The 57,671-nt window shown below is 45.0% G+C and carries 54 protein-coding genes (2 of these 54 cut by a window edge); 32 read left to right on the top strand and 22 right to left on the bottom strand.

Annotated elements, in window-relative coordinates; genetic code table 11:
• The 3 genes from ACSQ8P_RS32675 to ACSQ8P_RS32665 form a co-directional block, all read left to right on the top strand.
• Positions 1–827, top strand: the 3' portion of a protein-coding gene (locus tag ACSQ8P_RS32675; protein ID WP_436239001.1) for a S66 peptidase family protein. 211 nt of this gene lie to the left of the window's left edge; only the last 827 of its 1,038 coding nucleotides appear in the window; its start codon lies beyond the left edge, outside the window; the stop codon is at positions 825–827.
• Positions 828–882: 55 nt separating this feature from the next.
• Positions 883–1,335 carry an NUDIX domain-containing protein gene (locus ACSQ8P_RS32670; protein WP_436239666.1) on the top strand — a complete coding sequence of 151 codons (453 nt, stop codon included), beginning with the start codon at positions 883–885 and terminating at the stop codon, positions 1,333–1,335.
• A 442-nt stretch (positions 1,336–1,777) separates the two neighbouring features.
• Positions 1,778–2,191 (top strand): hypothetical protein, encoded by a 414-nt coding sequence (locus ACSQ8P_RS32665; protein ID WP_436239000.1) that lies wholly within the window; start codon positions 1,778–1,780, stop codon positions 2,189–2,191.
• A 56-nt stretch (positions 2,192–2,247) separates the two neighbouring features.
• Here the strand turns inward: ACSQ8P_RS32665 and ACSQ8P_RS32660 are convergent, their stop codons facing one another.
• Both ACSQ8P_RS32660 and ACSQ8P_RS32655 read right to left on the bottom strand, forming a co-directional pair.
• Positions 2,248–3,150 (bottom strand): manganese catalase family protein, encoded by a 903-nt coding sequence (locus tag ACSQ8P_RS32660; RefSeq protein WP_436238999.1) that lies wholly within the window; start codon positions 3,148–3,150, stop codon positions 2,248–2,250.
• Between the two features lie 142 nt (positions 3,151–3,292).
• Positions 3,293–5,272 carry a hypothetical protein gene (locus tag ACSQ8P_RS32655; RefSeq protein WP_436238998.1) on the bottom strand — a complete coding sequence of 660 codons (1,980 nt, stop codon included), beginning with the start codon at positions 5,270–5,272 and terminating at the stop codon, positions 3,293–3,295.
• 362 nt (positions 5,273–5,634) lie between these two features.
• Here ACSQ8P_RS32655 and ACSQ8P_RS32650 point away from each other — a divergent pair, with 362 nt between their 5' ends.
• From ACSQ8P_RS32650 to ACSQ8P_RS32640, 3 genes are all read left to right on the top strand, one after another.
• Positions 5,635–7,461 carry a hypothetical protein gene (locus ACSQ8P_RS32650; protein ID WP_436238997.1) on the top strand — a complete coding sequence of 609 codons (1,827 nt, stop codon included), beginning with the start codon at positions 5,635–5,637 and terminating at the stop codon, positions 7,459–7,461.
• A 45-nt stretch (positions 7,462–7,506) separates the two neighbouring features.
• Complete coding sequence (locus ACSQ8P_RS32645) at positions 7,507–8,187, top strand: hypothetical protein (protein WP_436238996.1); 681 nt, start codon at positions 7,507–7,509, stop codon at positions 8,185–8,187.
• A 280-nt stretch (positions 8,188–8,467) separates the two neighbouring features.
• Positions 8,468–9,289, top strand: coding sequence for a squalene/phytoene synthase family protein (locus ACSQ8P_RS32640; protein ID WP_436238995.1), 822 nt, complete (start codon positions 8,468–8,470; stop codon positions 9,287–9,289).
• A gap of 161 nt (positions 9,290–9,450) precedes the next feature.
• Here ACSQ8P_RS32640 and ACSQ8P_RS32635 read toward each other — a convergent pair whose 3' ends face one another.
• From ACSQ8P_RS32635 to ACSQ8P_RS32620, 4 genes are all read right to left on the bottom strand, one after another.
• A complete protein-coding gene (locus tag ACSQ8P_RS32635; RefSeq protein WP_436238994.1) occupies positions 9,451–11,391 on the bottom strand; it encodes an FtsX-like permease family protein in 1,941 nt (646 codons plus the stop codon).
• Positions 11,381–12,142, bottom strand: coding sequence for an ABC transporter ATP-binding protein (locus ACSQ8P_RS32630; protein WP_436238993.1), 762 nt, complete (start codon positions 12,140–12,142; stop codon positions 11,381–11,383). Before ACSQ8P_RS32630 ends, ACSQ8P_RS32635 begins: the two co-directional genes overlap by 11 nt.
• A gap of 101 nt (positions 12,143–12,243) precedes the next feature.
• Complete coding sequence (locus tag ACSQ8P_RS32625) at positions 12,244–13,254, bottom strand: sensor histidine kinase (RefSeq protein WP_436238992.1); 1,011 nt, start codon at positions 13,252–13,254, stop codon at positions 12,244–12,246.
• Positions 13,251–13,943, bottom strand: coding sequence for a response regulator transcription factor (locus tag ACSQ8P_RS32620; RefSeq protein WP_436238991.1), 693 nt, complete (start codon positions 13,941–13,943; stop codon positions 13,251–13,253). Before ACSQ8P_RS32620 ends, ACSQ8P_RS32625 begins: the two co-directional genes overlap by 4 nt.
• A 223-nt stretch (positions 13,944–14,166) precedes the next feature.
• Between ACSQ8P_RS32620 and ACSQ8P_RS32615 the strand changes: the two genes are divergently transcribed.
• From ACSQ8P_RS32615 to rpmF, 7 genes are all read left to right on the top strand, one after another.
• The gene (locus ACSQ8P_RS32615) at positions 14,167–15,633 is read left to right on the top strand and encodes an aminotransferase class V-fold PLP-dependent enzyme (RefSeq protein ID WP_436238990.1); all 1,467 of its coding nucleotides are present in this window, start codon (positions 14,167–14,169) and stop codon (positions 15,631–15,633) included.
• Between the two features lie 69 nt (positions 15,634–15,702).
• A complete protein-coding gene (locus ACSQ8P_RS32610) occupies positions 15,703–16,392 on the top strand; it encodes a response regulator transcription factor (protein ID WP_436238989.1) in 690 nt (229 codons plus the stop codon).
• Positions 16,373–16,963 carry a hypothetical protein gene (locus tag ACSQ8P_RS32605; protein ID WP_436238988.1) on the top strand — a complete coding sequence of 197 codons (591 nt, stop codon included), beginning with the start codon at positions 16,373–16,375 and terminating at the stop codon, positions 16,961–16,963. The genes ACSQ8P_RS32610 and ACSQ8P_RS32605 overlap by 20 nt, the downstream gene beginning before the upstream one ends.
• On the top strand, positions 16,920–17,612 hold the full coding sequence (locus ACSQ8P_RS32600; RefSeq protein WP_436238987.1) for a sensor histidine kinase: 693 nt from the start codon (positions 16,920–16,922) through the stop codon (positions 17,610–17,612). Before ACSQ8P_RS32605 ends, ACSQ8P_RS32600 begins: the two co-directional genes overlap by 44 nt.
• A 25-nt stretch (positions 17,613–17,637) precedes the next feature.
• On the top strand, positions 17,638–18,372 hold the full coding sequence (locus tag ACSQ8P_RS32595) for a class I SAM-dependent methyltransferase (protein ID WP_436238986.1): 735 nt from the start codon (positions 17,638–17,640) through the stop codon (positions 18,370–18,372).
• Between the two features lie 137 nt (positions 18,373–18,509).
• Complete coding sequence (locus ACSQ8P_RS32590; protein WP_436238985.1) at positions 18,510–19,133, top strand: hypothetical protein; 624 nt, start codon at positions 18,510–18,512, stop codon at positions 19,131–19,133.
• 109 nt (positions 19,134–19,242) lie between these two features.
• Positions 19,243–19,419 carry a 50S ribosomal protein L32 gene (gene rpmF, locus ACSQ8P_RS32585; RefSeq protein WP_047680282.1) on the top strand — a complete coding sequence of 59 codons (177 nt, stop codon included), beginning with the start codon at positions 19,243–19,245 and terminating at the stop codon, positions 19,417–19,419.
• 56 nt (positions 19,420–19,475) lie between these two features.
• Here rpmF and ACSQ8P_RS32580 read toward each other — a convergent pair whose 3' ends face one another.
• Positions 19,476–20,243, bottom strand: coding sequence for a DODA-type extradiol aromatic ring-opening family dioxygenase (locus ACSQ8P_RS32580; RefSeq protein WP_436238984.1), 768 nt, complete (start codon positions 20,241–20,243; stop codon positions 19,476–19,478).
• A gap of 42 nt (positions 20,244–20,285) precedes the next feature.
• Positions 20,286–20,639, bottom strand: a complete 354-nt coding sequence (locus ACSQ8P_RS32575; RefSeq protein ID WP_436238983.1) for a DoxX family protein — start codon at positions 20,637–20,639, stop codon at positions 20,286–20,288.
• Between the two features lie 136 nt (positions 20,640–20,775).
• Here ACSQ8P_RS32575 and ACSQ8P_RS32570 point away from each other — a divergent pair, with 136 nt between their 5' ends.
• Positions 20,776–21,159, top strand: a complete 384-nt coding sequence (locus ACSQ8P_RS32570; protein ID WP_436238982.1) for a winged helix-turn-helix transcriptional regulator — start codon at positions 20,776–20,778, stop codon at positions 21,157–21,159.
• Between the two features lie 49 nt (positions 21,160–21,208).
• Positions 21,209–21,880: a hypothetical protein gene (locus ACSQ8P_RS32565; protein WP_436238981.1), complete on the top strand. Its 672-nt coding sequence runs from the start codon at positions 21,209–21,211 to the stop codon at positions 21,878–21,880.
• Between the two features lie 658 nt (positions 21,881–22,538).
• On the opposite strand, the gene ACSQ8P_RS32560 is transcribed toward ACSQ8P_RS32565, so the two are convergent.
• A complete protein-coding gene (locus tag ACSQ8P_RS32560) occupies positions 22,539–22,679 on the bottom strand; it encodes a hypothetical protein (protein ID WP_436238980.1) in 141 nt (46 codons plus the stop codon).
• A gap of 440 nt (positions 22,680–23,119) precedes the next feature.
• On the opposite strand from ACSQ8P_RS32560, the gene ACSQ8P_RS32555 reads away from it, so the two are divergent.
• Both ACSQ8P_RS32555 and ACSQ8P_RS32550 read left to right on the top strand, forming a co-directional pair.
• The gene (locus ACSQ8P_RS32555) at positions 23,120–23,794 is read left to right on the top strand and encodes a phosphatase PAP2 family protein (RefSeq protein ID WP_436238979.1); all 675 of its coding nucleotides are present in this window, start codon (positions 23,120–23,122) and stop codon (positions 23,792–23,794) included.
• The gene (locus tag ACSQ8P_RS32550) at positions 23,791–24,972 is read left to right on the top strand and encodes an MGDG synthase family glycosyltransferase (RefSeq protein ID WP_436238978.1); all 1,182 of its coding nucleotides are present in this window, start codon (positions 23,791–23,793) and stop codon (positions 24,970–24,972) included. The genes ACSQ8P_RS32555 and ACSQ8P_RS32550 overlap by 4 nt, the downstream gene beginning before the upstream one ends.
• Positions 24,973–25,087: 115 nt before the next feature.
• Here the strand turns inward: ACSQ8P_RS32550 and ACSQ8P_RS32545 are convergent, their stop codons facing one another.
• Complete coding sequence (locus ACSQ8P_RS32545; RefSeq protein ID WP_436238977.1) at positions 25,088–25,996, bottom strand: ArsR/SmtB family transcription factor; 909 nt, start codon at positions 25,994–25,996, stop codon at positions 25,088–25,090.
• 393 nt (positions 25,997–26,389) lie between these two features.
• Positions 26,390–27,058 (bottom strand): hypothetical protein, encoded by a 669-nt coding sequence (locus ACSQ8P_RS32540; protein WP_436238976.1) that lies wholly within the window; start codon positions 27,056–27,058, stop codon positions 26,390–26,392.
• A 148-nt stretch (positions 27,059–27,206) separates the two neighbouring features.
• Between ACSQ8P_RS32540 and ACSQ8P_RS32535 the strand changes: the two genes are divergently transcribed.
• On the top strand, positions 27,207–28,700 hold the full coding sequence (locus ACSQ8P_RS32535; RefSeq protein WP_436238975.1) for a sialate O-acetylesterase: 1,494 nt from the start codon (positions 27,207–27,209) through the stop codon (positions 28,698–28,700).
• Between the two features lie 57 nt (positions 28,701–28,757).
• Here the strand turns inward: ACSQ8P_RS32535 and ACSQ8P_RS32530 are convergent, their stop codons facing one another.
• Positions 28,758–30,422: a DUF2339 domain-containing protein gene (locus ACSQ8P_RS32530; RefSeq protein WP_436238974.1), complete on the bottom strand. Its 1,665-nt coding sequence runs from the start codon at positions 30,420–30,422 to the stop codon at positions 28,758–28,760.
• 156 nt (positions 30,423–30,578) lie between these two features.
• On the bottom strand, positions 30,579–31,163 hold the full coding sequence (locus tag ACSQ8P_RS32525) for an AAA family ATPase (RefSeq protein WP_436238973.1): 585 nt from the start codon (positions 31,161–31,163) through the stop codon (positions 30,579–30,581).
• 213 nt (positions 31,164–31,376) lie between these two features.
• Between ACSQ8P_RS32525 and ACSQ8P_RS32520 the strand changes: the two genes are divergently transcribed.
• On the top strand, positions 31,377–32,471 hold the full coding sequence (locus ACSQ8P_RS32520; protein WP_436238972.1) for a serine hydrolase domain-containing protein: 1,095 nt from the start codon (positions 31,377–31,379) through the stop codon (positions 32,469–32,471).
• Between the two features lie 301 nt (positions 32,472–32,772).
• On the opposite strand, the gene ACSQ8P_RS32515 is transcribed toward ACSQ8P_RS32520, so the two are convergent.
• Entirely contained in the window at positions 32,773–33,645 is an 873-nt protein-coding gene (locus tag ACSQ8P_RS32515; RefSeq protein WP_436238971.1) for an AraC family transcriptional regulator, read from the bottom strand.
• A gap of 174 nt (positions 33,646–33,819) precedes the next feature.
• Here ACSQ8P_RS32515 and ACSQ8P_RS32510 point away from each other — a divergent pair, with 174 nt between their 5' ends.
• Genes ACSQ8P_RS32510 through ACSQ8P_RS32495 form a run of 4 tightly spaced genes read left to right on the top strand, consistent with a single transcriptional unit; the run spans position 33,820 to position 36,422 of the window.
• On the top strand, positions 33,820–34,254 hold the full coding sequence (locus tag ACSQ8P_RS32510) for a GNAT family N-acetyltransferase (protein WP_436238970.1): 435 nt from the start codon (positions 33,820–33,822) through the stop codon (positions 34,252–34,254).
• Between the two features lie 6 nt (positions 34,255–34,260).
• Positions 34,261–34,728, top strand: coding sequence for a GNAT family N-acetyltransferase (locus tag ACSQ8P_RS32505; RefSeq protein WP_436238969.1), 468 nt, complete (start codon positions 34,261–34,263; stop codon positions 34,726–34,728).
• A gap of 30 nt (positions 34,729–34,758) precedes the next feature.
• Positions 34,759–35,433: a response regulator transcription factor gene (locus ACSQ8P_RS32500; protein ID WP_436239665.1), complete on the top strand. Its 675-nt coding sequence runs from the start codon at positions 34,759–34,761 to the stop codon at positions 35,431–35,433.
• Positions 35,430–36,422, top strand: coding sequence for a sensor histidine kinase (locus tag ACSQ8P_RS32495; RefSeq protein WP_436238968.1), 993 nt, complete (start codon positions 35,430–35,432; stop codon positions 36,420–36,422). Before ACSQ8P_RS32500 ends, ACSQ8P_RS32495 begins: the two co-directional genes overlap by 4 nt.
• On the opposite strand, the gene ACSQ8P_RS32490 is transcribed toward ACSQ8P_RS32495, so the two are convergent.
• Together ACSQ8P_RS32490 and ACSQ8P_RS32485 are read right to left on the bottom strand one after the other, a co-directional pair.
• Positions 36,423–38,396, bottom strand: coding sequence for an FtsX-like permease family protein (locus ACSQ8P_RS32490; RefSeq protein ID WP_436238967.1), 1,974 nt, complete (start codon positions 38,394–38,396; stop codon positions 36,423–36,425).
• On the bottom strand, positions 38,393–39,139 hold the full coding sequence (locus ACSQ8P_RS32485; protein WP_436239664.1) for an ABC transporter ATP-binding protein: 747 nt from the start codon (positions 39,137–39,139) through the stop codon (positions 38,393–38,395). Before ACSQ8P_RS32485 ends, ACSQ8P_RS32490 begins: the two co-directional genes overlap by 4 nt.
• A gap of 328 nt (positions 39,140–39,467) precedes the next feature.
• On the opposite strand from ACSQ8P_RS32485, the gene ACSQ8P_RS32480 reads away from it, so the two are divergent.
• The 6 genes from ACSQ8P_RS32480 to ACSQ8P_RS32455 all read left to right on the top strand — a co-directional run bounded on the left by ACSQ8P_RS32480 (position 39,468) and on the right by ACSQ8P_RS32455 (position 47,912).
• Positions 39,468–40,913 (top strand): DEAD/DEAH box helicase, encoded by a 1,446-nt coding sequence (locus ACSQ8P_RS32480; RefSeq protein WP_436238966.1) that lies wholly within the window; start codon positions 39,468–39,470, stop codon positions 40,911–40,913.
• Between the two features lie 185 nt (positions 40,914–41,098).
• Complete coding sequence (locus ACSQ8P_RS32475) at positions 41,099–42,043, top strand: carbohydrate ABC transporter permease (RefSeq protein WP_436238965.1); 945 nt, start codon at positions 41,099–41,101, stop codon at positions 42,041–42,043.
• A 20-nt stretch (positions 42,044–42,063) separates the two neighbouring features.
• Positions 42,064–42,891 carry a carbohydrate ABC transporter permease gene (locus tag ACSQ8P_RS32470; protein WP_436238964.1) on the top strand — a complete coding sequence of 276 codons (828 nt, stop codon included), beginning with the start codon at positions 42,064–42,066 and terminating at the stop codon, positions 42,889–42,891.
• 147 nt (positions 42,892–43,038) lie between these two features.
• Positions 43,039–44,388 carry an ABC transporter substrate-binding protein gene (locus ACSQ8P_RS32465; protein ID WP_436238963.1) on the top strand — a complete coding sequence of 450 codons (1,350 nt, stop codon included), beginning with the start codon at positions 43,039–43,041 and terminating at the stop codon, positions 44,386–44,388.
• Between the two features lie 107 nt (positions 44,389–44,495).
• On the top strand, positions 44,496–46,286 hold the full coding sequence (locus ACSQ8P_RS32460; protein ID WP_436238962.1) for a cache domain-containing sensor histidine kinase: 1,791 nt from the start codon (positions 44,496–44,498) through the stop codon (positions 46,284–46,286).
• 3 nt (positions 46,287–46,289) lie between these two features.
• On the top strand, positions 46,290–47,912 hold the full coding sequence (locus ACSQ8P_RS32455; RefSeq protein ID WP_436238961.1) for a response regulator transcription factor: 1,623 nt from the start codon (positions 46,290–46,292) through the stop codon (positions 47,910–47,912).
• A 56-nt stretch (positions 47,913–47,968) separates the two neighbouring features.
• Here the strand turns inward: ACSQ8P_RS32455 and ACSQ8P_RS32450 are convergent, their stop codons facing one another.
• The 4 genes from ACSQ8P_RS32450 to ACSQ8P_RS32435 are packed head-to-tail and all read right to left on the bottom strand — an operon-like array spanning position 47,969 to position 50,850.
• The gene (locus ACSQ8P_RS32450; RefSeq protein ID WP_436238960.1) at positions 47,969–48,532 is read right to left on the bottom strand and encodes a D-glycero-alpha-D-manno-heptose-1,7-bisphosphate 7-phosphatase; all 564 of its coding nucleotides are present in this window, start codon (positions 48,530–48,532) and stop codon (positions 47,969–47,971) included.
• Positions 48,529–49,233 (bottom strand): nucleotidyltransferase family protein, encoded by a 705-nt coding sequence (locus ACSQ8P_RS32445; protein WP_436238959.1) that lies wholly within the window; start codon positions 49,231–49,233, stop codon positions 48,529–48,531. Before ACSQ8P_RS32445 ends, ACSQ8P_RS32450 begins: the two co-directional genes overlap by 4 nt.
• Positions 49,234–49,237: 4 nt before the next feature.
• The gene (locus ACSQ8P_RS32440; RefSeq protein ID WP_436238958.1) at positions 49,238–49,822 is read right to left on the bottom strand and encodes a D-sedoheptulose-7-phosphate isomerase; all 585 of its coding nucleotides are present in this window, start codon (positions 49,820–49,822) and stop codon (positions 49,238–49,240) included.
• A 2-nt stretch (positions 49,823–49,824) separates the two neighbouring features.
• On the bottom strand, positions 49,825–50,850 hold the full coding sequence (locus ACSQ8P_RS32435) for a GHMP family kinase ATP-binding protein (protein WP_436238957.1): 1,026 nt from the start codon (positions 50,848–50,850) through the stop codon (positions 49,825–49,827).
• A gap of 387 nt (positions 50,851–51,237) precedes the next feature.
• Between ACSQ8P_RS32435 and ACSQ8P_RS32430 the strand changes: the two genes are divergently transcribed.
• Positions 51,238–53,196: a glycosyltransferase gene (locus tag ACSQ8P_RS32430; protein WP_436238956.1), complete on the top strand. Its 1,959-nt coding sequence runs from the start codon at positions 51,238–51,240 to the stop codon at positions 53,194–53,196.
• A 74-nt stretch (positions 53,197–53,270) separates the two neighbouring features.
• On the opposite strand, the gene ACSQ8P_RS32425 is transcribed toward ACSQ8P_RS32430, so the two are convergent.
• A complete protein-coding gene (locus ACSQ8P_RS32425; RefSeq protein WP_436238955.1) occupies positions 53,271–54,308 on the bottom strand; it encodes a glycosyltransferase in 1,038 nt (345 codons plus the stop codon).
• Between the two features lie 360 nt (positions 54,309–54,668).
• Positions 54,669–54,965 carry an ArsR/SmtB family transcription factor gene (locus ACSQ8P_RS32420; protein WP_436238954.1) on the bottom strand — a complete coding sequence of 99 codons (297 nt, stop codon included), beginning with the start codon at positions 54,963–54,965 and terminating at the stop codon, positions 54,669–54,671.
• Positions 54,966–55,151: 186 nt separating this feature from the next.
• On the opposite strand from ACSQ8P_RS32420, the gene ACSQ8P_RS32415 reads away from it, so the two are divergent.
• Both ACSQ8P_RS32415 and ACSQ8P_RS32410 read left to right on the top strand, forming a co-directional pair.
• Positions 55,152–56,279, top strand: a complete 1,128-nt coding sequence (locus ACSQ8P_RS32415; protein WP_436238953.1) for an NADH:flavin oxidoreductase — start codon at positions 55,152–55,154, stop codon at positions 56,277–56,279.
• A 593-nt stretch (positions 56,280–56,872) separates the two neighbouring features.
• Positions 56,873–57,671: the 5' portion of an OmpL47-type beta-barrel domain-containing protein gene (locus tag ACSQ8P_RS32410; RefSeq protein ID WP_436238952.1), read on the top strand. It continues 2,492 nt past the right edge of the window; only the first 799 of its 3,291 coding nucleotides appear in the window; the start codon lies at positions 56,873–56,875; the stop codon falls past the right edge of the window.

Genomic DNA, 57,671 nt, shown 5'->3' with positions numbered 1-57,671 from the left:
ATTGTTTCGAAAATGAAGAAATTGCTGGGATCATCACTTCCATCGGTGGCTATGAATCGGTGAGGATTCTATCCTTTTTGAATATGGAAGTTATTGTGAATCACCCTAAATTCGTTATGGGATTTTCGGATGCGACGACATTCTTAACGTACTTAAATAATTGGGGGATGGTAACGTTCTATGGGCCATCTGTTATGGCAGGCATCGCGCAGTTGAGTAATCTTCCTAAAGCCTATACGGAGCATCTCAAAGCCATATTGTTTGAAGAGCAGTTCCCTTATCGCTATGTGCCGTATCAAGAATGGACGAACGGTTATAAGGACTGGAGTCAGCTTGAAACCTTAGGTGAGTGTCAGCCGTTTGTAGCGAACGAGAATGGGTGGACGTTTATACAGGGAGAAGCGATTGAGCAAGGGTATTTGTGGGGAGGATGTATCGAAGTTCTAGAATTTATGAAATCGACTATCTATTGGCCTCAGGATGACTTCTGGCAGGATAAAGTCTTATTTTTCGAAACATCGGAAGAGAAGCCCTCCCCTATGCAAGTTGGATATATGTTGCGGAATTATGGGATACAAGGCATCTTTTCACGTGTTAAAGGCGTCATATTTGGTAGGGCGAAGGATTATAGCTTAGAGGAAAATTTAGAAATGAGAGAGATCCTGATGAATATTATTGCAAAAGAGTTTGGGGCGGAGCATGTACCGGTTGTTGTTGATTTTGACTTTGGGCATACGGATCCGAAATTGATTCTGCCTCTCGGTGGACGAGTGGAGTTAAATCCGGGGATGAATGAGGTTATTTTGTTGGAGAGTCCTTTTGAATGATTGAAAAGTAGGAGGATTTGCCTAAGTGAATAAAGTTGAATGTGGCATCTATACAATGTGCCTAGTCCAAGATGGGAATAAGGTACTTCTGATAAATCGTCCCGAATCCAAAGGATTTCCCGGATTTCTTGGCCCGGGTGGTAAGGTAGACTTGGCAGAGAGTTTCACGGAGGGAACGGTTCGAGAAGTATGGGAAGAAACGGGACTCGTGGTGAAACCGGAAGACCTCATATACAAGGGTGTCGATGAATATTTAGTTCCCGAGAAGAACTATAGATATATGGTATTTAATTATCTGACTCGGACATTTACAGGAGAGTTGCTAACCGATCCACCTGAAGGCGTGTTAGCCTGGGTAGATATAGACGAAGCTTTGCAGATGCCGATGCAAGATTGGTTCAAACGGAGGTTTCCTTTATTTTTTGAGTCGGGAACTTTTGAAATTTCAGTTGTGTGGGATGAGACTAATCAATGTATAATCGAGGAAAAGGTAAGAAGATTAGGTTGATAGCATGATCCTAAAAACAACATGAGAGGGTAGCAGATTACTATGAGCGAAACGATAAGTTTGAGTATTGGAGGCTCCTACGTTGTGGCACCAGATAATCCTAGAAAGACTAAGAATCGTGGTCGGAAATGTATAATTCTTGCATTCGAGATTAACGACGGGGAATTAGACATTAGGGTTATCTATCTCGATACGAGTAGAGAAGTATTACTAAAGTTTAGTGATTTGAAGCCAATTACGGAGTAAGTCAGATTGATTGGAGGTATTCCCCTTGGCTTCCCCTATTGTAGTTGTAGAATATGATTCTGAATGGATGGGGATTTAAAGCTAGAGCTTGCTGAGCGATTCCGCGATGATCGGTCGGCTTATTCCGATGGCAAACGTGAGTTTGTAACAGGGATACTGCAACGCGCGGGATGGAACGGATAGGGAGGGGCTGACTATGAGAATACAGTGGTTTCTTTTTGTGATCATCATGGTCATGATTCTGATAGGTGTAGCGTGTGGAAAAGGTGAGGCTTCTGAGAAACCTAAGCTTACCGCAAAGCAATTAGAAGAATTTTATCCAGGCGACATTTCAAACGTGGATCATATTGAGATTAGAAGTGGTTCGACGGGAGTACTTAAGATCGTTAATGATAAACAATTAGCGCAAGATTGGATCGCTAAAGTTCGTCACTCAAAGCTTACACCAGATCCGAATCAAGAAGGTAGAGTAGGTTATTTATTCTACGTGGATCTGTTCGAAGGACAAGAAAAGAAGCTACGGTTTCTCCCCAATGAGATTGCTGGGAATTATTATGTATACTCGGAAGAATTGGAGAAGGAAATTAGCAAGCTTTTTCAATCCAAGTAGTTTGTTAGGATAAAAAAAAGATCCCTACATCGTAAGGATCATCAGAATTATGCGAATTATGCGTTGATGTTTCCAGCCATTTTAAGTCTTGCTGCGATTTGTTGGAAGTCTTCAGCTGAAATGCCAGGAGCAAATTCCTCTTCGACAGCCGGAGCTTCAGCAATGGGGTATCCTTGCGGCGTACCTGGGATGACTTCCAAGGCAGAGCCATCTTCGGGATGGGTACCTTTCCAAATCTGGCCGATGGTTGTGAAATCGTTGTCGCTCCATGTGTACAGCTTGGTATGGACGCCTTTTTCTTCATACTTCCTTGTTTCATTAAACGATTTGTTGCTTAAGGAAGGGATGGGGACTAATTTGGTGACATTTACCCCAGTGGCAACTTCCAGCGCTTTGGCGTACGCAACAACGTGAACGCCTCCACGAACGAGGAGGTAACCAATCACAGCACGGGCTGCAGGGTGGTCGGTCATTTCATACACTTTCATTTTATGAGTGCGTGCACCACATTCTAAGAAGAAATTATGCAGCAAATCCTCTACCAGGTTGCCACTGTTAAAAACATTTGCTCCTGTCCACGGGTTACCCATGGAATCAAACGGCATCGCCCCTTGCGCTCCTGCAAGAAAGTGATACGAAAGACGAGCATCTATGACAACATCCAGCGGTATCTGGTCGGGCTCCTTATAGCTCGTCGAGCCTCTTAAGCATTTATTGATCGCGTGGGAAACCAACTCGACATGGCCTAGCTCTTCGGCCGTAATACTCATGATCAAATCGTAAAAGGGCCTCAGCTTTTCTTTTGAACGAAAATTAAAGGATTGATACAGATAGTTGTTCAAGGTGGACATTTCGCCGAATTTGCCACCTAACAATTCCTGTACAGCTGCTGCGGCGTTAGGGTCAGGCTTCTCAATGTCAGGAATCTCAATCGAAATTTCATCCATTCTTTTAAACATGGCTTCAACTCCCTCAGATTTTTCACTCCTGTACATTGTTTACCTTCAGCCTTATATCTAACCATGCCGCATGGCAAAAATGAAAAAAACGAGAGGGCGTCCCAAAAGTCATAAAAATGACGTAGGGGCACCCTCTTGCCAATTAATCCGTAGTAATAAACCAATCAATCTTTTGACTTCCAAGAAGTTTCCGATGACCATGGAATTCATCATATAAGTTCAACGTATATTTTTTGAGGAATTGTTGCTGGTAGATAATATCTTTCTCATTGATGTCAATTCGGAACCCTTCATGCATACCTAATAAGAGACGCTTTTGGCCAGCTTGGTCATCATCCATAGCTTTAGGTTCAAAGTCTTTAGCTTCATAAGACCGCTCAAACGAAGTCTTGCCACTATGATCTTCAAAAGCGAGCACAAGTTTATGAGATTCTAGATTCGTTTCGGCGGCTAGATCTTTCGTTAATTCGTAATTAAACTTTAACGTAAGTTCACTAATCCCCTGATTATTACCAGAAATTGAAGTGCCTATCCGACTTAACGAGATCGTATAGGGGTAAAGAGTAACATCGTTTAGTTGCGATTTAACATCCTTCCTATCTTCTGGCAGCCAATAAGCTGTAGGCTTGACATACAAGACTTCCGTTGGATCAATTGATGTGGTATCTGCGTCTGATTGGATTGCTTCACCTAAAATGAGCTCCAGATCTTGTGTAGGATAACCTTTTGGTAATTTGGTCCAAGCATTTAGCTGCGCTTTACCGGAGGGACTAATTTTACTGTTGACTTCGTCAAGGGTTGCAGGGAAAATAGCTCCGTCTTTGGAACGGAAATAAGCGATCAACTTTGGTAGGTTTGTGAAGCGTTTTTCTAAATTTTCTACGCGAACCTGAGCCGTAAACAAGTCTGACGAGCTGCTATTGTATACCGCGGTACTATTTACGGCATATTTTGTTCGACGTCCCGGCTCACTAATCGTGTACGCTTCCGTCTGACCAATAGATGGAATGCTTTGCTCCGCTTTTAAATTGGTAAATTCCAATATATCTGTCGATTTCGATTCACTTTCCTTTTGCTGAATGACAAGTTTCAAATCGGAAAACTCATAGGTGTAAGGAATTTCCCCAACAAATTGCACGCCTAAATTTTTACCTGAACCAATCCCAATGGATTTAGCCATATTAACCATTTGAGCTTCAATTTTATTCCCTCCATTTAAGAGAAAATAACCGGTTAAATGAGGAATTGACAATGATTGTTCGTCTTTATTATGCAATATTAAATCAGCAGAGAGCATATCTTGATCACCAAGCGGTAGTCGATAAATGCCATTGAATTGAGCCGTATATGTACCATCCTGGTTGGTAAATGTATAATTATGGCCATTGGCATCGCTTTCCTCATTTTTTACCTCAGGCATCTGAAAGGATGCAACGGGTAAATTGAGCTTCGTATCTTGTAGCAAGTCGGTGATAATAAGCTGCCAGTTTTTATCTGCCACAGCTATTGGAATGAAGCCGAATAGTTGAATCACTTTTGAATCTTTTGGGTTGATGCTTATGTCTTTCGGTCCCCTCACCTCAAGTGGATAGATGAGTCCATCCGATGTACGAATGACAAATGCGTAATTCGGAACAACTACACTGCGTGCTTCTACATTCTCTAGTTTCAAGTAGACCGTCGGCATGAAATACTTGTCATTCTTATTTTGTAAGAATTTTGTTATTTGAGTTTTAACATTAATTCCATTCATTCGAATGTCCTGGCTTTCTCCTTCCGGAATACGGGCTGTATAATCCTCAGGAATCGATAATTCACCGATGTTTCGTTCAAAATTTGATTGATTAAAATCCCATTTAATAAATTGAAAAATAAGCTCATTTAGCTTCGTTGAATCATTCAAGCTGGCATAAAAGTCTAATTCTTGGCTTGATCTTGGACCAATCTGGACATTATCCTTATCTTGTGGATTCAGTTTTACCGTAAACGATTGACCTAAATTATTCTTCAACCGAACCCAATAGTCGTTAAAACCTAATTCTTTAAGACCATTGTTATGAACGTTTATTATAAACGTTAGGAGTTGCCCTTCTTGTTCAGGTATCAGTTGTACTTTTTTCAATTCAAAGCTGCTGTCACTATTCAAGACCACGGTTCCAACGGGTGAGCCAGAACTGATTGCGCTTTCATTTGCGTACGCAGATAAGTTCGTATTCAAAGTGATTGCGAGAGATATTGAAGCGACTATCATACAAGTGAGTAATTGTCTTCTCATGCCAATGCCTCCAACCTAAATAAATTTGTTAATCAATTATAAGGATAGATATCAGTCCATAACAACGGCCATTTCTGCTCTTATTATGGTGTGATTAGGCATGATGACCACCGTTGCTCTGACGTAACTTAAAGATATTTTTTGCATTTCCATTCCCCAGTAGTGTTTCCGATGGCAACTTTCCGTCAGTGCTGTACGTCTAACATAATATGGAAAATATTATAAAATTGAACAAGATTGGTGTGGTGTCTACGATGGTCAGATTATGTGGTTTTGGATTACTATTATCCGTCATACTGCTACTGAACGCGTGTGAAGACAATACCCAAGGTTCGGCCGTATCCGTATCGCCACAAGCAACCTCTCCGGAAGCATCGGCGATCAATACCACTGCGCCTTCCGCAATTGGTGAATCCATGACTCGGATTAAGCTTCAACGCCTTATTTTCGGAGAGCAAAATAGTTCTGGGGGTAGAGTATTCCAAGAATGGAAAGCAACGGATGTACCCCATGAACCCTTCCAAGTCGTGTATCAGTTAGAAGATGTCAGTGTGAATGCGACTTTTGCCAACTTGAGCGAAGAGGAACGAAGACAATTAACGGATCATATCCGCGTTGACGGTAATGTGAAATGGAAGATCGAAGAGGGCACGAATTCCACGAATCAAGTAAGCATTCGATTTCAACATGGGATTATCCCATTTGTTCTGTACGTAGGGGATCTGCCTGCTATGACGTTCATTCGGAAGGAACCTGTGAGCTTTGCATTCAGTCCGAGCTCAGGTCGCGATGTCCCGCACCTGATCGTGTGGGCACAGGAATATGCACCTAGACTGCTGATTCCGGAGAGGGAAAGCTCGGTGGAGTTAGTATTTTCAGAAGAGATGAAGAAGGATTTACCGACAACTAATGAAGGTGTGACTTTAGCGGCAAAATGGATAGACACGAAACATCTGTTGGTCCAGTTAGACAATATGAGGGTCGGAGAGCAAGGGTTGAAAGAGCTGTATCTACGCATGGATAACTTAAGGGACGTAAGCGGTAATCGCTTGGGAGCCGGCCGCGAGAGTCTCTTGGTGCAACAAGCACCGACAACTGCGTGGCGTTACGCCCAGTCTGGGGAGATTGCTGGGGGAGGCCCAAGGGATTCATTCTATGATCAATTGGTTGTATCTGACGATAAACAAAGCTATGTCGGGATTGTTCGCCTTGGCGGGTCCATGGGAGATGGGGATGGAACCAGTTACGCTTTTATTTTGGAGCAAAAAGGGAAGGAGCCCGTTGTCATCGAGAATGTGTTCTATTCCACGATAGAACCGGATAACCAGCCCATCCAATGGATGGATGACAAAACCCTTATGTATGCGTCCTACTATGGCGTTTATGCCTATGATATTGAAAAACGTGAGAAGCGTATTCTTCATGAGGCTGATCCTCAAGAGGCTCATAATATTAATTTCGCTTCGTATGATACAACGAGAGGATTGCTTCACCTTTTAAGCTATGAGAGCCGACATGAAACGAGTGGATTGGAACGACTCACTTATTCGTCAGGTGATCCCTTGCCCCAAAGAACGCAAGCTTACACAACTACCGTTCAGGTAGCCAAATACTCCGCATTGGATATGACGATTACGGAAGCGCCTGATGGAACGTATTGGACACGAATACAAGCTGACGTTCCCTACACGGATTACGAGAGTAAATCAGGGGCAAAGTTTACTGCCAAAGGGATTGCTCGGCTCGTCACGAAGCAAGGCGTCTACCTACAGCAATTTGAAAAAGGGGAATTTCAGCTGGAAGCCTCAGGGTGGACATTATGGCAACCTGGCCAAACCGCAAAACGCATCGCTAATCCGCCAGAAGGCAGCTTTACCTTTACCAGCGGGGCGGACTTAATTGCTAGGAAGGAAGATAGGTATGTTATATATGATCTTCCTCGCAATAAATGGGTACCATGGGAGGCACCCAGTGGGGAGAAAAATGCCGTGCCTATTCGGGGCAAAGATGGATTATACCGCACCAGTGTGGAATAAATCGTGAAACAATGAACGAGGGGGGAATCGTCACTGTTTAATCGAGTGTATTGTACGCTGTTAGGGATTATCATCATGGGCGGCTTCACCTTATTTATGTATCTGATCGTTGAATCCTTTATCTTCGAGAGAGAACGCGGAATTCGGGTGAACGCTTCCCAGTTCAACGAGCATGACTATAGCGAGCATTGGCAAGAGATTGCAAACAAGTTGGTGATGGATGAACAAGCGAAGGTGGAAGATTTTCGTCTTTTTTATAATCAGCGGGGAGAAGTTCAGAAGCTATCCTACGAAGTTGTTGGGCGTAGTAAGGATGATTTCATTTATTATTATGTTGATTATGACCTTGCAGCTAGTACAGCGCTTGTCAAAAAGCAAAAGATTGAGGGACCATGGATTCAGTATGACCGTTCAATTGCAGCAAGGTATTTTTTTGAGCGATTAGATGACATGGATTTGACGGTAATTAAACCTAACAATAACGATCCGATACGCCAATTGAGGGTTCATGAAAGTGGCACTCGTGTAAATTACGCTATGAAAGCAACGAAGAAATACCGCATAGACAAGGATCAAATTCAAGAGATTTCTGACGAACAGCTTCCTATTGAAGGATATTGGCTATCTGTGTGTGGCATGTCGGAGGAGGCTGCACCCGATTTCGTTGCATCTTGTGAGGATCGGGTCGACTATATTTTGGATGCTCGTACGAGCGATATTAAGTAAAAGCAGGCTGCCAATCGGCAGCCTTTTTTTCTCAGATGTGAAGGATGAAATTCGAATGCAATATTTTATTTCTTTCACATTTTGGACATAATATCCAAAAAAGGGTGTCTTTATTTACTTCGTAGGAAGTGACTCGTACATGGTAAATTGTCATATTTGACACTTTTGTGTAATAAAGCGCAGTTTCCTCAACTATTGGTTGTTTGATTTGGATTAACTTTAATAAAGTGTGTTATGATTAGGTATCATACACAATTTTAAGTTAAAGGCAAGTTTATACTTGGAGGTAATTACCATTAATACCGATACTCTGAATGATGCAATGACGATGTTGAAGCAAACGAGCCGAACTTTTTATATACCGATTAGCAACTTGGATTTCGGACTAAAAGAGGCTGTCACATCTGCCTATTTATGTATGCGGGCCATCGATGAAATCGAGGATCATGAGGAACTCGCTGACCCATTGAAAATAGAGCTTTTGTCTGGGGTATATGAAGCATTCCAGTCCTCAGATATTATCGAATCCATACAGAACTTGCTTGCGCCTCATAAAGAGGCTTTACCGGAAGTTTCGATGCGACTGGATGAATGGCTGATGCTCTGTCCGCCAACTGCAACGCCAATCATTAAGCAGTATATTGCTAAAATGTCATTGGAAATGTCGGAATGGGTCCAAAATGGTTGGAACATTCATACCGAAGAAGATTTGGACCGCTATACGTATAGCGTCGCTGGTATGGTTGGTGAGATGCTGTCCGAGCTGTGGCTATGGCATGATGGAACGCAATCTGATCGTGATAAGGCCATTGCCTTTGGAAGAGGACTGCAAGCGGTTAATATTCTCCGCAATAAATTGGAGGATGCGAATCGCGGCGTGAACTTCTTCCCGGATGGCTGGGGATTCAAAGAGATGCAGCAATACACGCGTCGCAATTTACAACTAGCAGATAGCTATATTGCAGACCTGAAGCAGGGTCCAGCATTGAAATTTTGCAAGGTCCCATTAGCATTAGCACATGCTACGGTTAATCTACTAGCTGCTGGCGGCAACAAGCTGACGCGAGATGCTGTTTTGAAAATTGTGAGTAAAGTAACGTAAAGATTTACATAGGGAAGAAGCCTGCAGCGGTGCTGCGGGCTTCTTTGTTTTGTTGTAAACCCCGCAATGTGAATTCCCATAAGAAAAAGCTGCTCACAAGGTATTTAACCCATTGGACAGCCTATCATGTTTACCTCATACTCGCGAGCTAGAAACATCCCTCACAATGCCCTCTTAATCACCTTCCGATAATGCTGAACGGACAGAACCCCGAACACGGAGTAGAGTGCCGTGTACAGCCCCATAACGATCATCATCGGCGTCCACAGCTCGGTTCCGAAGAAGAACCATCCTGACTGGATTGCGAAGTAACTATGAACCAACCCGACAATTAAGGGGATCCCGAAATTGAATAGCTGTTTAACCTGAATTCCCTTTAGTAGATCGCTTTGGGTAAAACCGAGTTTTCGTAGAATGGTATACGATGACTTCTCATCTTCGCTCTCATCCATTTGCTTGAAATAAAGAATACAGCCAGAAGTGATCAAGAAGGTGAGTCCTAGGAAACCGACGATGAACATGATCAAGCCCATGCGATTTTTCGCTTCACTAGCCATATCTTGGCGAGAATCATGGGCGGCGCGCTCATCCCATTCGATTTCATGAAAAAGTTGATTGGCTTTCTCACGTTCCTTCTCATTCACGATATCAATTCCGAAATATAGCGATGATGATCCTTGAATGCGAGGGTCGAGATCTTGCTTTAAACGCTGAAAGACCGAATCGTCGACGACGGCAACAGGCAAGTTGCTCAATGAGAAGCGCCTCGAAATGTAGGATCGTTCCTCAATGCCGATATACGTTAGCGGGATGGTGGCATTTAAGGTGATTAGTTGGGCTTGGCTGTTCAGTTTGAACTGAAGAAATTTTTGCATTTCATCGTTAGCCCCGGTGAAAAAGGTTTGGTCCGCAGTCAAATCGATTCCTACAGAGGAATCGTTAATAACGGCCATTCGATTGATATCTGGGCTCATATACAGTTCATTTTTCGATTCCATCACTTGGCTAAGATCAGCTTTGATTTGAATGACCTCAATCGTTGTATCACGGTGTTTAATACCACCCGTATCTAAGGCTTGCGTAAAGCTCTCCGCATAGTGACGTTCGGTCACGGAAAAGTGAGCAGGCAAGTTCCTTTCAGCTGTTTTTTCAACCGAATAGTACGTAATATAGCTCAAGGACAGCAATCCAATGGCTAAGGCAGATACCGTTGTAATCACCATCAAAAGTAAGGCGTTGGATTTCATCCGATACATGATAGAAGCGAGAGAAAGCACCTCTTGCACGTTCAAATAGCCGTTTTTCCTCTTACGGATCCCATTCATTATCAAGCGGACAGATCCTTTATAGAACAAATAAGTACCGATGATTACCGACGCAAGAATGAAAAGCATAGAGCTAAATAATCCAACGGTTGTTGTAATGCTTCCTGAGAATAACCTTGAGGATACATAGTAGCCTAATAAAACGAGACATAACCCCATAAATCCAAGGATTGCTTCCATCTTCGACATTTGCTTCACTTTGGCTTCTGTGGAGGTTGCGACATGGAACAACGAAAGAATCGTCTGCCTTTGAATAAACAAATAATTGACCAGCAGAATTAATAAGTAAACGGCACTGAAAACAACAATAGTTTGGATAAACGCTTGAACCGAAAAGTGGAGCGTTGCATTAGCCTTAACCCCTGTAATTTGCAATAAGATCATCAGAATGAGCTTAGACACGGAGAATCCGATAAACGCCCCAACGACTAGCGAACCGAAGTAGAGGATGAAATTCTCGGTACTTAGGATGCGAAAGATTTTTCCCTTCGTCATGCCGATGAGTTGCAGAAGGCCGATTTCTTTACTGCGTCTTTTTACGAAAATGTTATTCGCGTATAAATTGAAGATAGCAACAATGGCGATAAGCAGGATCGATGCAGACTTCAGCGCAGCAGCACCTTTAATAGTGCCCTTGGCAGCGTCCAAAGCAGGATCAAACTGTAATGTGACAAAAGCGAAATAGAGCGCAACGCTAAACATTAAGGCGAACACATACAAGTAGTAATGTTTGATATTGGCCTTCAGGTTTTGGAAGATGAGCTGATTAATACTCATTGTGCACACCGCCAAGTACGCCTTGGGTCTTCATAATGTCCTGGAAGAAGGCTTGTCTCGTTTCTTGCCCTTTATAGATTTGGGAGTAAATCTGCCCGTCTTTAATGAAGATCACTCTGCTGCTGTAGCTGGCGGCAACCGGGTCATGTGTAACCATCACAATGCTCGCTTGCCGACTTACATTCATTTCACTGAGTTTATTCAGCAAATCTGAGGCAGATTTGGAATCGAGCGCACCCGTAGGTTCATCCGCGAAAATAATATCAGGATCATGAATAAACGCTCTAGCAGCGGACGTTCGCTGTTTCTGTCCACCGGAAATTTCGTTCGGATACTTATCCTTCAATTCATAAATGCCGAGCTCAGTCGCAAGGTCATGAAACCTCTGATTAGCTTCAACCTTGGACATCTTCGTTATCGATAACGGAAGCAGGATGTTTTCTTTCACAGTTAGCGTATCCAGCAAATTATAATCCTGAAAAATAAAGCCGAGATGATTCTTCCGAAACTCAGCCAATTGCTTTTCTTTCATGTTTGTCGTTTCTGCCTTGTTAATTTGAATAGAACCATGACTCACCTTATCAATGGAGGAAAGTACGTTGAGCAACGTCGTTTTCCCAGAGCCGGAAGGGCCCATGATGCTGACGAATTCCCCTTTTTCGATGGAGATGTCGAGGCCACGAAGAACCTCTTGTTTGTTATGTTTATTGCCGAAGCTTTTATGGATTTTTACGGCTTGTAAGATAGACATGAATCACACACTCCTTTACACGATTAGCTTTATTATAAAAAGCAAGGCCGCATTTATCCTTCGATTAGACGAACAAAGTAGAAAAGCATGTGACATTATTGTCACATGCCTGTTATCCGCACGAGTTCATTGGGCTGTGGGAAAGCGAGGGTGAACGTAGTTCCCACACCAACCTCCGACTGCACAGTGATCTGGATGTGCAGCGTATCAGCTGCTTTATGGGCTAGATATAAGCCCATGCCCGTCGCGGCGCTATCCTGATGCCAGGTCGTGGAGGTGAAGCCCTTATCGAAGATACGGGGGAGATCCTTGGCATCAATGCCGCGACCAAAGTCCGTTACTTCTAGGAAGGTGCGCTCTTGTGCGAAGAAGCTCCTCACGATAATATCAGGCGAGAAACTGTCGCTATATTTCACAGCATTTGTTAAGAGCTGGCGCAGGATGAATGCGAGCCATTTGGCGTCACTGAGGACTTGAGTGGCGTCCAAAAGAACGTCAAACCCCATGCCCTTTTGAATGCACCAAGATTGCAGTGATTTAATCTCCGAATAGAGGAGATCTTCGATCTGTACTTTTTCAATGTGGAGATCATTTTCAATCGAGGGAAGTCGCAGCTGATGAAGCTGTTGGTCCAGAAGATGATGAATCCGCAGCCACTCAAAGGTTATGGAGGCTTTCGCCCTATCGTTCTCCAAACGGCCAATCATCAAATGCATGGCGGTGAGAGGCGTCTTCACTTCATGAATCCAAGACAGCAGCGCGTCTTTCTCCTGTTCCAGAGCGATTTGCTGCCGTGAGGCCGTCTGGTGGAGCTGCTCAGTTTGATTGACCAAGGCTGCTTCCATGATCTTCTCAAAAGGACTTGCTGCGTCAGCGACACCGGATACATCAAGGCTGGTTTCCCAGTCATTTAACCGCTTGATAAAAGCCGTTTCTTTGTGATAACGAATGATCAGAAAGATCACGAAGAGCATCGTAGATAAGAAAACAATATATAGAACAGATCGGAATGGAATCGAGTGGTCGAGATAGGCGATAAGCAGCAGGAGGACTTGACCCAAGAGGAACATCCCTAACCAACTTATTCGCTCTCTGAGATACAGTTTAATCATAAATGAGGGATCTCTTCCGTTGCGATGTAGCCTTGCCCGACCTTTGTTTCGATAAACCGCCCTAAATCCAGCTCGTCCAGCTTCTTTCTAAGCCGATTTACGTTCACCGTCAACGTATTATCACTTACAAAACGCTGATCATTCCATAAGCTGTTGATGATGTCTTCCCGGCTAACAATCGTATTCTTATGCTCGATGAGGAGCTTCAATATGTAGATTTCATTCTTGGTCAGTTCAATGGATCCGGAAGCATGACTAACGATATTTTTCTCAAAATCAATTGTAGCGCTGCACCATGTTTTGAGCTTAATTTGCTCCGTATTGTAGTTGTAGACGCGGCGGAGTATAGCATGGATTTTCGCGATCAGCACGTCAAAATGAAAGGGCTTTTGGATAAAGTCGTCCGCTCCAAGCTGCATTGACATCACCATATCCGTAGGATGGTCGCGGGAAGAGAGGAATACGATTGGCACATTGGAATGCGTTCGAATCATGCGACACCAATGAAATCCATCGAATTTCGGCAGTTGAATATCAATAATGACTAAATCAGGCTTTAGTAGAATAAATGTCTCAACCACTTTATTAAAATCAGCGATGCCATGAACCTCGTAGGACCATTGGGCCAAACGCTCTTTGATCTCTGCAAACAAGGTTGCATCATCTTCAATTAGTAAGATCTTAAACAAGGGAAATCACCCACTTTGGTCATTCTTTGGCTTCATTTTACCACAATCCTTGAATGGCCTCGATAGAGGTTCTCTCAATGGAAAAGGTTAATAGTGCTAATATTTCAACGATGTTGCCTAAACATACACGAATATCGCTTGAAATCGGCATGAGTTAAAACAATCTTGAAAAATTCAAATGATACTGTATACCTAAGATATTTTACTGGAGGTATACATCATCATGTCAACACTTGAGCAATATTTTCATTCCTATCGCAAGTATGTTGTGGGCATTGAACAGCCGATTGAGACACCTTATGGCTTACAAAAAATGATCTATGCGGATTGGACCGCTAGCGGTCGCTTATATATGCCGATTGAGAAGAAATTGACTGACATTGTCGGGCCATACATGGCTAATACGCACACTGAGGCAAGCGCGACGGGGGAAATGATGACCAAATGGTATCACTATGCGAGGCTCTTAATTAAGGAACATGTTCATGCCGATCCCAATGAAGATATACTTTTTACCTGTGGTTCTGGCACGACTGGCGTAATCAATCTTCTCCAACGGCTTCTTGGATTACGGGTACACGATTCGATGCGTTCGAAGATTATTTTAGAAGAAGAGGATCGTCCTGTCGTCATAGTTACGCATATGGAGCACCATTCCAATCATACGTCATGGCTGGAAACCATAGCTGACGTTCACGTGCTAGAACCTGACGGAGACGGTGCGATTAGTTTAACTAATTTGCAGACACTGCTCGAGCGTTATCAACACCGCAAACGGATTATTGGTGCTTTTACGGCAACTTCTAATGTGACTGGCTTATCCACACCGTATCACCAAATGGCGCGTATGATGCATGCGTATGGCGGGTTTTGTTTCGTGGATTTTGCTGCTGCTGCTCCTTATGTGGAAATGGACATGCATCCCGAGGACCCGATGGAGCGGTTAGATGCCATCTACTTCTCCCCGCACAAATTTCTTGGTGGGCCAGGAAGCAGCGGTGTTCTGCTGTTAAATAAGAAGTTGTATCAGAATCAAGTACCAGATGCAGTGGGAGGAGGTACGGTGAAGTGGACAAACCCATGGGGGGAGAAAGCCTATTGCGACGATATTGAGGAACGGGAGGATGGCGGAACCCCAGGTATTCTTCAAGTCATTCGGACAGCGCTTTGCCTGAAGCTGAAGGAGCAAATGGGCGTGAAATCCATCCAGAAGCGGGAGGCTGAACTGCTTACTATTATTTTTGCGGGGTTAAAAGGGAACCCGAACATCCGTCTGCTTGAGCCCGAGCGAAGTGAGCGTATGGGGATTATTTCTTTCTACGCGGAACATATCCATCATAATTTATTTACCAAGTTGTTAAGTGATCGGTTTGGAATTCAGGCTCGCGGTGGCTGTTCGTGTGCGGGGACATATGGACATTATTTGCTCGGCATCGATAAGCTGGGCTCCAAACAAATTACGGATCATATTGATGCGGGTGTACTGAGCAAGAAGCCGGGGTGGCTCCGTATTTCCTTGCATCCTGTTATGACGGATAGAGAAGCGCTAGAGATCGTACAAGCGATTTCTGAAATTACCGAACATATTGAGGAATGGCGTCAAGACTATGCCTACGATAGTCACGCGAATCAGTATCGTCATCGGAAATTTCAGCCTTCGGATGAGATGTATTCCTTTTTCACAGTGTAATTGGTACGATGAAGGGGAGCTTGCAAAGAAATAGCCAATGACAGATGACATGTGACGGGGCGGGGGATAATGCGTAGTATTTTAATCGTGGAAGATGATAGGACGATTTCGTTAGTCCTTAAAGCATACCTTGAAAAAGAAGGATATGTCGTTCGTCAAGCTTATACATGTAAGGAAGCGAAGGTTTTATGGGACTCGCAACTGGCAGATCTCGTTCTACTGGACATCACACTGCCGGATGATACGGGGTGGAGCATCCTGCACTATGTGCGCGAGAGAAGTTCGTGTCCGGTTATTATGCTTACGGCAATTGGGACGATTCATGACAAGCTGCAAGGGCTGAATTCAGGGGCAGATGACTATATAACTAAGCCATTCATAGGGGAGGAGATCGTTGCTCGAGTCACTGCAGTGTTGCGACGCACAGGACGTGTATTTGAGCAAGAGGATGCGGCTTACTTTGGCAGTCTCAAAGCCAATTTCAAATCACATTCCGTCTACCTAAAAGGAACTGAGCTGCGATTTACCCCCAAGGATTTAGATCTGCTTTTCTATTTGCTCAGACATCCCAATCAAACCCTAACGAGAGATCAGTTAATTGAAAATGTATGGGGGTTTGATTATGAGGGCAGCGAGCGAGCTGTTGATCTAGCTGTCAATCGCATTCGTCAAACCTTGCGTGACTGGCGCGCAGAGGAAGGCGAGATTGCAACCATAAGAGGAGTGGGGTATCAAGCGCGTGTCAACAACATCTCCTGAACGCAAAACACTGCTTCAATATTGGACGACCCGTTATGTAATCACGTTAATTATAGGGTTAATCGCGATAGGTGCCAGTTCTTTTTATTTTTTGGAATTCAAAAGTACACAGAAGAACGAGGACACTGGCCGCGCGCTTACCGAGGAAATTCCCAAGCATATTCAAGTGCGGAATGGTCGAATTGAGATGGGTCCGATGCATTTCTGGGACGATTTTCTCATAAAAAAACGGGAAGCCACGGGCACGCAATTTATGACTTTTGTCGTAGATACGAACGGGCGACCGATTTTTTCTAAACCTGAGCTCGTCCCGCCAGAAGTTAAGGCTGTCCTGCAAGAGCAAACGACGATGGGAGTGGCTGAGGGTGTGCCACAGCCCATTTCTTTGCAAGGAAACGCGACGTCGTATTTTATTAAGAAAATTCAGTCTACGCAAGGGAGCACGGTAGGTTATTTGTATATCGTGCTAATCCCTTCTCAGAGTTTTGATGTCCCAAACTATAAAGAAATTGTATATGTGATGTTCGTTGTGGTATTCATTTTGGGTTCTGTTGGCGGGTGTTACCCATGAGTTGAAGACGCCGGTTACCTCGATTAGTGGACTTGTACAAGCTGTACGAGATGATGTTGTAACCGGAGAGGACGCGAAGCATTTCCTCAACCTTTGTTTTAAGGAAACGCAGCATTTACAACGGATGATAGAGGATTTGCTTGAATTTAACTCTTATGCTGTTGGCGCGATTAAAGTAAAGCAGGAGCAAACCAATCTTAATATTTTCATTGGGGAAATTATTCAACAATGGTCATTGACGGACAAAGACCCTGATATTCAGGTGGACTTTCACTCTGAAAATTCATCCGTATACATCATGACAGATGGGGTACGATTGAAACAGGTGATTGTTAATGTATTGAATAATGCGGAAGCGGCGATGGGCAACAAGGGGAAGATACAGATCCATCTTTATGAACAGCAGAATAGCGTGAGAATAGAGATTAGGGATACAGGAACTGGAATTCCTGAGTCAGAGCAAGCTAATATCTTTGAAAGTTTCTTTAGAGGAGAGCTGAAACAGACACATGTACGAGGCATGGGGCTTGGCCTTTCCTTATGCAGAAACATTATGAAAGAGCTTGATGGCGATATTGAGCTGAAAGAGAGCTCCCCGCGAGGCACTACATTTACGATAAGTTTGAAGGTTGTCGAAGCAATCAGCTAAATTCCAATGAGGAGTTCTGGACGCCATGAAACAGAATAAATACGATGAGCTTGGATTTTATGAAAAATATAGTGAGATGCCTCGCTCCATTGGCGGTCTCAACGCCGCAGGGGAATGGCCCGTACTTCGTACGATGCTGCCTACGCTGGAAGGCAAACGTGTTCTTGACCTTGGATGCGGTTACGGTTGGCATTGCAAGTATGCCCGTGAGCAAGGGGCTGCGTCCGTTCTTGGTGTAGATCTCTCGGAAAAAATGCTGGCGTATGCCAGCGCGAATCATAGCGATTCGGGTATCACATATCAGAGACTGGCGATAGAAGACATCGACTTCGCTGCGGGCGAGTTTGACGTTGTCATCTCCTCATTGGCTCTTCACTACATTGAACAATTTGATGCGGTTTGCCGTAAGGTGCAGCATTGTCTGACCACTGGAGGCACCTTCGTGCTCTCTGTTGAGCATCCGGTCTTTACCGCACGAGCTGCGCAGGACTGGCATTACGGTCCCGGAGGCGAGCGTATGCACTGGCCTGTCGACGACTATCAGAAGGAGGGGCAGCGGGTAGCGAGGTTTTTAGATCATGATGTGGTCAAATATCATCGCACGATCGCTACCTATATGAATGCGTTAATTGAAGCGGGATTCCTTATTACGAAGATCGCCGAGCCTCAACCAACGCCAGAAGCTTTGGAGAAGTATCCCGATATGAAAGACGAAACGCGTCGTCCTATCTTCCTATTGATTTCAGCCGTTAAGAAATAACTGTTGTCCTGCTGTCCTTCGGGGTAGTAGGATTTTTTTGTATCTTTAGTCCTACTACTGAAACATTATTTGGAAATTCACGTCTGTTAGTTTGGGAGATTTCCAATGGAAGGACGAAGCTTGTGAATAGAGTTGTGATGGCTATAGCTGTTGTATTTATATTAATTGTTATGAGCCTAGTCTTGCCGAGTAAAAGCTATGCTTGTAGCTGCGCGCTGCAAACAGATCTGCAAACAGATCCGATAAAGGCTGTGGAACAATCTAAGGCTGTGTTTTCTGGCAAAGTACTTGCCATCGAACCCAAGGTTCTAGATATCAATGGCATTCTCGATCATAAAATCGCCGTTCATTTCGATGTAGAGAAATCGTGGAAAGGGATGAATCAGACGCAGGCCATTGTTCTCACCAACTTGGGCGAACCTTCGTGTGGCTATACTTTTCAGCAGGGTGAAACCTATCTTGTTTTTGCTTATGATTATGACTTTAAGGAGAATATGCTGCAAACAAGCTCATGTTCTTTAACGAAGAAGCTTACCACTGCTACTTTGGAGCTGAGTAAGATGGGGCAAGGTGTGGAGCCGATAGAGCTTGTGAGTTTAAAAGACAAGATGGATACGATGGCGTATACGAATAAATGGGCTTTGCTCAAAGCGATCTATCATCGGTTGGTTCGGTATCATCTACTAGAATTCGTGCAAGTAGCCATAATCCTAGTTATTGGAGCAGGGCTGCTGCTGATTAGGGCAAGACGAAAATCGTAAGTATACGACATCGGCCAAGTCAAAAGATAGGTTCTAGCATTGACAAATGGCTTCGAGAAGGCTATGATATCTCTTGTTGTTTAGTAAAGTAACTGGAGGTGTTTTGACTATGGCAGTTCCTCAACGGAGAACGTCCAAAACACGTCGCGATAAGCGCCGTACTCACTTTAAACTGGCTGTGCCAGGAATGGTGAAGTGTGAACAATGTGCAGAACTTAAAAAAGCGCATCATGTTTGCAAAAACTGCGGTTCATATAAGGGTAGAGAGATCGTACAAGCTCAATAATCATATGAATCTTGCAATGAAAAAGACACTTCTAATAGAAGTGTCTTTTTTTGTAGTTAAAATTTGAAGCACAGTGTGCTTAATGAACCATGTTCGATGGTGTCGTGCAATACATGGATTTCTCGACCTGGGCTTCCGCTGCCAAGCGCAATTAGCAAAGGTACGAAATGTTCGGCACGAGGGACGCCTACTGCTGCATGCGGGGCTAGCGTTTCGTATTGGCTCAAGGCTTCGATATCTCTGGCGAGCACCTTTTCCCGAATCCAATCTCTGAATTGCACGGCCCATGCGCGAGGTGGAGCATCCTTGTCACGGTCAATTTCATTAAAGTTATGCGTCAAAAAGCCGCTTCCGATGACAAGAATGCCATCTTCCTCAAGCCCTTGCAGCGCTTCACCGATCGCGATCTGCTGTCTCGCAGGCAAGAAGGGGTTGACCGAAACGGGAACGATAGGAATATCGGCTTCCGGATAAGCGTGCATCATGATAGGGAATACGCCGTGGTCTAAGCCGCGATATTTCCTTTGAACCGGAATGTTATGCTGACGCAGGCGCTCTTCCACCATGGAAGCAACGATCGTTGAGCCTCTTGCGGGATATTGAACCTGATAATAAGATGAAGGAAACCCGTAGTAATCATAAACCATGTCATGAACATCGTCTGTCGCAGCAATGGTTGTTATCTCACTTTCGAAGTGAGCCGAGAAGATGACGATGGCTTTTGGGCGGTTCTCCTGGCCAAAGCGGTTCAGGAACGCTGTGAACTCGGATTTTTCGAAAATAGTATAGGGTGAGCCGTGAGGCAAGAAAACAGGGGAAAGCATAGTTGAACCTCCTACTCGTCATTGTATTGTGCTGTATGCAACTTACCAACGTCCGATTGCTACAAATAGTAATATCGCCAAGAAAATGATGTTCATCCCGATACCTGAGTTTTCATTCCTCTTAGCGTGAAATAATGCTGCAAGTACCATGATTAAACCTAGTGCAATAGCGGCTATTGGTGTCAAAATAGGTGCAATGCCAGTCGCATACGGCACAATCAATCCTAATCCTCCAAGTAATTCGGATATCCCGATAAATGCAACCAAGCTTTGTGAAGAATCTTTGACCCAAGGCATCCCGGCTTTGGCTTTCTCATACTGAAAAGTTTTCATAGAACCTGCCATGATAAACGCTAATGCTAAAATTCCCTGTGCAATCCACAATGCGATATTCATGAAATAAAATTACCTCCTTGAATTAAGTAAGTGTCTAGTCGTATAATAATCCCTAGGAGCGATACTGAGAAGTAGTTACTCAAAATAAACCTAGTATACAAAAAGATACCTAAATGAAATTGAGGAGGAAATAAACATGGAGGCACCTCATTGTAAATTTGAAACCGTCTTAGAAATCCTGGTAGGCAAATGGAAGCCCGTCGTTTTGTTCCACCTTTTCTCGAATGGCACGATGCGTTTTAGCGAACTTCAAAAAGCGATCCCAGATATAACAAAAAAAATGCTAACCCAACAATTAAGGGAGTTAGAGTATCACGATATTGTTCATCGGAAGATCTATCATCAAATCCCTCCCAAAGTCGAATATTCCATCACAGAACACGGCAAAGGAATGTCTACGGTCTTACAGGCAATGAATGATTGGGGAATGTCTCATCTCATCCATTTGAATGAGCTGTATGGGGAAGAGAGATCTGTGGAATCATTTGAAGGTAGATTGGACGAAGTGACCAAAGGATAACGGATAAAGGATAACGGAATAAAGGATAAAGGATAAGGAGCAAATACGGTTGAAATTTCTGTATTATTTCATAGTCGTAACATTCATGATGGGTATTGCCGCCCCCAAGATGAACGAGGCAAACGATGTAACGTCTCTTATTCCTATAGGGTGGCAGCAGCTTGTCCGGCAGAGTGGCCCTGTAAAGGTAGAAGGTGACTTGAACAAAGACGGTATCCAAGACGTGGCCATGGTCATCGAAAAGCTTGAAAGCGCAAAAGATCAGGCACCTGAAAGAGCGCTTCTGATTGCTTTTGGAAATAAGGATGGCACCTACACACGCTCAATCATGGCAGATAAGGCGATCCTGAAAGCGGACGAAGGTGGGATATGGGGCGATCCGCTGGCTGACATACACATCGATAGAGGCTCCCTGGTCGTGAGTTTTTATGGGGGAAGTAACTTCAGATGGTATGGGAATTACCGTTTCAGATTTCAAGATGAGGACTGGTACCTGATAGGTGCCACGGTGGGGTCCTTCTATTCGGGGACGATGACCGAAACGACTGGTGACGAAGAAGACTACAACCTGCTTACAGGTGATTATGTCAAAAGAATCGTTGACGATCCGAAGGCCGAGAAGATTACCTCTCATACGATTACTGGCAACATAGGGAAGAAGAAGCTTCTGAAGTTAAGTGATTTTGTGGCGACGGGATCAACGGATCAGTTTTTAAAATAGGTCATGTCCGCGGCTGTTGGATACGTCGGTTGATGCTGATGGTGGCTGCGGAGGTGGGAGGCAGTGGCAGATTTGGGGATTAGGGAGTATGGAATCCAGAAGCTATACTCTAAATGACTCCAGACTCCAGACTCCAGACTCCAGACTCCAGACTCCAGACTCCAGACTCCAGATTCCAGATTCCAGGCTCCAGGCAAAAGAAGCCAGGCTCCAGACTCAGGAATCCAAGAATAGATGGATTTCCTCCATCTATTTTCGGCTTAAATCGACCGAAACCCAGTATAGATGGATTTCCTACAGCTAATTTGACGCGATTTCCCCCTTTTGCCGCGAATGGCCAGATTTAACTGGAGATTTTCCATCTAATGCTCCATTTTAGTGGAAAACCCTGAAATTAGCGGGAGAAAATCCAGTTAGTTGGCCTGGGGCGAGTAGTGAATAGGAGTAGGAGTAGGAGTAGGAGTAGGAGTAGGAAGTAGCGTAAGGCGAACGGCGAACAGACAGATGGGAACTATCCTTGCCATATTCGGTGCACCCAGCTTGTTCATTCTATAGTTACCGTAGCAGCATCCATCATCCATAATCGCTCGATCTACACGCCACCAACCACACTCAACTATCTACACGCCACCAACCACACTCAACTATCTACATACCACTAGCCATCGTCATCTATCCACCATTCCACTCGCTCTATCTTCAATCGTCCAATCCCGCCAACCCTTGTTCGCCCATCTCGCTCAACCCGTCCGCCTTTCTCCCTCTTTTTGCCCTCAAATTTGTCATGGGAATTCACCATTTATGCACTTATCCACAAAATTACCCACAGTATCAACATGTCCACAAACCATGCTGTGCATAAGATTCTAATTATTTTATGCACATATCCACAGGCGATCTTATCCACAGGTGGAGAATTACAACGCCATAATGGCATGCTTCTCACCGAGATGCTCAAGAAGGTGCTTTTCTGCGTGTGATTTGGTATGCTGTATAGAAGTTGTAACATTACTGTAATATTGTTGTAATAGTAATGGAGGTGTTGACACGCAGCTCAGCTGCTATTTCATATGCCTCATTAACTCTCACCATATATGCATCTAAGGATGCGGACAACTCCGCCTTTGGTCTAGGTTTCTTCACGACTTTTGGCTAACGAAAGACAGTACCTTGGTGCGTTTAGCAAATGGCTATACTCCTTTATGATAGAGATAACGTAGAGGAGAGCGAGGATTTGGCATGAGAACAAAAGCTTGGATGTCCTATTTGCTAGCATGCAGTGGACTACTTTTGATCCCGTTAGTAGGGCTCATTTATATACATTTAAATCAAGATAACGGAAAAGCTTACAGCTTAATGACAGATCTCGATCGACAGATACCTTTTATCAAAAGCTTCGTAGTTCCTTATTTATCCTGGTATGTCTTTCTTGCCGTAGGATTCCTATATTTAGCGTATCGAGATCGCTCGAATTATTTCCAGACACTCGTGGAATTTATAATAGGTTTGCTTTTGTGTTATAGCGTCTATGCTATATATCAGACGACAGTACCGCGACCGGACATTGAAGGCAGTGATTGGCTGCTGCGGACGGTCCAGTGGGTGTATCGCTCGGATGAACCGTTTAACTGTTTTCCCAGTACACACGTGTTAACGGCTTACCTCATGATGAGGGCCTATCTCCGATCGGTACCGATTGCGATGCGATACAAAATCATAGCGACGAGTATGGCCATTCTAATTATCGTTTCGACACAGTTTGTTAAGCAGCATGTGCTTTTGGATATCGTGGGTGCAGTGCTAGTGGCAGAAGGAGTCGTCTTTGTAGTGGAAAGAAGTAAAAGAACGTGGTTAACAAGATCAACCGCTGCTAGTGCGCGGCAGGATAAGCTCGAAAGGGGACTGAAGCAATGAGAAGCAAAGGAAAGCTTTTGATACTGACGGGCAGTCTTGGCGATGGGCACAATAAAGCAGCACAAGCTATTCTTGAAGCAGTACGCATGTATAGGCCGGATATGGAAGTGAAAGTCGTCGATTATTTGGCGTGGACGCATCCGTATTTGCATGGATTCGGTAAATACTGCTATATGCAATGGGTAAAAAGCTTGCCCTCCGTGTATGGCTATCTATATCACAAGACCAGACATGATACCGCGTTATCCCATTTGTTCAAAAGAATCAAGTCATTCAGCACCGACCGGATGTTGGATTTGTTAGAAGAGGAAGCGCCCACGGAAGTCGTGTGCACGTTCCCAGGTGCTGCGGCAGCTATGTCCTATCTAAAATGTAACGGCCTTACGATCGTGCCGACCGTGACGGTCATCACCGATTACACCGATCACAGCTACTGGATTCATCCGGGGACGGATAAGTATCTGGTCGGGGCGGAACATGTGAAGCAGGCGCTTCTGAAGTATGCGATACCAGAGCAGCGTATTGTCGTGACGGGGATACCGCTTCGAATGCCATTCACACAAACATATAACCGTGAAGAGCTTCGTGATAAATTTGGCTTGCACCGCGACATGCCAACTGTTCTTGTGATGGGCGGGGGGCATGGGCTGATCGGGAAGTCTTTTAAATCCGTGCTGCAGTCGGATGATCTGAAGACACCCGTGCAATTTGTTTTCGTCTGCGGTCGCAATGAGAAGCTGAAACAGCATTTGGAAGAGGAGCTAGGCGGCTCGAATACGCACCATCATGTAATGGTGACAGGGTTCGTTGATCATGTGCATGAGCTGATGGCACTGTCCGATCTGATCGTGACGAAGCCAGGTGGGCTCACCGTTTCCGAAGCACTTGCGCTGGATCTGCCGATGATGCTGTATAAGCCAATTCCAGGCCAAGAGCAGGCAAATGCTGCCTATCTCGTTGGCATCGGCGCAGCCGTCGAAGTGAAGAACGCAGCCGAGATGAAAAACCAGCTTTTAGAGGTCATCGCTAACCAAGCTGTCTTGCTCAAGCTGAAAAAGAACGCACAGATGAGTCATCGCCAACCGGATGTGCTTCGCACGGTAGATGCGATTTTGGAAACGGAGCATCATTACCTTCCGATTCAGGATGGCTTACAATTTTCCTATGCCAATGTTTAAAATAGAGGCCGGCTTGAGAGCTCATTCCAAGTAAAAATAACCCTGTTTCCTTCCTCTAATTGAGGTAGGGGAATAGGGTTATTTTTGCTTCCGCTGTCTATGAGTTGAAGGAGAGCTATTTATCTTCTTGCATCGTCACGATAATATCTTGGGCATAGTTGCCGAATTGTTTGCCAAATAGCGTAACACCACCACAATTCGCAGACGTTTCTAAGGAGGCAATACGGAAATGAATATCCTGTGAGAATAAGATATTCAGGTCGTGAATCGTAGTAGATGAAATTTGTGTCCCATCTAAGAAGGAGCCCTGCGGATTCACGGTAATAATCTTCAGCAGGCCATGCTGAGTGTTGCCATTTCCCCACCAGTCGGGGGAGAGTACGCCTCTGTGTTTACCGAAATCACCAGGGCATGTCCACTGTCCAAGTGGCTTATCGTTGATCGAAAAAGAAATATCCGATGGCCAATTCTCGTTAAAGCCAGGAGCTTCCGAGCAGATTTCAAATGAAATCTCCAGCGAGCGAAGCTTCTGGTTGCTATGGAAAAAATTCGGGATGCGATACTCCACATAGCCGCTGCCGAACCAAAGCATACCTGCTTGTACATGCTGCGGATCCGCAAAGTACCGCGGATCATCCAGCACGCCAATCAGCTGCGTCGGTGACGCCAAGCCACATGTCGGGTTCACGTCGAAGGATGAGTACTGACCGATGGGAATCGCAACCGTCGTTGTCGGATGCTCATAGGGCTTCTTCGACTTAAACTGAAGTGTGGCTTGTTCGAGCTGCAGGTAGCAGATCTTTTGCGTGCCGCGCACACCGGTTACGTTCTCCGACCGAACAATGCCAGCTTGCTCCAGCTTCTGAATATGCTTCGTCACGATTGCTGACGAAATCTCAAGTCGCTGGGACAGCTGTTTAATATTTAATGGCGCTTCGCCAAGAAGTTCAATCATCTTCACGCGAGTTTCCGATGAGAAGCACTCCAGGAAGGGCATATTTTTGGATGAAACCTCAATTTGCATAGGGGATACCTCGACTTTGTAGGCATATTTGTTTCTATTGTATAACCTGCAGGTTATTTAAACAACTTGATTGTGAGGATTTGTTGGATATTTGTCGAGGAACTTGAATCATGTTGTAATCTATACAACATGATTCGGGCTTTCGGGGCAAAATTGCCCTTAATGTTGTATTTGATACAACATTTTGAGGCGAAAAGCCCCAATTCGGACCAAACCAGCCAATAATGTTGCATGAAATGCAACATAGATGCACAAGGCAGCTGTTTTCCAGCAATCATGTTGCACATAATGCAACATGCCGAGAGTTGTGCTGTCTCTGTCTCTGTCTCTGTCTCTGTCTCCGGCTCCGGCTGTTTTGTCATGCCTCCACGTCAGCATGAAGCTCCTAGCACATCACAACAATCGCTGCCAAGCGCCATCGTTCAGCTCATAGTATCGCGCATAGGTACCGCCACCCTCTTTCTTGCGCAGAACGCCTTTCCCAACAAGGCCATTAAGCCACTTACGAGCTGTACGAAAGTTAACTTCGTAACGGCTAATGATGTCCTTCGGGCGCAGCGGTCTGCTGAGGTTGATGGCTAGTCGAAGAACTTCTTTTTCATCCGGAGTCAGCGTTGCTGCAGTTGATGGCCGAATGAGGTGGGGACCAATCACTAACTGCAGCAGCATTTGGCATACTTCGGGTCTGTTCTGGATATCGTCGAAGGAGAAATGGATCATTCTCCAACCCATCCCAGTAAGGAAGGTGTCGCGATTCAACGCATAACTGAACTTTTCGCGATCCATCTCTCTGATATGACTCTGAAAACCATCGCATTCTATCCCGAAACGTCCACCAGGGCTGAGGTAAGCGAAGTCGAGGAATTGAGATTTTCGATTCCAATCATAAATCTCATACTCGGGATGCAGATTATCCAAGCTTTCCAATAAAGGCCACCACACCTGTTGGAGAAATAGTTTCTCAGCATAGTTATGTCCGCGGAGCAAACGTCCTTTGCGTTCTCCGGCTCGGCGAGCTAGGTGATCTTCTATAAATGTTTTGTGAGCAGGTTCAAATAACATCGTGTAATCGTCGCCTCCTTTTAGAAAAACAAAAAAAAACGCCTCTCCGCCTACTCGGCAAAAAGGACGTTCTTCGTCTACGAAATAGTGTATCATGAGAAAGAGATACGAGCTATTATTATCCAATTTTAGGTAATGGGGTGTGGAAATGAGCAACCGCTTTCAACTACATGCGATCTTCTCCGATGGTATGATTTTGCAGCGAAATCAAGAGAACCCCGTCTGGGGGAAGGGCCCTGATGGGATGCAGCTAACCTTGGAGTGCCAAGGACAACAGGTACAAACAATCAGCGTAAACGGCAAGTGGCAGGCGATACTGCCTGCATCCGAAGCGGGTGGCCCGCATATCTTAACGGTCAGCTCCGAGGGACGACAACTTGCAACTGTTCATGATGTGTACTTTGGCGATGTTTGGCTAGCTGGTGGACAATCCAACATGGAGTGGAAGGTGCGAGATACTAGTCATGCGCAGGCGGACATCGCGGAAGCCAATTTCCCACTGATTCGTCACTTTGAAGTTCCTCGATTGGAGTGGGAGAATCCATCCGAAGTAACGTTTATGAACGCAACATGGAAAAAGGCTGCACCAGAAAATGTCCCTGACTTTTCAGCGGTTGCCTATCATTTTGCCCAGCATATTCAGGCTTCAGAAGGCGTACCGATTGGCATAATCGGCTGCTATTGGGGAGGAACATCGGCATCAAGCTGGGTGAGTGAGGCCACCATTAGCCAGCAACCCGAGCTGCAGGTATATGTAGATTCCTTCCAAGAGCAGGTGAAGGATTTCGACTGGGATGCCTTCGCAATAATCCGTCAAGCCTATGATCAATCAACGGCAGACTATGAATCACGTAAAGCTGCTGGTGCAAGTGATGAAGAGCTCGGGGGCTATCCATGGCCACCTCCAATGAGTCCGCATAGCTTCATGAGACCAAGCGGTCTCTACGAAACGATGCTGCTCAAGGTAGTTCCCTATGGGTTAAAGGGATTCATATTCTATCAAGGAGAAAGCGATGCAGGCCGTGCTGAGCTGTACGATAAGCTGCTGACAGGACTTATCCATAATTGGCGTTCACTCTGGCACAATGACCATCTTCCCTTCCACTTCGTTCAATTGACATCCTACTGTTCGGATGGTAATCCAGACGGTGAATCATGGCCGTTGCTGCGCGAGTCCCAAGCGATCGTGAATGAGCGCGTCACACATACGGGCATGGCCGTCACATTAGATTGCGGTGAGCGCGATGACATTCATCCGCGAGATAAGCGGACAGTGGGGTATCGCCTCGCTTTAACAGCATTGGAGCATGTCTATGGGAGAGAGCTTACGAGCTCAGGCCCCGTGTACCGTGAGCTGCACATCGAAGATGGCCGAATTGTGCTTCATTTTGATCATACAGATGGGGGGCTAGAACTTCCTGCGGGGAGCGAGCAACTCATCGGCTTCCAAATAGCTGCTGAGGAGGGTCCATTCCTGACGGCTGAAGCGAGCATCGTTGGTAACACTGTTGAAGTGTGGCATCCAGAAATTACGAAGCCAGCAAAGGCGCGATATGCCTGGACGAATTACACGGAGGCCAATTTAGTAAATGGACTTGGCTTGCCAGCGGGGACATTCCGCACGCATGTTACACGAGAATAGATGAAATCAGGCGTCCACTCTACGGAGTGAACGCCTTTAGTGCAACAGGGGGAGTATTCAAGAAGCAGATGACTTCTTGTAGAAGAAACGCGATAACAAAAGACCGACGAAACCAAGTCCAATAAACAAAATCGCTTTAATTGTTAGAGAGACATTTGGCAAGTCCATCAAGATGACCTTCATTAAAGTTAGGAATAACAAAGCGATACCAGTGAGTCTTACTTGTTTAACTTCTTTCTTCAGTCCATAGGCAATCACACTAATCGCGTAAAGGACCCATGCCGTTGAAACACACAGATGTTGGATATTTACACTGAAATCGTGTGTCAATGTTCGTGTTACTTCCGTTATGAAATACAAGAATAGGAATCCAAGCCCGTACTTAAGCATGATTAATGTGTTCTTAGTTGTGGTGCCGACCCCGAAATGAGAAACCATTGTGATCATACACACCATGGTTCCTACTAATAATAGCCATATTAACATTTCAACCGAAATGATGTTGCTCATACCTTCTATGACTGTCCCCAATGCAGTTGCAAAAGCGAGTACATAGATGATGACGCCATTGATTTTTTGTAATAACGATTTCACGATGAAACCAAGTAGCAGCGCAATAATTCCCTCTACTAATAAGAAACCAGGTAATGCATCAGTGCTGAAGTAATTAGCCGAGTAGAAAAGCAAGGCATAGGATGCTATTGTCATCGTATAGGGTAACTTCTCGTGTGCTTTTCTGTTGAACCAGTAGGAAATCAAGGCATAGACCATACAAGTTGTAACCATCAAAACGTTGAATTGCGTATCGGTGTAAGCTACTTTAAACCAAATAGCGGTGAACGCGAAACTGGGAATCAGCAATCTAAGTTGGTGATTCATCGTGGGACTTTTCAAACATATAGTCACTAGCAAAGCTGCTTGCTGTGCTAACACCCCAATCGCTGCAACCTTCGCATCTCCATGTACACCAAGGCCAAATAGGAACAATGCTAAGGGGAGTAGACTGAACGAAGTGTAAAATAAACCGACAAATTGATTTCGTATGGCATACAGCATAAAACTTACAAATAATAGCGTCTCGTAACTAACAAAAAATACGGAGGAAGGGTTGTTACTATTTAATAAGAAAGGCGTCAAAACACCCGCTGCACTTGCTATGATGGCTAATGATTGTGATTTTAATTTGTGTGAAAACCATAAGCCCAAGACTACCCATAACACATTCATGGTGAACGCAATAGGTGCCCCAATGAGTTCATACAATTGATGGCAAGCAAAGGTGGTTAGCATGAACAATCCGATAGAACCGCCTAATAAAACCTGTGAGAGCAAAGGTCGATTTGCCTTGTGTTGTTTGAAACCGAGTATGACAAAGGTTCCACCGACCAAAAATCCAATAGCACAGCGCATGCGCTCTGTGAGGAGTCCGTTGTCAACCGCCGCTTTGAATCCCCATACGATTCCGATAAGAAGTACGAACATAAAAACTCTCGGCAGCCATACCCTGGCAATAAGGTGTTCCCAGTCGGTTTCTACTTTCGTAACTGCTTGTTTGGATGGAGCAATAGGTGAAACGTGAACGGGATTATGATTGGGATTGAAATTTGGATTTGGATGACTTACTTTGTTTTCAGTTGGTTTGCTTTGCTTTAACATTGCGATTTCTTTCTCAAGTTCGAGAACTCTCTTTTCTAAGTTCTCAAATCGATTATGAATGTCCAAGGCCCAACCTCCCCTTAGCTCAGTGATATTTTCGGGCAAATGTTGTATACATTCAGGATAGCAGTTTATGAGGGATGAAATAAGTACTATCCTGTTGTAGTACCTAAGTGCAGTCAATTTACAAAGAAGTACATGTAAACCCCCGATAAATCCAAATCAGGCTAAGATGAAGGCAGCTAACGCAGCTTCCCTAGCATCCGATAGCGGCTCCGAATTATCCCAATACAGGAGAGACGACGTTTTCATCCGCCAAGTAACTTCTCTGCGCTGCAGCGAAGAACGGAATTGCTGCCAATTGTCCAGCTTCCATTCATCCAATTCAATGCCCCTTAAGCGAATACGCTCCTTATAAGCGTCCTCACTCGGTAAATACGCATAAATCACCTTAACGCTGACATCCTGAATGGATGCTCCGATACGAGCCAACTCTCCTTCCAGCCACAGCGGATCTCCCTGCTCCTTCGTAAAAGGACCGATCACGATAGCATCCTGATCAAGCGTGAGCTGTTCAAGCGCCGCGTCCATCGTGATGCGGTATCCCAAATCGCGGCAGTGTGCCTTATAAAATGGTGAATCCCGATCGCTTGGATCTTGCCCGGCAAGGGTCATGATTGCTTCTGCGGCGGGGCGCAGCAATGTGTCCATATCCAAGAAAGCCCCGCCATGTCGGCGCACCCAAGCCTTTGCTAGCGTTGTTTTGCCTGCACCTGCAGGACCGATGAAGAAGATTAATTTGCGCATAGGTAACCTCCAAAGTAACATTTCATCAAATTGTAACATAAGAGCGTTTACAACACAGATTTTCAGGAAACTTTCAGCTAGATTAAGGTTTCTTTAAGATTCTCACCACATTTGCTTCACACTTTTTCTGTATATTACAGGGAAAAAGGGGAAAACCAAACTGGAAGGATCGATCTTGTGTTAACAAATGTGATTAGTCCACTACGAAGTAGTATGGAAGCAACATCCCGTCCATCGGCTCATTGGCCCACACATGGCTGGCCAACATCAACGCCTGAGGCACAAGGATTATACTCAGCTACGTTAGCTAAGACTTTTGAGGTTTTCCATAATCAGGGCGTGCATAGTATAGCAGTTATTCGTAATGGTGTATGGGTGGCGGATGCTTGTAAAGAAGGGATTGGGTCTGACATCCCGCAAGATATGAAATCTGTTACCAAAAGCGTGACATCAGCGTTATTCGGGATTGCGTTAGGGGAAGGTAAGTTTAAGAGTCCGGAACAGCGTTTGGCCGCATTTTTTCCAGAGTTAGATAAGGATCCTCTGAAATCAAAGATCCGATTGAAGCATCTGCTTAGCATGACTTCAGGACTGTCATGGAATAATGATCAGGAGCAATCATCGACTGAGATGATGCATGCGTCGGATTGGATAGCGTATATTCTAAATCGCCCAGCCCAACATGAACCTGGTGCGGTGTTTAATTATTCGAACGGTGACGCTCATTTACTCTCGGCAGTTATTGAGAAAGTAACCGGTATGTCTATGTTTGAGTATGCGAAGTCTCGGTTATTCGAACCGCTTGGTATAACGAATGTGACCTGGAATCATGATCACCAAGGCATTACAATTGGTGCGTGGGCATTGGCTTTATCATTGGCGGATATGGCGAAGCTAGGCTTGCTTTATCTGAATGAAGGACAGTGGGAAGGAAAGTCAATTATTCCCCAATCTTGGATTCGTACATCATTAATGAAGCGAATTACTTTAAATTATAGTAACGGTACGCAAGGTTCTTATGGCTATTATTGGTGGACCAAGTCACTTGCAAAAGGGTTCAATAGAGGAAGTCGCAAGGAAATGGATATATTCTATGCATCTGGTTCAGGCGGTAGACGTATCTTCGGCATTCCGGAATTGAAGCTGATTGTTGCATTGACAGCGAATTCGGGTGATGTGGATATGCCAGAAAGCCTGTTGCACCATGTCGTGCAGGCTGTAAGGTCGAATAAACAGCTTGCTGAGAACCCCTTAGCCTTCGCGCAATTGCAGCAATCGATTCAACTATTCGCAACAACCCCCATATAGATAAACATCGTATAATAAAGAAAAGCTGCGTATCAAGTGATACGCAGCTTTTCCTTATGTTACTTTGCAAAAAGAGGATTTGCTTGTATGCCAAGCGCACCAAAAGAGAAGGCCTCGGTCAGTGTCTAGCTGACGGCCTCCCTCAATGCCGGCATCCCGCGCTTCATACATCCACTTCAACCTATAGTGATGAAATCTATACCGAAAAAGCTCCTAATTCCTGCAAATGCGTAGGAATCCAGGAGCTTTTTCTATATGTACCGGGGGAGGGGAAATAGAGCTGCTCTCACTCCCCCACCTACTACGCTCTCTTCACTGGTATCCATATTTCACTTCTAAACGTAGGCGAAGTCGTATCCTTATCCGCGTTCCACAGCATTTCCGGTCCGGCGACTTGTTCATAGCCAGAGGACGGGAACCATTCGGAGTAAATGCGTCCCCAAACATTTTGCAGCGTTTCAGGAAAAGGTCCGATGGATTCGAAAACCGCCCAAGTCGAGGCAGGCACATCGAGCTGTGTGAGATTTTCGGGACAGGGATTCGTTGTGGCAACGCCAATATAGTGGTCAAGCTCTCCTTTTTCCTCCATGCGGCCTTCGGAGAAGTTGGTAGAGGCACTTAGCAGTCCAATAGGCGCGACATTCGAAAGTTGCTTAAGCGTGGTAATGATGTCCATGTTCAAGCTTTGCCACATCGCTGCAATTTCGGGATTAACGCCGTTAAATATAATTGGAACTCTTTTCTGGATACCGACGATACTAAAAGCTTCTTTTTCCTCAATACGATAATTCATTTCATTTCCCCCTTGAATGGTGATTTGGAAGGTCATAGGCGGATAGGCTTTCAATGATTGCCCATTCAGTCTGGCTTCTGACGGTGTAATCCCATGTAAATTCTGAAAAGATCGCGTGAACGAATCGGGCGAGTTATACCCGTATTTGATGGCTATATCAATGACTTTGACATGGCTGTCTCTGAGTTCGAAAGCGGCAAGGCTTAGCCGTCTGCGGCGGATATACTCGGATAGCGGGATGCCCGCGAGAAAGGAAAACATTCGCTTGAAATGATATTCGGAGCATAAGGCTAGTCGAGCTACTTCTTTCGTGTCGATCGTGTCCGTCAGGTTGTCTTCGATATACTTGAGCGCACTGTTCATATTTTTAAGCAAATCCATGGTTCTGACCTCCTATATCCATAGAATAGCAGTAATTGCAGAGGGTTATCCGACATTTCGTGCACATGTTTGCAGGACATTCCGAATAGGAGAAAAGAGAATAACAGATATGCAATGGAATGTAGTATTATAGATGAAAATCAATGAACCCAGTTAAGTAGAGGAGCAGATATGATGGAGATTACATGGAATCAATTTGTTATCAGCGATAATAAAGAACTGTTAGATGTAGATGTGATCAAAGGTTTCCTCTCACGAAGCTATTGGGCGAATAAGCGGCCGGAGGAAAGGACATTACGCTCGATCGAGAACTCTGTATGCTACGGCGTCTATGAGGGGCGCAAGCAAGTGGGCTACGCGAGAGTCGTGACAGACCATGCGACCATGTATTATTTATGCGATGTATTTATTGATGAAGACTATAGGGGCATGGGGATCGGCAAGAAACTAGTTGAAAGTGTGATCACCTCTGATGATTATAAAGATCTCGTGGGCTTGCTGGGTACGAAGGATGCGCATGAGCTGTATAGACAGTATGATTTTGAACCGGATACAGAGCGATATATGCGACGTATGCCTGATTATGTAAGAAACATGGCGAGGAGCTGAGCAACGATGGTCCTGTCAATTAGAGAAGCAACGATCGACGAATCCGAACTCATTTACCAGGTCATGATAGAATCATTCAAAGAATACAACGGCAAGCTCAATCCACCGTCAGGTGCACTTAAGGAAACGGTAGACGATACCATCCATACGTTTACTATCGGTGGCGGAGCAGCACTCGCATGGGAAGGCGATAAGCTGGTAGGGTCAGCGAGGTACAAACCAGTCGACGATTATATGTATATTGGAAGGGTGTCGGTGCTTCCTGATTTCCGGGGAAAGGGCATCTGCAAAGCACTCTTAACTTTCGTGGAAAACAAAGCGCGAGGTCAGGGAATTATGGAAACTCGGATCGGTGTGCGACTATCCATTCCAGAGAATATTCAGGTATACGAACGATTGCATTACGAAGTCATCGAGCACAAATTTTATCCAGAGAGGATAGATAGTTGGTATGTCATGCGTAAAAAGCTATAAAGGTTAATGACAGGAAGTGTTGAGGATTTCATGTATCGAATCATGATGATTGAGGACGATGAGAAAATTAGGCGTATTGTCGCGGATACGTTGAAAAAGTGGCAGTATGATGTGGTGGAAGTGACCCGCTTTGACCAGGTTATCACGGAATTTAAGCAGACAGAACCACACCTCATTCTATTAGATATTAATCTTCCGGTGTTTGATGGATTCTATTGGTGCCAGCAGATACGTGCGGTGTCCAAAGTACCGATCATATTTCTGTCATCTAGAAATCAGAATATGGATATCATCATGGCGATTAATATGGGTGGGGATGATTTTATCCAGAAACCATTTGATTTGGATATTCTGGTCGCCAAAATTAGCGCGCTTATCCGCAGGAAATATACGTATCAGGAAGAAGAGAGCCTTCGATTCATGCATCGAGGTTTGAAATTAAATGTAACGAATTCCACCATTGAATATCATGGTCAAGTTACGGAGTTGAGCCGGAATGAATTCATCCTTTTACAACTAATCATGCGGAATATTGGGAAGATTGTTTCCCGTGAGGACTTCATGCAGGCACTATGGAATGAAGAACAGTTCGTCGATGATAACACATTGACCGTGAACGTGAACCGGATGCGAAGAAAAATCGCTGCGCTTGGACTGGAAGACTTTATTGTCACCCGGAAAGGAATGGGGTATTTGATCGAATGACCTTTCTGCGCTATCTCGCCTACGAAAAGTCTTATATGTATCTGTATCTGGTGGGGTTCCTGATCTCGGCGGCTGTATTTTTTGCTGATAGTCAGGGGGACTGGGCATGGGGGACATTCTTCTATGCCTTCACATTATCTTCGATGTTATTACTTGGTTTTTTAATATTCCGCTACCAGCAATATGTACGTGTAATCCGACATATGAAAAGTGAGGATTATGAAAGTTTGTCGTTGGAAGGCGAGTTCGCCCAGCTGTATATCGAGGAACTGAGGAAGCAGCATATCCATGAAATGAATCGCGTTCAGGAGAGGCAGCAGGAGCATTATGACTTTATCGTTTCGTGGTTCCATGAGATCAAAACTCCGATCGCCGTGCTTCGGTTACTGCAGCAAACGGATATGGACGCTGATAGTCTAAGGGAAGAGATCGCGAAGATTGAAAATTACGTAGACCAAGCACTCTATTACGCCAAGCTGGATAGTTTTAATCAGGATTATGCGATTCAAAATTGTGATGGTATCCAGATCTCGAAAGAGATCGTGAAGGCACATTCGAAAACGTTTTTCTCCAAAAAAATCCGCATCAGTCTGCAAGCAGAAACACTTGTGGTTCAAAGTGATCCTAAATGGTTGCTGTTTATCGTGAATCAGCTGATAACGAATAGTTTGAAATATACCGAAAATGGCGGCGAGATTACCATTTCAACCTGTGAAACACCGCAAGAAAAGCAACTGTTAATTCGGGATAACGGGATTGGTATAAGCCAAAAAGATCTTCCGCGAATCTTTAATCGTGGCTTTACGGGAGAAACGGGAAGAACGTTTGCGTTGTCGACTGGAATGGGCTTATATTTGGCACAGCAATTATCGAATAAGCTTGGTCATTATATTACCTGTACGTCCGAAGTCGGCGTATATACGCAATGTATCCTGCATTTTCCGAAAGATGAAGATCCTTACGTATACTTGCAGCAAAGAACGCAATGATTAGCTCATTGCGTTCTTTTGGTTCACTATTTTATAGTACACACTCGTGGAGGATACATAGAATAGGAAGTAGATGACAACATACAGGATCAAGATCGTAGAAATAATGGATGTGAGCTGCGGGAAGTTTCTTACCTCATGCAAGGTTGGATAATACGTAATAAACCAGCTGTGCAGCATGCCCAGGAGGAGAGGAGGCAAGAACACAAACAGCAATTGTTTGCGAATGACCCATTTCAGTTCATTGTCATCGACGCCGAGTTTTCGTAAAATCGCATAGTGTCGTTGTTCTTCCGTCGCTTCTCGCAACTGTTTGAAATAGATGATGCTTCCCATAGCGAATACGGCGATGGTGGCGAGAAAAGCAGCTGAAAATAGCAGCAAGGATGAAGTTTCAACATCTATTGAATAGAGATCGATGAATGCAGCATAGTAAGTTCCTGGTGTTTTTGAAACTAGGGCATGAACCTTATGTGATAAAGCATTCGAATGTTTGGCATCTTCGATTTGATAGATGTCGAACGAGGCAAGGGCTTCCCCTTGCTTTAGTCTTTCGAAAGCTTCATCCGAAATGATCAGTACGGAAGGTTTCAAACCTACGTCGCCACTTGCATTAGTAGCCTTACTAAGCAAGGCATAGTCTTTTTTTTCAACAAGATTGAATGTTGTTTCTTCCTTAAGGAGCACTGTGAATTTCGGCTGGTTATTTGTTGTAAACAGTATGGGTTTAGCTCCTTGTGAAAGAGCTACCGCTTCTTGATTTTGTAAATTCACTTGTTCTTTATCGCCGCGCATACGAACGACGTTATTATATTGTGATGCTGAGAACAGAAGGTATTTATCTTGGAAATTATCATCACCTGCACTTCCATTGGGGTTTCCCCTGTCTGTAACTGGTTTGGCAGATAGTCCCTCGATCCTTTCATGCCCAGTAATCGGATGACCTTCCTCTATCCATTGTTCAATTTGCCTTTGCGTGTTTGCATCCTGCGAGGTAAAGGCAATGTGGTTCGGAAATTCTTTGCCAGCCGAGTAAATTTGAACGGTATAGTTAATCGCAACGAACCCAACCAAGAAAATGACGACCGTACTGAATAATGAAATGAAGGTAAGATTCAACGTGTTTCCACGAATTGAGAAACGCAGCGAGGAAATCCACAGAATCTTGTTGCCCTCCAAATACGTTTTCCTGCGGCTAATCTTCTCCAGCACCCAGCCGAGAAATTGACGGAAAAATAAGTACGTCCCACCGATGATTCCAACAGTCACGGTAATCATGCTGGCCATAAGGTAATCTTTCCAGAAAACCGAATCTCCCTCCTGACTAATGAGAAAATAAGCTGCGCCTAACAGCAAGATGGATAGTAACGCAAGCCATGTGGAAAACGTAAGTGGCTTGTCCCTTTTTGCCACTGCATGAAATAATTCCACTAATTGTACTCGGCGTACACTTAGATAGCACTGCACACTAATAATGCCAATGAGTAAGACGAACAGAAGAATGGTTGATCCTACTGCTTGGATGGGGAATGCAAAGGAGATCACATCATCGTATTGCATCAGATTCATGAGCAGCATGCCGAAAAATTTGGATAGCAGCCCACCGATTAGAATCCCGCTTACGACAGAAATGCTACTCAGAAAACAGGTTTCGAGAAAGACCATGAAGGTAATTTGTCGTTCGCTCATACCGTACAGCAGATACATGCCAAATTCCTTTTTACGCTGTTTCATAAAAAACGAATTCGCATACAGAATGAAGAAAATAATGAACAAGAAAATGACAACAGAGGCAATAGACAAGCCAAGTTGGAAATTCCGCTTTTGTTCGATGGCTGCTAATATATCGCTATTGAACATTAAAGCGGTGAACGTAAAGTGAATAATGACTCCGATGAGCATGGAAATAAAATAGATCGCATACAGCCTGAAGCTTCGTTTCAAGTTACGCCAGGATAAATCGAGCAAGCTCATCGGCGGTCGCCCCCTATGGCACTTTGAATCGTTAGGATTCGCTCGAAGAATTCCTTCTCGGACTGTTCGCCTTTTACCATCTCATTGACGATTTTGCCGTCACGAAGAAATATCACGCGCTGGCAGTAGCTCGCTGCATACGAATCGTGGGTAATCATCAGAACCGTTGTCTTCAAAGTGTGATTGAGCAATTGAATTTGTTCAAGCAGTTGGGTAGCAGATCGGGAATCCAGTGAACCCGTTGGCTCATCGGCAAACACGATTGCTGGATTGGTGATGATCGCTCGTGCCGCAGCCGTACGCTGCTTCTGACCACCGGAAATTTCAGACGGATACTGGGATAGGATCGATTCTATGTTTAACGCTTCTATTAAGTTGGCTAATCGCTGTTCCATATCCGCGACAGGTGTTTTCTGTAACGAGAGCGGGAGCAGAATATTTTCTTTCACCGTTAAGGTATCAAGTAAGTTGTAATCTTGAAAGATGAATCCCATGCGTTTCTGGCGAAATTCTCGTAAGGCCTTCTTTTTCAAATCTAACAGCGATTTCCCTTCGACCCAAACCTCCCCGCCGTTAAAACTGTCAATCGTGGAAAGAGCATTCATTAAGGTCGTTTTGCCTGAGCCAGATGGCCCCATAATCGCGGTGAATTCCCCTTGTTCAATCGTTAAATCAATATTTATTAAGACTTGTGTTTTTCCATATGATTTGGATAAATTTTTTGTTTGAATAATTGCAGCCATGGTTTCGTCCTCCTTCACCACCTTACTATACCGACGAATTGACGTTTCAACCATCGATATACCATTATTTAAAGTGACGATTTTGTCATGTTGCATGAAGAAGCGGCAACGAACCTCTCCATTCATTTTTGCATGAAGGTAAAGATGGAGTTCTTCACGGAGCGTATCACCCTGACTTGTTTTTGTTACTATTTGCTAATGTTGGGCATTTCACTCGTGATTTTGCGGTGAATCGTGTGTCGAAGATGAAATCAGCTAGCCGTTTTTTTCTTTTCCGCTTCCAGATGTAGTAGAATAGAGCCACAGCAACAAGAAGGGGAGTCAAATCGTGACGACAAGAAGCTTTAATGATTATCAATTAAGTGAGGATATTACGCGTGCGCTAACTACACTGGGTTATACGCAGCCGACGGATGTACAGCACAAGGTGATCCCGATTGCGTTGCAGGAGCGGGACTTGACCGTGAAATCCCGCACGGGGAGCGGAAAAACGGCGGCATTCGGCATCCCGATCTGCGAGCTTGTGGAGTGGGAAGAGAACAGGCCGCAGGCACTCATCCTGACACCAACACGGGAGCTCGCCGATCAAGTGAAGCAGGATATGACGAACATCGGACGCTTTAAGCGGATTAAGGCAGTTGCTTTGTACGGCAAACAGCCTTTTGCCAAGCAGAAGCTGGAGCTGCACCAGAAATGCCATGTGGTCGTAGGCACACCGGGGCGTGTGTTGGATCACATTCAGAAAGGGACGCTGGACGTAGAGCGCCTGAAGTATCTGGTCATTGATGAGGCGGACGAAATGCTGCGTATGGGCTTCATCGAGCAGGTGGGAGCTATCATTGATGAGCTGCCAACGGATCGGATGACGATGTTGTTCTCGGCTACCCTTCCAAAAGATGTAGAGCAGCTGTGTCATCAATATTTGCGCAAGCCCATCGATATCGAGATCGAAACGCCTGAAGCTGCGAAAGTACAAATTGAGCATTCTCTTATCACGGTGCGGGAGAACGAGAAGTGGCCATTGCTTCAGAATGTCCTCGTGATGGAGAATCCAGAGAACTGCATTATTTTCTGCCGGACACAAGAGCATGTCGATAAACTCTACACACAGCTCGATCAGTTGGATTTCCCGTGTGATAAAATCCACGGTGGTATGGTGCAGGATGATCGTTTCCTGGTCATGAATGCATTCAAGCGCGGAGAGTTCCGATTCCTGGTAGCCACGGATGTCGCGGCAAGAGGGATCGATGTGGAGGACATCACACATGTCATCAACTATGATCTTCCGATGGAAAAAGAAAGCTATGTGCACCGCATTGGTCGGACAGGCAGGGCGGGCAAGACAGGCAAGGCGATTTCGTTCGTAACGCCGCATGAGGACAAGTTCTTGGCGGATATCGAGGGCTATCTAGGCTTCGATATCCCAAGGAAGGATGCGCCCGATTCCGAGGAGGTTGCCGCGAAGCGAGCTGCCTTCGATCAGAAGATGCAGGCAACGCCTGTCATCAAGCGGGATCGCAGTGACCAGTTAAACAAGGGCATCATGAAGCTCTATTTTAACGGGGGCAAAAAGAAAAAGATTCGCGCTGTTGACTTTGTCGGCACCCTCGCCAAAATTGAAGGTGTTACCGCTGAGGATATCGGCATCATCACGATTCAGGATAATGTGTCGTATGTCGACATTTTGAACGGCAAAGGGCCGATGGTGCTCAAAATTATGAAGAACACGACCATCAAGGGGAAATTGTTGAAGGTGCATGAAGCGAACAAGTAAAGATGTGATGGGGACCAGAGGGCCAATGGAGGCTCTCTGGTTCTTTGCTGTGCGCGATTTTTCCCTGTTACAAAATAGAAATCTACGCTGCAGGTTAAAATATTACTCGAAAGGGTCAATTCTGTGACTTATCCGTGAATCGCTCACAAGGTAGACTATAGAAAATACGACATGGGGTGAATTTCATGGCTAACCATATACAATCGCAAGCAGGTAGTATCCCAAAAACCCAAGTGAAGCCGAAACAGTCCAAACAGCAAATTCGAGAGAATTTAGCCGGATATCTTTTTGTTAGTCCCATGGTCATCGGCCTATTCGTTTTCACGTTATTTCCAATCATTGCTTCCTTCTTTTTGAGCTTTACCGATTGGAACTTTGTTGCCGGGTTTTCGAAGGTGAAATTCCTCGGGTTGGACAACTTTATAAAGCTGATTCATGACAGTGTATTTCTACTTTCATTGAAGAACAATATGATTCTGATGGTCGTTGTTCCGTTAACACTCATTGTTTCACTGGTTTTAGCGGTACTGATTGATAAACAAGTGTATTTCAAAGGTGTTTTCAAAGTTATTTACTTCATTCCGTATATCTCAAGTGTGGTTGCGGTAGCGATCGTGTTCCAAGTTCTCTTCCACCCAACGTACGGGCCGATTAACCAAACCTTAATCGACTGGGGAATTGCCAATCCACCGAAATGGCTTGCCGACCCTGATTACGCTTTGTACTGTGTGATGGGTCTAATGGTATGGATCAACATTGGGTACAACATGATTATTTTCATGGCAGGACTTCAATCCATCCCGAAAGATCTTTATGAAGCAGCAGATATTGATGGTGCATCGAAATGGAAGCAATTTTACAGCATTACCATACCATTACTGTCACCAACAACATTCTTCTTGCTCGTATCGGGCATTATTGGAACATTCAAAGTATTCGATGTCATTTCCGTATTGACCAATGGTGGACCGGCTAACTCAACGAGTGTGGTCGTGTACCGCTTATACGAAACAGCCTTCATTAACCTGCAATCTGGCTATGCTTCTGCGATGGCGATTGTGCTTCTAATTCTCGTACTCTTAATTACGTTAATTCAATGGTTCGGCCAACGTAAATGGGTCAACTATTAAACTAGAATGGAGGTTAACACATGGATAATAAGAAAAGTCTCAAAAAGATTATTATAACGATCGTGATGGCCATCTTCGGCATCCTGTTTATGACGCCATTCCTATGGATGATCTCAGCTTCCATGAAGCCAGAAGCCGACGTATTCATTTTTCCGATACAGTGGATTCCTAAACATTTTAGCCTAATTGAAAATTATAAAACGGTATGGACGACCAAATTCCCCTTGTATTATTGGAACTCCATTAAGGTAGCTGTCATCACGACTGCTTTATCCGTACTATTTTCATCGATGGCGGCTTATGCCTTTTCTAAAATTAAGTTCCGCGGCTCGAATATTCTCTTTGTTCTCGTTCTTATTATTTATATGGTTCCAAGTCAGGCGATTCTCGTGCCGCAATTCCTTTTGCTTCGTTCCATGCACCTGTATGATACGCATCTAGGACTTATTCTTCTAGGATCTTTCAGCGTACTGGGTACGTTCATGCTGCGTCAGTTCTATCTAGGTATCCATGATGAGTATATGGAATCCGCAAGGATTGATGGCGCTGGTCATGCCCGCATTTTCTGGACCATCTGTACACCGCTTGTACGTCCTGCGATTGCGACTTATGCGATCTTGCGCTTTATCTGGACATGGAATGATTACCAAAATCCATTGATTTTCCTAAGAGACAAGTCGTTATTCACACTTCCACTAGGGATTCATTCCTTCGCCGATTTAAATGGCGAATTCTACTCCCTAATCATGGCCGCTTCCGTTTCTGCGATCTTACCTTTGTTGATCATTTTCATCATTGGACAGAAGCAAGTTATCGAAGGGATTTCCATGGGTGGCGTTAAAGGCTAAACTCCTGTTTACAAGCAAGATGTCAAAATAAGAGTACATGAGGTTAAAATATTGCCTCGTGTGCTCAAACTAAGTTTGTTACGATTCGTCATGTAAAGGTTTTCAGTTATCGCAGCATTATACAAATATCTTCTTGGAGGGGTTCATATGAAAAAGAGTTTACTCGTATTAAGCGGTGTTCTAGCAATCAGTACTGCGCTTGCAGGCTGTGGAAGCAAAAGTGAAGATAAACCAGCAGAAACGGCTGGCGGTGCAGCAACTTCATCAACGAATGCACCTGTTACGATTAAAGTACAAGCATGGTACACAGAAGCACAAGGCAACTGGAATGCAACTGTTGATGCGTATAACAAAACTCACCCGAACGTTAAAGTCGTTTACGAGAGCATGTCCGAAAAGGGCGATTCCCAAGAAGGTATGAAAAAGCTTGATCTACTAGCTGCTTCCGGCGAGCAAATGGACGTTGTAATGTACTCCAGCGCATCTGACTTTGCACAACGTGTAGGCGCGGGAATTCTTGAGCCACTCGATGCTTACTTGAAAAAAGATAACATCGTTGTTAAAGACGAGTACAAACTTGATCCGGTTGTTAACGGCAAATACTACGCTTTGCCTGGTAAAATGATCGAATGGTTCGTTCTTTTGAACAAAGACAAATTAGATGCAGCTAAGCTTCCAGTTCCAACAGAATGGACTTGGAATGACTACGCAGAATACGCGAAGAAACTGACTTCAGGTGACGGCGCAGCGAAACAGTACGGTTCCTACTTCCACAACTGGAAAGACTACGCGCTACTTGGTTTGAACAACAATATGGACAATCCGTACCTGGTGAAATCCGATGGCACAGAGAATATTGATAACCCGCAGGTTCGTTTCTCCTTGAACCTACGTAACCAAATGGAAAACGTAGATAAATCGTCCGTTCCTTACTTCGAAGTTGTTTCCCAAAAGATGGCTTACCGTGACGTGTTCTACGCGGGTAAAACAGCCATGCTAGCAACAGGTAACTGGATGGTTGGTGAGCTTGCACAAAACGCGAAGTTCAACACGGTATTTGCTCCGTATCCGAAATATGATGCGAAAGATGCAAATGGTCTAACTGAAGTTGGCGCTGACTTCATGGGTGTTGCTGCAAACTCCAAAAATAAACAAGCCGCTTATGACTTCGTGAAATGGTACACAACAGAAGGCATTCAAACGCAAGGTCTGTTCTTCTCCGGTTGGAAGAAAGCGGATATTAATGCAAACGTGGATGCGATTCTAAAAAGCGGAAAACCAGATCAAGTATCTAAAATTGATAAAGCTTCCTTGCTATCCACTTTGAAAGTGAACAAAGCGACAAAATTGGTTGTTCCTCCAACGTACGCTTTGCAACAAGAGAAAGAATACTTAACGCAAGTTGAGTTGTTCTTAACTGGCAAGCAAGATCTAGAGAAAACAATTTCAACGGCGAAAGCTAAAATTGAAGACATCAGAAAAAGTAATGCGAAGTAATCGGTAACGATTAGTCTAGCGTTACTGGTATAATGTGTATAGGGAGCAAGAGGAGGCCACAGGGCCCCTCTTTTTTCCCATTTTATTGGAAAAGGTGGGAAGCGTTAGTGCTGCAATGGTTTCGCACATTATCTCTTCGTAATAAATTAGTACTAACGATTCTGATTTGTCTGGTTCTACCATCCATCGTGTCGATGAATGTGTCGAATTTGTTCACACGGGATGCGGTTCGTTCACAAGTGGCAGACAGTGCAAGGCAATCCATGCGTATTGCGAATCAGATTGTCTCAGAGAAATTGAAGAATATGGTCTATCTCATGAACTTTATTCAATTGGATGAGGATCTACAGGAGCCTATTTTGAGCTTAAGTCATGTAAATGAAACAACGCCAATTGGAGATATTGTGTTAGATAAGAAAACCATATCGAATCGGGTTACAACGGTGATTAGGTCATTAGGTAATTTGTACGTCACGATACTATTGCCGAATGGGCAGTATGTGGCTTCCTATACGACTTTTAATTTTGAACCGAAATCGTTTATGGATAAAGAATGGATGCCTGGTGTAGACCAGGTAACTGGTTACAATGTGAAATGGATTGGCGTTGAGCCGAATTACAGTCAGGAGTCGATTCAACCTTATCTATTGGCAGCAGCAAAGCCACTTCGATTAAATGGCTCCACATATGGCTATGTCATTGTGGGTCTTGAGTTAGATGTACTTCAAGATTTTTTTGCTCAATATCAGGATAATGAGTCCATGGTCATCATTGATGAAAACGGCCGAGTCTTGGTGGATAAGGATTCTAGTCAGATCGGCAAGCCATTTATGTATTATGACCAGCTTTCTACTGAGGAAGGTTCCACTTTCGTGAAGGTAGCTGGTGAAGAATATATCATGCAGAGTGCTCAAGTCACGCCGGAATGGAAGCTCGTGAACATGACGCCTTATAAGGCGGCTGCCAAGCAAATTCAGTCTTTTCGAAAGACGGATTTCGGTATCCAATTGGTGTTTCTGATCTTGTTCGCGGTTGTGCTGCTCTATGTGGTGCGTACACTAACGAAGCCTATCGCAAAGCTTGTCCAAACCGTTGTCCGAATCGAATCTGGTCAATTGAGCGAACGTTCCAACATACATGGCGGGGACGAAGTCGGCCGGTTGGGCTATGTATTTGACCGCATGATTGATCGTATCGAGCTGACGCTCTTCGAGAATAAGCGAGAGCAAGAGCTCAAGCGTAAGGCTGAGTTGGCGATGCTCCAAGCACAGATTAATCCCCATTTTCTTTTTAATGTATTAAATTCCATTCGGTTGAAAATTATGATGAAAGGCGACGAGGAGAACGCTGAATTGATCAGCTCATTGTCTGCCCTCTTGCGCATGACCATCAATCGCAATAACGCATACATCACGCTCCATGAAGAGATTGGGATCAACGAGCACTATGTTCGTCTGTTGAATTCGAGGCACGGCGATCGGGTTGTTCTGCGTGTATCCGCGGCTTCCGACACCCTGCTTATCCAAATTCCGCGTTTCCTTCTGCAGCCGCTCATTGAGAATGCGTATATTCATGGACTTAAAAGTAAAGCAGGTGAAATAATGATTGTTTCCCGAATTGCTGAGGATGGCAGGTTGCAAGTAGAGATCCAGGATTCCGGTGTTGGCATGACGCCAGAGCGGTTGTTGGAGCTTCGCAATCATTTAGAAGCTACCCCAATAATGCCTGTAGCGGAAGAAGCAAGCAGTCCTTCCCTATCGGGGATTGGTTTACATAATGTGTTTGAACGACTTCGGATGATTTATGGCCATCAATTCGATTACAACATTGAAAGCAGTCTGGGACACGGCACTCAGATTATTCTGCTCTTCCCACAGCAACCTGAGAAAGAGGTGTGACCTATGTACACCGTCATGATTGTAGATGATGATATACCGGTTCTTGAATTTCTGAAAACGACGATAAAATGGGAAACGCTCGGCTATCAATTGACTGGCGTTTATGCTAGTCCCTTGGATGCCCTGAAGGCGGGGCAGCAAACCAAAACAGATGTATTGATCAGCGACATTGGGATGCCTGGGATCAATGGGCTGGAGTTAATCAAGTCCCTCCGCGAGGAGGATCCGCACCTGAAAGCTGTGATTCTCTCTTGTCATGATGAATTCCACTATGCTCAGGCGGCCGTTAAGCTATCGGTGAGTGAATATATTTTGAAGGAAACGATGAACGTCAGCAATATCACGGAGGTATTAATTAGGCTTAAGGAGCAATTGGATGCGGAGGATCGGCAGCAGTCGAAGAGCCGCAAGCTCGAGAAAGAGGTCTCGCAGCAACGCAGCGCTTCTAAGCGTCAGTTCATCCGAAGCACTGTAAATGAGCCGTTATTTGATGCTGCTGAGTGGAGCACCAAAGCAGGGGACTTCGGTATTCAGCTAAACAAGCACGCTGTCCTGCCTGTATTCGGCTATGCCAATCGGGTGAAAGAGGCGAATAGCCGGTTCCAGTCGACAGATTTATTCGAGTATACGATTCAGAATATTGTAGAGGAGCTGCTCGTGGATCAAAAGGAAGTGACCTTGTTCACCTACGATACAGGCGAAATCGTGCTGTTATTTCCGCATTTCTCTGAGCTGCATGTGAACAACAGCCAGAAGATGGAGCAGACGCTGCGACAGCTGCAAAGCTGCTTGCAGAAGTATGCAAAAATTTCCTTTTCGTTCATCACGGGGACTCCGGTGAAGGATGTTCGGTTGTTGAAGGATCAATTGATCCGCATGGTGGAGGCCAAGGCTATCCGATTCTACATGCCAGAGTCCTCGATCAGCAAACTTGAGCATTTGCGGGAAGGATTCGGAGACGGGGGGGAGCTGCTCGCTCAGTACGCGCAGGCGTTGGATGAATTCCGCAGCGTGGTGTTCGATGAGCGTGCAGAAGGGATTGATTCGTTCGTCTCGAAGTGGGTCGATTTCATTCAGTACAATCGGTTCCGCCCCCTAGAGGTGAAGGATTGGCTGCTCAAAATGATCCTGGATGTGCGGATGCGCCTCAAGTCGCTGCAGCATTATCAATCGACGTTTTCCTCGGAGCTGCTGCATCACGATGTCCACGAACTGTCTTCCATCCGCGAAATGGAGCTGTGGCTGAAGGATTATTTGCAGCAGGCCATCCAGTGGGCGGGACAAGTGTACCGGGAGTCGCACAATCGTGAAATCCTAGAGTGCCAGCGGTTCGTGTATAACCATCTCGATACGAAAATATCACTGGAGGACGCTGCCGCGCATCTACATCTGCACCCGAGCTACTTAAGCCGCTTGTTCAAGCGGGAGACAGGCGAGAATTTCATCGAGTACGTGACGCGGATGAAGATGGAGAAGGCGAAGGAGCTTCTAGAAATCACGGATAAAAGCGTGGAACAAATCTCAGATATGCTCGGCTACGAGAATAAGAACTATTTTGGCAAGCTGTTCAAAGCGCATACCGGCTTCGTGCCGAATGCGTATCGGGGGCAGACGAAGGGGAGCTAGGTGATCCCCACTGTGAAAGCACAAAATCCTGCAAAATTGCAGGACTTTGTGCTTTTTCAATGTGATGGTTTGTTTACAGTTTGGAAAAAACGCTCAGCCGCCTCGCCTACATGCCTCACAGTAAACGTAGCCGCTGTAGCAGAACTTGCTTCATAGTCACGGATTAAGATCGTGGTCCCGACCCCCGCCCGCAAACCTGCTTCGATGTCACTCTCTTTATCACCTATGATTACCGATGAGGCCAGATCCAGCTGCAACTCTCGCATTGCTTGTAAAATCATACCTGGATTAGGCTTTCGGCAGAATGCATCTTGTTTGTATTCACCGATGCCGTGTACAGGGTGATAGGGACAAAAATATACTTTGGCGATCCGGACTCCATGTGCCTCGAATTGCCCCGTCATCCATGCCGTTAACGCCCAAAAGTCGTCCTCCGTGTAATATCCCCGACCAATCCCCGCTTGGTTAGTTACGATGATGAGTACAAACCCCGCATGCTGAAAACGTAAGAGTGTCTCAAATATACCCTTGCTAAATTCGAAATCCTCTACTTTATAAACATAAGATTTATCAAGGTTAATTACACCATCCCGGTCGAGCAAAAGCGCCTTTGCTCTCATCCGTCTCCACCTCCGGTGCCAAGCTCAGACTTCGCACGCTCATAGTCTTCCGGAATACCGATATCGATAAAATAACCTTCACTCGGGAAGCCATACATGTTAAGTTTCTGTGCACCAGGATTTCCTAGAAATTGCTCAAATGAAAATTGATCTGACAGCTCAAACGGATTCCATAAATCGGTACGAGCTACGTATACACCACCATTAATCAAGCCGGACTCGCACATCCGTTTCTCCTGAAAGCTCAACACCCTACAGTCCGAACTTACGATAACGGCACCATATCGGTCAAAGCGTTTCATCGGCTTAAGTGAAAGCGTCAGGTCGGCAGCGCGGTCATTATGAACCTGAACCAACTGCTGGATATCGACTTGGAACAACGTGTCTCCATTTATTAAAAGCACCTGATCGCTGGAAATCTGAGTCATCGCCTTCTTAAGAGCCCCTCCGGTTCCTAGCGGTTTTTCTTCCACCGAATAAGCGATTCTTATTTCTCCGAAGCGATGGCCGAAATAAGAGCTAATGGTTTCATGTTTGTATCCTACCGCAAGTATCACCCTGCGAACCCCTTGCATCTCCAATCGCTCAAGAATGTAATGAAGAAATGGTTTGCCCCCTACGGGAGCCATCGGTTTGGGTAAATCCCATATAACCTCCCGCAAACGTGTCCCCATTCCGCCAGCTAATATGATTGCTTCCATAGGGTTAAAATCCCTTGCCAAATATAGATTCTTCTACAATCGCGCACAAAATGTGGCCAATCATAATATGCGCTTCTTGAATTCTCGGGGTTTCTTGGGAGGGTATCCGTATGCAGATATCGCATAGGGCAGCCATGCTGCCTCCCGATTCACCGGTCAAACCAATTGTCGTGATGCCCATAGCACGGCACATTTCTAAACCTCTGATCACATTGGGAGAGTTACCGGATGTGGAAATGCCAATAAATAAGTCTCCACTTTGGCCGTTAGCTTGAATTTGCCGTGCAAACAACTGTTCATATCCGTAGTCGTTTCCGATTGCTGTAAGAATGGAGGTATCAGTAGTAAGCGCGATGCACGGCAGGCCGGGGCGGTCGAAATAAAAACGGCTGACGAATTCGCCGGCAATATGCTGGGCATCGGCCGCACTTCCTCCATTGCCACCGAGCATTATTTTATTACCTTTGCGGTAAACCTCGATCATTTTTCTTGCTGCCTGCTCGATTAAACTAAGTATAACTCTATCCTTAGCAATCGAACGTTTAATCTCCATTGCCCGTAAAATTTCGCTGCTAATATACGCTTTCAAACTTATACCCTCCATCCTTGCGTTCCGTTCTTTGTAAAATGGAATTGAAACACTTTACCTCCTAATTCGTTCAATCGCTGTACAACCTGTATGCGTTTGACGGGATCCACGATAAACATCATAAATCCGCCTCCTCCTGCTCCAGATACCTTGCCTGCTAGTGCACCGGCATTCATCGCCGTATCGTATATGAAGTCAATTCGATCGTTCGTAATAGAGGCTGCCATCTTTTTTTTGGCACTCCAGGATTTTCCCAAATGCTCAGCAAACTTGTTGATTTCTCCCTTTAATATACATTCCTTAATTGCATAAGCCTCCGCTTTCACTATATGGGTCGCTTTTAGGGCTGACTGTTTTTTATCCTGTGTATTGCGGACTTGTTCGTCAATGATCTTGGCAGATTCCCTTGATGCTCCTGTGTAATATAAAATCATAGAGCTCTCCAATTCACTGATAATCCAGTTTTTTACCCGAAGTGGGTTCACAATAACCCGATTATTTTCGTAAAACTCAATAAAGTTGAATCCTCCAAAGGTGGCTGCATATTGATCCTGCCTCCCGCCACCCCAACCGACATCAATACGCTCGATTTCATAGGCAAGTTGAGCGATTTCATACTCCCCGAGCGGCAGATTAAGCCATTCTACGAAAGCCTTCAACATAGCGACGACCATCGTGGATGATGAGCCGAGACCGGACCCTGCGGGAGCGTCAGAATAGGTGGTCATCCGAAAAGAGAGCGGCTCGTCCTGCCTAAACTGTTTGACAATCCGGTTATACACGCCTTTATGCAAGCTTAGACAGCCATCCAACTCCAGCTCTGGGAGAGGGGCTGAGGTGAACTCTTCATTGAGGTCCGCAGCGACAAAAGTAAGGTTACCGTCATCGAAGACCTCAATCGTGCAATAGGCGTATAAATCAATCGTCGCATTCAGTACGCATCCTCCGAACAAGTCGCAGTAGGGCGACACATCCGTTCCTCCTCCGGCTAGCCCCAATCTTAAAGGAGCTTTAGATCTAATGATCATGTGCTACCTCCGTTCAATGTTGTCCAATATAATTCATAACCAATTCAGCATATGTACGAATAAGACAACTTGTATGGACGGATGGTGCAGAGTCGAATATTTTCCACCAACGTGCTTTTGAAAATAAACGTTTGTCCCATTCAGACCTTTTACAGAGGGAATAGTATAGCTATGTGATAATGAAGTGTACCGGGAGGTGCTTTGGTGAAGCTAAAGGCTAGGAGAAAAAGGAGAAAGATATTGGGGTCTATACGCGTGCGTAAGCTTCGTAGATATAAAGCAGGCAGGCGACTAGTGCTCAAACGTGGAAAATCCGTACGTGCAAGGTGGAAGAATCGGAGAAAACGGTCAGTTATGAAGCTTTATAAACGCAACAGGATGAGGCGTTTGAAACGTCGCCGGATCCGTAAAGGATTACGACTCGTGAATAAGCTGGTGGTACCGAACTCATCTCAGCCATTGGTCAGTATTATTATTCCGGTTCACAATAAATGGGATTTTACTTACAAATGCTTGGTGTCCATTGTTCAGAACACACATGGAATTCCTTATGAGATCATCGTGATGGACGATCATTCAAACGACTTAACAGCCCGTATCGGACATTTCGTCAAACAAGTCACTGTCATCCGCAATAAGGTGAAGAGGGGATTTCTTCATAACTGCAATCATGGGGCAGCGATTTCCAAAGGAAAGTATGTATTATTTTTAAATAACGATACTATAGTGACTCCCGGTTGGTTGGCACATCTATTGTCTTTACCCGAGAAAGATCCAACCATTGGAATTATAGGCTCTAAGTTGATATATCCGGATGGAAGACTTCAGGAGGCCGGCGGTATTGTCTATAATAACGGGTATGCTTGGAATTTCGGTCGATTAGATAACCCAGACAAACATGAATACAACTATGTCAAGGAAGTTGATTATATCTCAGGGGCATCGATCATGATTCGTAAAGATGTATGGAATAGAATTGGCGGGTTTGACGAGCATTTCGCACCTGCTTACTCAGAGGATGTGGACATTGCATTCAAAGCAAGACAACACGGTTACAAGGTTATTTACCAACCCAAATCCGTTGTCCTGCACTACGAGGGAGTATCTCACGGCACAGACCTTAACTCAGGAATAAAGAAATATCAGGTGATTAACCAGCAGAAATTTAGAGAAAAATGGGCGGGAGTACTACAGCGGGATCAACTTGCTGATGGAGAGCACCTCTTTTGGGCGAGGGAACGCTCAAGGAATAAAAAAACCATTCTGGTCATTGACTACGGTGTTCCAAGTTTCGACAAAGATGCGGGCAGCCGAACGACATTCATGTATCTGAAATTATTTGTGGACATGGGCTTTAATGTCAAATTTTTACCAGACAACTTCATCAAACCAGAGCCTTATGGCTCAGAACTCGAACAGCTCGGCATTGAGATCCTTTACGGACCGCAGGACCGCGGGTATTACGAGCAATGGATTGTTAGGCACAAGGATTACATTGATTATGTTCTGTTGAACCGTCCCAACATTTCACATCAATATATGGATCTAATCAAAGCCTATACCCGTGCGAAAATTCTGTATTATGGCCATGACTTGCATTACGTCCGAGAGTTGAAGCGGTTCGGATTGGAAAAAAACCGAGAGTTGCTTCAAGCATCAGAGAACATCAAGAGGCTGGAGTTCGACATGTTCACCAAAGCGGATACCGTTCTAACCTGCAGCGAATCAGAAAAACGAATTATCGACGGGAATTTCCCCAATAAAAATGCCGTATTGCTTCCAGCATATTACTTTGACCAAACGATACCGAGGACAAAGGCATGGCATGAACGGGGCGGTCTGCTCTTTATTGGCGGCTTCAACCATAGTCCTAACGTGGATGGAATTTTATGGTTTTGTCGCGAAATCCTGCCCATTGTGCAGCAATCCATTCCTGATATTCAATTGTTCATCGCAGGTTCCAATCCGCCGTCAGATGTTTTAGGATTAAATTCGGATCGGATTATTGTCAAAGGATTTGTACCCGACCATGAACTTAGAGAGCTGTATAGAAGCACGAAAATTGCCGTCATTCCGCTTCGCTACGGCGCAGGCGTGAAAGGCAAAACGGTGGAAGCCATGTGCCATCAGATGCCGGTAGTTTCCACAGGTACAGGGATCGAAGGGTTGCAGAATATTATCCAAACGATTGAACCTAAGAACACGCCTCAGGCATTCGCCGAAGAAATCATCCGGTTATATCACAATAACGATCTATTAGAGCACAAGGCCGAACAAGGTAAACAGTACGTGGAAACTTACTTCTCCCGATCCCAAGCCTTGGCGAGTATAAACTTAGCATTATAGTGTCGGATAAAAGTAGAAATGAAAAAAGGTGACTGAAAGTTTCGACTTTCAGTCACCTTTTTTTACCGTTCATTTCACCTTTCAGCAAAATAACGTTCCATAACAGCTGGATGTTTCTCAGTAAAAGGCCTCGTCAAAATGTCATATTCAATAGGATCCGTCAGTTTCCCTAGGTATTTATCGACATCACGGCGACGGTTATCGTTTGCTTTAACCCGGGAACCGAAAGCATAGTGATAATGGAAAGCTGAAATCGGCTCAATCCTATTGGGAATTTCCCACATGTAACGTCCGAACAGCTGCATTTTACAGTGATTTTTGGCATCGTCGTACCGTATACCAATATGATTGCGCCACATGAGGGTTCTAAAGACGGACCAGTGTTCGTCGTTCGGTGCACTTATTCTTACTGTTTGGGAATTCATCCAGAATTGCACGAATGGAAATGAGATAGCATCGGCTTCTTTCTGTGCCATGATTCGGGGCAATGCATCACGGAAGCCGTCCTCCATCATCTCATCCACATCAATCGCCATAATCCAATCTCCTACAGCATTGTCGACCAGGAAATTCCTTACGACTGACTCGTTCCAATCATCGGAGTAAGGCAAGCCCGTTTGCTTAATATGGAAAAGCTGAATATTCGCCCGGTTTTTCCACTCATTGATTATGCTTACACTGGCGTCAGTGCTTCCTCCGTCCACGATAAGAATTTCATCGGCATAGGAAGCGACACTTTCTAGAAACAGCGGGAGAAACAGTTCCTCATTCAATATCGGCACGATGACCGAAAGTTTCGGCTTCGTCTCGAGTAACGGAGTGTACGGAACATCCACCGGCCCATAAACTAACGGAGTGTTGATTAATGGAGGAAGAGGCCGCTTCGCCAGAGGCGTAGATCGTAATGATTTTCTTCTTCGGAGAGGTTTTTTAATCTTTCGCAGCAGACGTCTGCGGAGTTTTATGGTTCGCAGCGGACGCTTGCGTAATTTTATAGTTCTCCGCGTTCGTTTCAGTTTGATCACATTTTTCCTGCGGCTTCTCTTAAGCAGCTTTTGTTTCCGGTTCGTTTTGGCCGCCTTTCTAACTACCTGCCGGAGAACTTTTTTCATAGAGGACCTCCTTCGCTGTATGGTTGAGCGATCTAGAATCACAAATTGGTCACATGGCCATTCCTTTAATCCTACTTAGTATATTCAGGCGTCTCTGCCTACGAATGGACGAAACAACTATATATGAGTTTTTCCCGGCCCAATCGCAGCTAAAGAAAGCAGCATTCATCTCATTCTGCGCGACGTTAATTTCGGCGGTCATGTCTCAATTCTCACAACCCTCCGGTATGAAGCTGTTCAAGCAGAATGTGCCGGAACATTTAGTTCAAAAGGCACGTCGGTGTATCAAGCTCGACCTATATGCAAAAAGAGATGGCTGCTATGGCCATCTCTTTTAATGATTTCAGATATGGTTGTGGTTCACTCTGACATCTTCTGTTCTTCGGAACGCTCATGAGCATTCAGGATCGCAGTAAGCAGACCTGGGAAACGTTCTTCTAAATCATCCTTTCGTAATGACAAGAAGCGTTGGGTTCCCTGCACACGGACGTGTACGACGCCTGCTTCACGCATCGTACGCACATGATGGGACATGGTTGATTTCACGATGGCGACCTCTATGCCGCCACATGTGCATTCCCCTAGTTTGCAGATTTCGGAAACGATGGATAACCGAACAGGATCGCTTAACGCATAGAGGACGGACGAGAGATGCATATCTTTCTTGTCCGGGTGATATAGTATTTTCAGGATGCTTCCCCCTCGTTAAAAGCTAGTGATTGCATTTTAACATACTCCATGCTATATTTCTAATGTTCGATAATAATCGAACTTACGAACTAGATGCTTTGAACGTATGTCATTTAATACCCCTATAGAAAAATATGGAGTGGAGGAACGACCATGACAAATTCCAATACAAATCAAGAGACGCACTCTGTCGAGGCGTTGTTCAAGCCTTTTACACTAGGCAATCTTAGCTTAGCCAATCGAGTCGTGATGGCACCGATGACGCGAGCTTTCTCGCCGGGAGGTGTTCCTGGGCAGGACGTAGTGGATTATTACCGCCGCCGCGCGGAGAATGGCGTTGGTCTTATTATTACCGAAGGTACGCTGATCAATCATCCAGCGGCAACTGACAATCCTAATATCCCTAACTTCCATGGAGAAGAAGCGCTGGCAGGCTGGAAACGCGTTGTCGACGCTGTCCATGAAGCAGGAGGACGTATCGTGCCGCAGCTCTGGCATGTCGGGATGACTCGCCCAAATGGTTCACTTCCGCATCCGGAAACGCCATCGATTGGACCATCAGGCCGCAATTTAACGGGCGAACAAGTGAATGAGCCAATGACACAGGCCGACATTGATCAAGTTGTGCAAGCTTTCGCGCAAGCGGCAGCGGATGCAAAACGGATCGGCTTCGACGGCATCGAGCTTCATGGCGCCCACGGTTACTTGATTGATCAGTTCCTATGGGAGAAAACGAATCAACGCACGGATAAGTACGGTGGCAGTATGTTGGCTCGCACGCGATTTGCCGTTGAAATCATTGAAGCTTGCCGCCGCGCAGTAGGGCCAGATTTCCCGATTATTATTAGGCTGTCGCAATGGAAATCGACTGAGTATACGGCCAAACTCGCTGCTACACCTGAGCTGTTAGGTCAATTGCTTACGCCGCTTGTAGAAGCAGGCGTAGATATATTCCACTGCTCGACCCGCAGGTTCTGGGAACCCGAGTTCGAAGGATCTAGCCTTAATTTTGCAGGCTGGGTAAAGAAATTAACGGGCAAGCCTACGATCACCGTAGGATCGGTCAGTCTAGATGATGAATTCTTGAGCTCCTTCCGAGGAAAAAGTGCAGGCACAGCTGACATCAATGAGTTGCTTGTCCGTCTAGAGCAGAATGAGTTCGATCTCGTTGCCATCGGGCGCGCTCTGTTGGTTGACCATGCTTGGGCTGCAAAGGTTCAGGGCGGTCGTTTCAATGAATTACTGCCATTTTCACCTGACGCGCTGAAACAGCTGTACTGATTCAGAACCATATATATAAAGAAAGAGATGACATTGCTGTCATCTCTTTTTTTTTCCAACTCTACTTAGGACCACCCCTTCCTCCTCCTGCAAAATAACTGGAAAACCTCCATCTAAATTCGTGATTTTCGAGGTGTTTGATGAACTAAATGGAAAAAATGCAGCTAATTTTAGCCATTCTCGCCATTTTCACTGAATCGGGTTGAATTACCTGTACCTTTTCCATCTAAATCCAATTTGTGCGGAAGATCGCCTGAAATAACTGTATAATTTCCATCTAACTTTAGGTGGGGGAGGTGGGCGCGTGATATTAGGGGGTGTGGACAAGTGGAGGTGAAGTTAGAGGGTGTGGGCAAGAGGAGGCGGTATTAGGAGGTGGAGAATCTGGAAACACATATATTCCATCCCCTTTTGGAAAACCATCTAGTTATTTGGTATCCTGCACAAATTTCCATGTCTTTACAATAAAATAGCAAATTTCGCAATTATCCTATGGTAAAATAAGGTGGTTCTTAGATAGCTTGTCTGTCCGATAAGCAAGCGCTTATGTAGAAAAGATTTTAACTCAGCAAATTGGCTAAGGAGGAATTGTAATGAGTAAGCTCAAAGGATGGAAGACGAGATTATGGAAGACAACGTTGGCGTTGACAGTAGCCATACCGTTCCAAGTGCTGGCTACAAGCAGCTGGCAGACGGTGATGGCGGAGGGACCGACAGATCCAGCGCCGTTCATTGAAGCCAAAGTCGTCAACGGGAATGCAGGGAAGAAAGTGCTTTTCGACAATACACACGAGCAGACAGCTGGAGCAGCGGATTGGGTCATTGATGGGGCTTTTTCGGATTTCGGCAATGCGTTAGCGAATAGTGGTTATTATGTAAAAGAACTTCGCAAAACAACGCCAATTACCTTGGCCGATTTGAGTGGTTATGATGTGTTCGTGGTAGCGGAGTCCAATGTTCCGTACAAAACAAGTGAGCAAAACGCCCTAGCCCAATATGTGGCGGCAGGCGGCAGTATATTCTTCATCGGCGATCATTACAATGCCGACCGGAACAAGAACCGCTGGGATGGCTCCGAGGTATTCAATGGCTATCGCCGAGGTGCCTGGACGAATCCAGCTGCAGGAATGAGCGCAGAAGAGACAGCCTCCTCCGCTATGCAAGATGTAGCAAGCTCGGATTGGCTGGCGACACAGTTTGGCCTGCGTTTTCGCTATAACGCCCTCGGCGACATTAATGCGAATAACATTGTAGCGCCTGCGCAAGCTTTTGGGATAACGACAGGTGTCTCCAGTGTGGCGATGCATGCAGGATCCACGCTGGCTATTATTGATCCGACGAAGGCGAAGGGTATTGTGTACTTGCCGCAAACGAATGATGCTTGGGCGAATG

This window comes from Paenibacillus sp. LjRoot153, from assembly GCF_964253085.1.
Taxonomy (GTDB): Bacteria; Bacillota; Bacilli; order Paenibacillales; family NBRC-103111; genus Paenibacillus_E.
This window is presented reverse-complemented; position numbering and strand designations above follow the sequence as displayed.

Bases quoted from the DNA above. Each gene is read 5' to 3' on its own strand.
- ACSQ8P_RS32670 (WP_436239666.1), top strand. From the start codon at position 883: ATGTGCCTAGTCCAAGATGGGAATAAGGTACTTCTGATAAATCGTCCC.
- ACSQ8P_RS32665 (WP_436239000.1), top strand. From the start codon at position 1,778: ATGAGAATACAGTGGTTTCTTTTTGTGATCATCATGGTCATGATTCTG.
- ACSQ8P_RS32660 (WP_436238999.1), bottom strand. From the start codon at position 3,150: ATGTTTAAAAGAATGGATGAAATTTCGATTGAGATTCCTGACATTGAG.
- ACSQ8P_RS32650 (WP_436238997.1), top strand. From the start codon at position 5,635: ATGGAAAATATTATAAAATTGAACAAGATTGGTGTGGTGTCTACGATG.
- ACSQ8P_RS32635 (WP_436238994.1), bottom strand. From the start codon at position 11,391: ATGAGTATTAATCAGCTCATCTTCCAAAACCTGAAGGCCAATATCAAA.
- ACSQ8P_RS32630 (WP_436238993.1), bottom strand. From the start codon at position 12,142: ATGTCTATCTTACAAGCCGTAAAAATCCATAAAAGCTTCGGCAATAAA.
- ACSQ8P_RS32625 (WP_436238992.1), bottom strand. From the start codon at position 13,254: ATGATTAAACTGTATCTCAGAGAGCGAATAAGTTGGTTAGGGATGTTC.
- ACSQ8P_RS32615 (WP_436238990.1), top strand. From the start codon at position 14,167: ATGTCAACACTTGAGCAATATTTTCATTCCTATCGCAAGTATGTTGTG.
- ACSQ8P_RS32610 (WP_436238989.1), top strand. From the start codon at position 15,703: ATGCGTAGTATTTTAATCGTGGAAGATGATAGGACGATTTCGTTAGTC.
- ACSQ8P_RS32595 (WP_436238986.1), top strand. From the start codon at position 17,638: ATGAAACAGAATAAATACGATGAGCTTGGATTTTATGAAAAATATAGT.
- ACSQ8P_RS32590 (WP_436238985.1), top strand. From the start codon at position 18,510: ATGGCTATAGCTGTTGTATTTATATTAATTGTTATGAGCCTAGTCTTG.
- rpmF (WP_047680282.1), top strand. From the start codon at position 19,243: ATGGCAGTTCCTCAACGGAGAACGTCCAAAACACGTCGCGATAAGCGC.
- ACSQ8P_RS32580 (WP_436238984.1), bottom strand. From the start codon at position 20,243: ATGCTTTCCCCTGTTTTCTTGCCTCACGGCTCACCCTATACTATTTTC.
- ACSQ8P_RS32575 (WP_436238983.1), bottom strand. From the start codon at position 20,639: ATGAATATCGCATTGTGGATTGCACAGGGAATTTTAGCATTAGCGTTT.
- ACSQ8P_RS32570 (WP_436238982.1), top strand. From the start codon at position 20,776: ATGGAGGCACCTCATTGTAAATTTGAAACCGTCTTAGAAATCCTGGTA.
- ACSQ8P_RS32560 (WP_436238980.1), bottom strand. From the start codon at position 22,679: ATGGTGAATTCCCATGACAAATTTGAGGGCAAAAAGAGGGAGAAAGGC.
- ACSQ8P_RS32555 (WP_436238979.1), top strand. From the start codon at position 23,120: ATGAGAACAAAAGCTTGGATGTCCTATTTGCTAGCATGCAGTGGACTA.
- ACSQ8P_RS32550 (WP_436238978.1), top strand. From the start codon at position 23,791: ATGAGAAGCAAAGGAAAGCTTTTGATACTGACGGGCAGTCTTGGCGAT.
- ACSQ8P_RS32545 (WP_436238977.1), bottom strand. From the start codon at position 25,996: ATGCAAATTGAGGTTTCATCCAAAAATATGCCCTTCCTGGAGTGCTTC.
- ACSQ8P_RS32540 (WP_436238976.1), bottom strand. From the start codon at position 27,058: ATGTTATTTGAACCTGCTCACAAAACATTTATAGAAGATCACCTAGCT.
- ACSQ8P_RS32535 (WP_436238975.1), top strand. From the start codon at position 27,207: ATGAGCAACCGCTTTCAACTACATGCGATCTTCTCCGATGGTATGATT.
- ACSQ8P_RS32525 (WP_436238973.1), bottom strand. From the start codon at position 31,163: ATGCGCAAATTAATCTTCTTCATCGGTCCTGCAGGTGCAGGCAAAACA.
- ACSQ8P_RS32520 (WP_436238972.1), top strand. From the start codon at position 31,377: ATGGAAGCAACATCCCGTCCATCGGCTCATTGGCCCACACATGGCTGG.
- ACSQ8P_RS32515 (WP_436238971.1), bottom strand. From the start codon at position 33,645: ATGGATTTGCTTAAAAATATGAACAGTGCGCTCAAGTATATCGAAGAC.
- ACSQ8P_RS32510 (WP_436238970.1), top strand. From the start codon at position 33,820: ATGGAGATTACATGGAATCAATTTGTTATCAGCGATAATAAAGAACTG.
- ACSQ8P_RS32505 (WP_436238969.1), top strand. From the start codon at position 34,261: ATGGTCCTGTCAATTAGAGAAGCAACGATCGACGAATCCGAACTCATT.
- ACSQ8P_RS32500 (WP_436239665.1), top strand. From the start codon at position 34,759: ATGTATCGAATCATGATGATTGAGGACGATGAGAAAATTAGGCGTATT.
- ACSQ8P_RS32495 (WP_436238968.1), top strand. From the start codon at position 35,430: ATGACCTTTCTGCGCTATCTCGCCTACGAAAAGTCTTATATGTATCTG.
- ACSQ8P_RS32490 (WP_436238967.1), bottom strand. From the start codon at position 38,396: ATGAGCTTGCTCGATTTATCCTGGCGTAACTTGAAACGAAGCTTCAGG.
- ACSQ8P_RS32485 (WP_436239664.1), bottom strand. From the start codon at position 39,139: ATGGCTGCAATTATTCAAACAAAAAATTTATCCAAATCATATGGAAAA.
- ACSQ8P_RS32475 (WP_436238965.1), top strand. From the start codon at position 41,099: ATGGCTAACCATATACAATCGCAAGCAGGTAGTATCCCAAAAACCCAA.
- ACSQ8P_RS32470 (WP_436238964.1), top strand. From the start codon at position 42,064: ATGGATAATAAGAAAAGTCTCAAAAAGATTATTATAACGATCGTGATG.
- ACSQ8P_RS32465 (WP_436238963.1), top strand. From the start codon at position 43,039: ATGAAAAAGAGTTTACTCGTATTAAGCGGTGTTCTAGCAATCAGTACT.
- ACSQ8P_RS32455 (WP_436238961.1), top strand. From the start codon at position 46,290: ATGTACACCGTCATGATTGTAGATGATGATATACCGGTTCTTGAATTT.
- ACSQ8P_RS32450 (WP_436238960.1), bottom strand. From the start codon at position 48,532: ATGAGAGCAAAGGCGCTTTTGCTCGACCGGGATGGTGTAATTAACCTT.
- ACSQ8P_RS32445 (WP_436238959.1), bottom strand. From the start codon at position 49,233: ATGGAAGCAATCATATTAGCTGGCGGAATGGGGACACGTTTGCGGGAG.
- ACSQ8P_RS32435 (WP_436238957.1), bottom strand. From the start codon at position 50,850: ATGATCATTAGATCTAAAGCTCCTTTAAGATTGGGGCTAGCCGGAGGA.
- ACSQ8P_RS32425 (WP_436238955.1), bottom strand. From the start codon at position 54,308: ATGAAAAAAGTTCTCCGGCAGGTAGTTAGAAAGGCGGCCAAAACGAAC.
- ACSQ8P_RS32420 (WP_436238954.1), bottom strand. From the start codon at position 54,965: ATGCATCTCTCGTCCGTCCTCTATGCGTTAAGCGATCCTGTTCGGTTA.
- ACSQ8P_RS32415 (WP_436238953.1), top strand. From the start codon at position 55,152: ATGACAAATTCCAATACAAATCAAGAGACGCACTCTGTCGAGGCGTTG.